This is a genomic window from Faecalibacterium faecis, from assembly GCF_040096475.1.
Lineage (GTDB): Bacteria > Bacillota > Clostridia > Oscillospirales > Ruminococcaceae > Faecalibacterium > Faecalibacterium taiwanense.
The window spans coordinates 1-56,286 of sequence record NZ_JBBMEP010000002.1; the positions used below are offsets into that span (position 1 = coordinate 1).

The 56,286-nt window shown below is 58.1% G+C and carries 55 protein-coding genes, 1 tRNA gene and 2 pseudogenes (1 of these 58 only partly in view); 19 read left to right on the plus strand and 39 right to left on the minus strand.

The genetic code is table 11. The annotated features are described in order from the left end of the window. Window positions 1-211: hypothetical protein (locus WMO17_RS01165; protein ID WP_349137303.1), on the plus strand; the 211-nt coding region annotated here is incomplete at its 5' end. A 51-nt stretch (window positions 212-262) separates the two neighbouring features. Here the strand turns inward: WMO17_RS01165 and sstT are convergent. From sstT to WMO17_RS01220, 11 genes are all read right to left on the minus strand, one after another. After that, the gene (gene sstT, locus WMO17_RS01170) at window positions 263-1,510 is read right to left on the minus strand and encodes a serine/threonine transporter SstT (protein WP_349137372.1); all 1,248 of its coding nucleotides are present in this window, start codon (window positions 1,508-1,510) and stop codon (window positions 263-265) included. Between the two features lie 346 nt (window positions 1,511-1,856). Then, window positions 1,857-2,360, minus strand: coding sequence for a GNAT family N-acetyltransferase (locus WMO17_RS01175; RefSeq protein ID WP_349137304.1), 504 nt, complete (start codon window positions 2,358-2,360; stop codon window positions 1,857-1,859). A 200-nt stretch (window positions 2,361-2,560) separates the two neighbouring features. Then, window positions 2,561-2,950 (minus strand): helix-turn-helix transcriptional regulator, encoded by a 390-nt coding sequence (locus WMO17_RS01180; protein WP_044953911.1) that lies wholly within the window; start codon window positions 2,948-2,950, stop codon window positions 2,561-2,563. A gap of 397 nt (window positions 2,951-3,347) precedes the next feature. Beyond that, window positions 3,348-4,016, minus strand: coding sequence for a phosphate signaling complex protein PhoU (gene phoU, locus WMO17_RS01185; protein ID WP_005943704.1), 669 nt, complete (start codon window positions 4,014-4,016; stop codon window positions 3,348-3,350). A 14-nt stretch (window positions 4,017-4,030) separates the two neighbouring features. Then, entirely contained in the window at window positions 4,031-4,798 is a 768-nt protein-coding gene (gene pstB, locus WMO17_RS01190) for a phosphate ABC transporter ATP-binding protein PstB (RefSeq protein WP_005943706.1), read from the minus strand. 171 nt (window positions 4,799-4,969) lie between these two features. Continuing rightward, window positions 4,970-5,827: a phosphate ABC transporter permease PstA gene (gene pstA, locus WMO17_RS01195; protein WP_349137305.1), complete on the minus strand. Its 858-nt coding sequence runs from the start codon at window positions 5,825-5,827 to the stop codon at window positions 4,970-4,972. After that, entirely contained in the window at window positions 5,820-6,731 is a 912-nt protein-coding gene (gene pstC / locus WMO17_RS01200; RefSeq protein ID WP_349137306.1) for a phosphate ABC transporter permease subunit PstC, read from the minus strand. The genes pstA and pstC overlap by 8 nt, the downstream gene beginning before the upstream one ends. A gap of 124 nt (window positions 6,732-6,855) precedes the next feature. Beyond that, window positions 6,856-7,749, minus strand: coding sequence for a phosphate ABC transporter substrate-binding protein (locus WMO17_RS01205; protein WP_082210864.1), 894 nt, complete (start codon window positions 7,747-7,749; stop codon window positions 6,856-6,858). 315 nt (window positions 7,750-8,064) lie between these two features. Further along, complete coding sequence (locus tag WMO17_RS01210; RefSeq protein ID WP_349137307.1) at window positions 8,065-8,610, minus strand: twin-arginine translocation signal domain-containing protein; 546 nt, start codon at window positions 8,608-8,610, stop codon at window positions 8,065-8,067. Window positions 8,611-8,732: 122 nt separating this feature from the next. Next, window positions 8,733-9,332, minus strand: coding sequence for a GNAT family N-acetyltransferase (locus WMO17_RS01215; RefSeq protein WP_349137308.1), 600 nt, complete (start codon window positions 9,330-9,332; stop codon window positions 8,733-8,735). A 164-nt stretch (window positions 9,333-9,496) separates the two neighbouring features. Further along, the gene (locus tag WMO17_RS01220; RefSeq protein WP_249235354.1) at window positions 9,497-10,963 is read right to left on the minus strand and encodes a PTS transporter subunit EIIC; all 1,467 of its coding nucleotides are present in this window, start codon (window positions 10,961-10,963) and stop codon (window positions 9,497-9,499) included. A 456-nt stretch (window positions 10,964-11,419) separates the two neighbouring features. Between WMO17_RS01220 and prmA the strand changes: the two genes are divergently transcribed. Further along, complete coding sequence (gene prmA / locus WMO17_RS01225; RefSeq protein WP_005943732.1) at window positions 11,420-12,334, plus strand: 50S ribosomal protein L11 methyltransferase; 915 nt, start codon at window positions 11,420-11,422, stop codon at window positions 12,332-12,334. Window positions 12,335-12,343: 9 nt separating this feature from the next. Then, the gene (locus tag WMO17_RS01230; protein WP_349137309.1) at window positions 12,344-13,087 is read left to right on the plus strand and encodes an RsmE family RNA methyltransferase; all 744 of its coding nucleotides are present in this window, start codon (window positions 12,344-12,346) and stop codon (window positions 13,085-13,087) included. Between the two features lie 115 nt (window positions 13,088-13,202). Here the strand turns inward: WMO17_RS01230 and WMO17_RS01235 are convergent, their stop codons facing one another. The 3 genes from WMO17_RS01235 to WMO17_RS01245 form a co-directional block, all read right to left on the minus strand. Then, complete coding sequence (locus tag WMO17_RS01235) at window positions 13,203-15,350, minus strand: hypothetical protein (protein WP_349137310.1); 2,148 nt, start codon at window positions 15,348-15,350, stop codon at window positions 13,203-13,205. Window positions 15,351-15,608: 258 nt separating this feature from the next. Continuing rightward, window positions 15,609-17,210 (minus strand): phosphoenolpyruvate--protein phosphotransferase, encoded by a 1,602-nt coding sequence (locus WMO17_RS01240; RefSeq protein WP_154260083.1) that lies wholly within the window; start codon window positions 17,208-17,210, stop codon window positions 15,609-15,611. After that, complete coding sequence (locus tag WMO17_RS01245) at window positions 17,197-18,387, minus strand: patatin-like phospholipase family protein (protein WP_097781136.1); 1,191 nt, start codon at window positions 18,385-18,387, stop codon at window positions 17,197-17,199. The genes WMO17_RS01240 and WMO17_RS01245 overlap by 14 nt, the downstream gene beginning before the upstream one ends. Before the next feature lie 146 nt (window positions 18,388-18,533). Here WMO17_RS01245 and WMO17_RS01250 point away from each other — a divergent pair, with 146 nt between their 5' ends. After that, window positions 18,534-19,184: an HAD family hydrolase gene (locus WMO17_RS01250; protein WP_097781135.1), complete on the plus strand. Its 651-nt coding sequence runs from the start codon at window positions 18,534-18,536 to the stop codon at window positions 19,182-19,184. Between the two features lie 188 nt (window positions 19,185-19,372). After that, on the plus strand, window positions 19,373-20,359 hold the full coding sequence (locus WMO17_RS01255; protein WP_154260086.1) for a glycosyltransferase: 987 nt from the start codon (window positions 19,373-19,375) through the stop codon (window positions 20,357-20,359). A gap of 53 nt (window positions 20,360-20,412) precedes the next feature. On the opposite strand, the gene WMO17_RS01260 is transcribed toward WMO17_RS01255, so the two are convergent. Continuing rightward, window positions 20,413-21,135, minus strand: coding sequence for a LytR/AlgR family response regulator transcription factor (locus WMO17_RS01260; RefSeq protein ID WP_349137311.1), 723 nt, complete (start codon window positions 21,133-21,135; stop codon window positions 20,413-20,415). A 99-nt stretch (window positions 21,136-21,234) separates the two neighbouring features. Between WMO17_RS01260 and WMO17_RS01265 the strand changes: the two are divergent. Continuing rightward, a pseudogene (locus tag WMO17_RS01265) lies at window positions 21,235-22,116 on the plus strand (glycosyltransferase family 2 protein); the annotation flags it as partial. A 14-nt stretch (window positions 22,117-22,130) separates the two neighbouring features. Beyond that, the gene (locus WMO17_RS01270; protein WP_118527567.1) at window positions 22,131-23,036 is read left to right on the plus strand and encodes a glycosyltransferase family 2 protein; all 906 of its coding nucleotides are present in this window, start codon (window positions 22,131-22,133) and stop codon (window positions 23,034-23,036) included. Window positions 23,037-23,111: 75 nt separating this feature from the next. Here the strand turns inward: WMO17_RS01270 and WMO17_RS01275 are convergent, their stop codons facing one another. Continuing rightward, the gene (locus WMO17_RS01275; RefSeq protein WP_154255753.1) at window positions 23,112-24,911 is read right to left on the minus strand and encodes an aminopeptidase P family protein; all 1,800 of its coding nucleotides are present in this window, start codon (window positions 24,909-24,911) and stop codon (window positions 23,112-23,114) included. A gap of 526 nt (window positions 24,912-25,437) precedes the next feature. On the opposite strand from WMO17_RS01275, the gene WMO17_RS01280 reads away from it, so the two are divergent. The 3 genes from WMO17_RS01280 to WMO17_RS01290 all read left to right on the plus strand — a co-directional run bounded on the left by WMO17_RS01280 (window position 25,438) and on the right by WMO17_RS01290 (window position 28,230). Next, on the plus strand, window positions 25,438-26,676 hold the full coding sequence (locus tag WMO17_RS01280; protein WP_349137312.1) for a CobW family GTP-binding protein: 1,239 nt from the start codon (window positions 25,438-25,440) through the stop codon (window positions 26,674-26,676). 89 nt (window positions 26,677-26,765) lie between these two features. Further along, complete coding sequence (locus WMO17_RS01285) at window positions 26,766-27,728, plus strand: TIGR03943 family putative permease subunit (RefSeq protein ID WP_005943770.1); 963 nt, start codon at window positions 26,766-26,768, stop codon at window positions 27,726-27,728. 25 nt (window positions 27,729-27,753) lie between these two features. Next, on the plus strand, window positions 27,754-28,230 hold the full coding sequence (locus WMO17_RS01290; RefSeq protein ID WP_291012489.1) for a hypothetical protein: 477 nt from the start codon (window positions 27,754-27,756) through the stop codon (window positions 28,228-28,230). 50 nt (window positions 28,231-28,280) lie between these two features. Here WMO17_RS01290 and WMO17_RS01295 read toward each other — a convergent pair whose 3' ends face one another. The 4 genes from WMO17_RS01295 to WMO17_RS01310 all read right to left on the minus strand — a co-directional run bounded on the left by WMO17_RS01295 (window position 28,281) and on the right by WMO17_RS01310 (window position 31,113). Continuing rightward, a complete protein-coding gene (locus WMO17_RS01295; RefSeq protein ID WP_005943776.1) occupies window positions 28,281-28,970 on the minus strand; it encodes a Crp/Fnr family transcriptional regulator in 690 nt (229 codons plus the stop codon). Between the two features lie 6 nt (window positions 28,971-28,976). Further along, window positions 28,977-29,834 (minus strand): NAD(P)/FAD-dependent oxidoreductase, encoded by an 858-nt coding sequence (locus WMO17_RS01300; RefSeq protein WP_291012483.1) that lies wholly within the window; start codon window positions 29,832-29,834, stop codon window positions 28,977-28,979. 185 nt (window positions 29,835-30,019) lie between these two features. Further along, on the minus strand, window positions 30,020-30,349 hold the full coding sequence (locus WMO17_RS01305; protein ID WP_291012481.1) for a branched-chain amino acid transporter permease: 330 nt from the start codon (window positions 30,347-30,349) through the stop codon (window positions 30,020-30,022). Next, window positions 30,346-31,113, minus strand: a complete 768-nt coding sequence (locus WMO17_RS01310) for an AzlC family ABC transporter permease (protein WP_005943789.1) — start codon at window positions 31,111-31,113, stop codon at window positions 30,346-30,348. The genes WMO17_RS01305 and WMO17_RS01310 overlap by 4 nt, the downstream gene beginning before the upstream one ends. Window positions 31,114-31,514: 401 nt before the next feature. On the opposite strand from WMO17_RS01310, the gene WMO17_RS01315 reads away from it, so the two are divergent. Then, window positions 31,515-31,820: a hypothetical protein gene (locus WMO17_RS01315; RefSeq protein WP_349137313.1), complete on the plus strand. Its 306-nt coding sequence runs from the start codon at window positions 31,515-31,517 to the stop codon at window positions 31,818-31,820. Window positions 31,821-31,868: 48 nt separating this feature from the next. Here WMO17_RS01315 and WMO17_RS01320 read toward each other — a convergent pair whose 3' ends face one another. Both WMO17_RS01320 and WMO17_RS01325 read right to left on the minus strand, forming a co-directional pair. Further along, complete coding sequence (locus tag WMO17_RS01320) at window positions 31,869-32,330, minus strand: MarR family winged helix-turn-helix transcriptional regulator (protein ID WP_005943797.1); 462 nt, start codon at window positions 32,328-32,330, stop codon at window positions 31,869-31,871. A gap of 90 nt (window positions 32,331-32,420) precedes the next feature. After that, window positions 32,421-34,085, minus strand: coding sequence for a Na+/H+ antiporter NhaC family protein (locus WMO17_RS01325; RefSeq protein WP_154260099.1), 1,665 nt, complete (start codon window positions 34,083-34,085; stop codon window positions 32,421-32,423). Between the two features lie 45 nt (window positions 34,086-34,130). Here WMO17_RS01325 and WMO17_RS01330 point away from each other — a divergent pair, with 45 nt between their 5' ends. After that, window positions 34,131-34,337, plus strand: coding sequence for a hypothetical protein (locus tag WMO17_RS01330; RefSeq protein WP_145945759.1), 207 nt, complete (start codon window positions 34,131-34,133; stop codon window positions 34,335-34,337). 201 nt (window positions 34,338-34,538) lie between these two features. On the opposite strand, the gene WMO17_RS01335 is transcribed toward WMO17_RS01330, so the two are convergent. Continuing rightward, the gene (locus WMO17_RS01335; RefSeq protein WP_349137314.1) at window positions 34,539-34,928 is read right to left on the minus strand and encodes a thioesterase family protein; all 390 of its coding nucleotides are present in this window, start codon (window positions 34,926-34,928) and stop codon (window positions 34,539-34,541) included. Between the two features lie 37 nt (window positions 34,929-34,965). Next, window positions 34,966-35,133 (minus strand): hypothetical protein, encoded by a 168-nt coding sequence (locus WMO17_RS01340; RefSeq protein ID WP_154255759.1) that lies wholly within the window; start codon window positions 35,131-35,133, stop codon window positions 34,966-34,968. A 213-nt stretch (window positions 35,134-35,346) separates the two neighbouring features. Between WMO17_RS01340 and WMO17_RS01345 the strand changes: the two genes are divergently transcribed. From WMO17_RS01345 to WMO17_RS01355, 3 genes are all read left to right on the plus strand, one after another. Then, window positions 35,347-35,682, plus strand: a complete 336-nt coding sequence (locus tag WMO17_RS01345) for an ArsR/SmtB family transcription factor (RefSeq protein WP_349137315.1) — start codon at window positions 35,347-35,349, stop codon at window positions 35,680-35,682. Between the two features lie 19 nt (window positions 35,683-35,701). Further along, window positions 35,702-35,923 (plus strand): cation transporter, encoded by a 222-nt coding sequence (locus WMO17_RS01350; RefSeq protein ID WP_005940491.1) that lies wholly within the window; start codon window positions 35,702-35,704, stop codon window positions 35,921-35,923. Window positions 35,924-36,371: 448 nt separating this feature from the next. Then, the gene (locus tag WMO17_RS01355) at window positions 36,372-38,264 is read left to right on the plus strand and encodes a heavy metal translocating P-type ATPase (protein ID WP_349137316.1); all 1,893 of its coding nucleotides are present in this window, start codon (window positions 36,372-36,374) and stop codon (window positions 38,262-38,264) included. A gap of 41 nt (window positions 38,265-38,305) precedes the next feature. Here WMO17_RS01355 and WMO17_RS01360 read toward each other — a convergent pair whose 3' ends face one another. From WMO17_RS01360 to WMO17_RS01395, 8 genes and pseudogenes are all read right to left on the minus strand, one after another. After that, window positions 38,306-39,184: a beta-1,6-N-acetylglucosaminyltransferase gene (locus WMO17_RS01360; RefSeq protein ID WP_097774533.1), complete on the minus strand. Its 879-nt coding sequence runs from the start codon at window positions 39,182-39,184 to the stop codon at window positions 38,306-38,308. A 167-nt stretch (window positions 39,185-39,351) separates the two neighbouring features. Beyond that, window positions 39,352-40,512, minus strand: a complete 1,161-nt coding sequence (locus WMO17_RS01365; protein ID WP_349137317.1) for an iron-containing alcohol dehydrogenase — start codon at window positions 40,510-40,512, stop codon at window positions 39,352-39,354. Between the two features lie 15 nt (window positions 40,513-40,527). After that, window positions 40,528-41,757 (minus strand): FAD-dependent oxidoreductase, encoded by a 1,230-nt coding sequence (locus WMO17_RS01370; protein WP_005939599.1) that lies wholly within the window; start codon window positions 41,755-41,757, stop codon window positions 40,528-40,530. Between the two features lie 61 nt (window positions 41,758-41,818). Continuing rightward, a complete protein-coding gene (locus tag WMO17_RS01375) occupies window positions 41,819-42,079 on the minus strand; it encodes a EutN/CcmL family microcompartment protein (RefSeq protein ID WP_005939597.1) in 261 nt (86 codons plus the stop codon). Window positions 42,080-42,082: 3 nt separating this feature from the next. After that, on the minus strand, window positions 42,083-42,739 hold the full coding sequence (locus WMO17_RS01380; RefSeq protein ID WP_005939594.1) for a phosphate propanoyltransferase: 657 nt from the start codon (window positions 42,737-42,739) through the stop codon (window positions 42,083-42,085). Window positions 42,740-42,778: 39 nt separating this feature from the next. Beyond that, window positions 42,779-43,036, minus strand: coding sequence for a BMC domain-containing protein (locus WMO17_RS13225; RefSeq protein ID WP_223390077.1), 258 nt, complete (start codon window positions 43,034-43,036; stop codon window positions 42,779-42,781). 111 nt (window positions 43,037-43,147) lie between these two features. Next, window positions 43,148-43,369: pseudogene (locus WMO17_RS13230) on the minus strand (BMC domain-containing protein); the annotation flags it as partial. 62 nt (window positions 43,370-43,431) lie between these two features. Next, window positions 43,432-44,001 carry an aldehyde dehydrogenase family protein gene (locus tag WMO17_RS01395; protein WP_347563426.1) on the minus strand — a complete coding sequence of 190 codons (570 nt, stop codon included), beginning with the start codon at window positions 43,999-44,001 and terminating at the stop codon, window positions 43,432-43,434. A 127-nt stretch (window positions 44,002-44,128) separates the two neighbouring features. Between WMO17_RS01395 and WMO17_RS01400 the strand changes: the two genes are divergently transcribed. Together WMO17_RS01400 and WMO17_RS01405 are read left to right on the plus strand one after the other, a co-directional pair. Then, window positions 44,129-44,797, plus strand: coding sequence for an alpha/beta hydrolase (locus tag WMO17_RS01400; RefSeq protein WP_349137373.1), 669 nt, complete (start codon window positions 44,129-44,131; stop codon window positions 44,795-44,797). Continuing rightward, window positions 44,794-45,228 (plus strand): YaiI/YqxD family protein, encoded by a 435-nt coding sequence (locus WMO17_RS01405; protein WP_349137318.1) that lies wholly within the window; start codon window positions 44,794-44,796, stop codon window positions 45,226-45,228. The genes WMO17_RS01400 and WMO17_RS01405 overlap by 4 nt, the downstream gene beginning before the upstream one ends. A 91-nt stretch (window positions 45,229-45,319) precedes the next feature. Here WMO17_RS01405 and WMO17_RS01410 read toward each other — a convergent pair whose 3' ends face one another. Both WMO17_RS01410 and WMO17_RS01415 read right to left on the minus strand, forming a co-directional pair. Then, entirely contained in the window at window positions 45,320-46,663 is a 1,344-nt protein-coding gene (locus WMO17_RS01410) for an MATE family efflux transporter (protein WP_005939352.1), read from the minus strand. 331 nt (window positions 46,664-46,994) lie between these two features. Beyond that, window positions 46,995-47,085 (minus strand) — tRNA-Ser (locus WMO17_RS01415). Window positions 47,086-47,299: 214 nt separating this feature from the next. Between WMO17_RS01415 and WMO17_RS01420 the strand changes: the two genes are divergently transcribed. After that, window positions 47,300-48,667, plus strand: coding sequence for an MATE family efflux transporter (locus tag WMO17_RS01420; protein ID WP_349137319.1), 1,368 nt, complete (start codon window positions 47,300-47,302; stop codon window positions 48,665-48,667). Between the two features lie 250 nt (window positions 48,668-48,917). Continuing rightward, window positions 48,918-50,555, plus strand: coding sequence for a DUF262 domain-containing protein (locus tag WMO17_RS01425; protein ID WP_154260148.1), 1,638 nt, complete (start codon window positions 48,918-48,920; stop codon window positions 50,553-50,555). A 78-nt stretch (window positions 50,556-50,633) separates the two neighbouring features. Here WMO17_RS01425 and argF read toward each other — a convergent pair whose 3' ends face one another. The 5 genes from argF to argC form a co-directional block, all read right to left on the minus strand. Then, window positions 50,634-51,548, minus strand: a complete 915-nt coding sequence (gene argF / locus WMO17_RS01430) for an ornithine carbamoyltransferase (protein WP_349137320.1) — start codon at window positions 51,546-51,548, stop codon at window positions 50,634-50,636. Further along, window positions 51,545-52,747, minus strand: a complete 1,203-nt coding sequence (locus WMO17_RS01435) for an aspartate aminotransferase family protein (RefSeq protein ID WP_349137321.1) — start codon at window positions 52,745-52,747, stop codon at window positions 51,545-51,547. The genes argF and WMO17_RS01435 overlap by 4 nt, the downstream gene beginning before the upstream one ends. Window positions 52,748-52,879: 132 nt before the next feature. Next, the gene (gene argB / locus WMO17_RS01440; protein ID WP_005938551.1) at window positions 52,880-53,734 is read right to left on the minus strand and encodes an acetylglutamate kinase; all 855 of its coding nucleotides are present in this window, start codon (window positions 53,732-53,734) and stop codon (window positions 52,880-52,882) included. 217 nt (window positions 53,735-53,951) lie between these two features. Beyond that, window positions 53,952-55,181 carry a bifunctional glutamate N-acetyltransferase/amino-acid acetyltransferase ArgJ gene (argJ, locus tag WMO17_RS01445; protein WP_005938553.1) on the minus strand — a complete coding sequence of 410 codons (1,230 nt, stop codon included), beginning with the start codon at window positions 55,179-55,181 and terminating at the stop codon, window positions 53,952-53,954. 209 nt (window positions 55,182-55,390) lie between these two features. Next, a protein-coding gene (gene argC, locus WMO17_RS01450; protein WP_097781099.1) for an N-acetyl-gamma-glutamyl-phosphate reductase crosses the window boundary here: on the minus strand, window positions 55,391-56,286 show its 3' portion. 46 nt of this gene lie beyond the right edge of the window; 896 of the gene's 942 nt are visible here — the last part of the coding sequence; its start codon lies off the right edge, out of view — the gene reads right to left on this strand; the stop codon is at window positions 55,391-55,393.

Genomic DNA, 56,286 nt, shown 5'->3' on the forward strand with positions numbered 1-56,286 from the left:
GGCTGCGGCCGCTGCTCTTCTGTTTTTTCACGGGAGGGGCCGTAATGAAAACGCCCTGCTGCCCATTACATCTTTTCCCGTAAAAAGCGAAGGGGCTGTTGCCAAGAACTCCCTCAGTCACGGCTTCGCCGCGCCAGCTCCCTCACGGAGGGAGCCTGACATGACGGTAAGCTGTGAAGCCTCCATCATTGAGGGAGGTGGCATCGCGTAAGCGATGTCGGAAGGAGTTTGGCAACAGCCCTTTTCTATATTTTTAAATTTTTCAGTTCTTCTTACCAGTTAAAAACTCCGGCAGGGGCTTGCCCTGCTTGCGCCACTGATGATACTCGGCGGTGGCAGCGAACTCCACGTCACCGGCAGAGTTCAGGGCAGTCTCAACAGAGTCCTGCACCACGCCGATGATGAAGCCGACACCCACCATCTGCATGGCGACATCGTTGGAGATGCCGAACAGGGAGCAGGCCATGGGGATCAGCAGCAGGGAACCGCCGGCCACGCCGGAAGCACCGCAGGCACCCAGAGCGCTCATAGCGCTCAGCACGATGGCTGCAGGCAGAGACACCTGAATGCCCAAGGTGTTAGCAGCGGCCAGCGTCATGATGGTGATGGTGATGGCGGCACCGTCCATGTTGATGGTAGCGCCCAGCGGGATGGAGACGGAGTACATATCCTTGTCCAGACCCAGCTTTTCGCACAGGGCCATGTTCACGGGGATGTTGGCGGCGGAGCTGCGGGTGAAGAAGGCGGTCAGGCCGGACTCACGCAGGCAGCGGAACACCAGCGGATAGGGGTTGCAGCCCAGATAGATAAACATGATGAGGGGGGAGACGATGAGGGCCATGAACAGCATGGTGCCCACCAGCAGGGCCAGCAGCTTGCCGTACTGGGTAAAGATGGCAAGGCCGTTGCCGGAAACATTGGTGTAGACCAGACCCATGATGCCGAAGGGTGCCAGATTGATGATCCAGCGCACGATCTGGGAGACCGCATCGGCGGTGTTTGCCATAAAGGTCTTGGTGGTGTCAGAGCCGATCTTCTTCATGGCCACGCCGAACATGCAGGCCCAGAACAGGATGCCGATGTAGTTGCCGCTCATGATGGCACTGACGGGGTTTGCCACAAAGTTGGTGAGCAGAGTGCCCATCACTTCGCCCAGACCCTGCGGCACCACGTCCGACTGGGCAGCGTCTGCAAGCACGACCGTGACCGGGAACATAAAGCTGGTCACCACTGCGATGGCCGCAGCCAGAAAGGTGGTGAGCATGTACAGCCAGATGACCGTGCCGAAGCGGCGGTCCAGCTTGGAAGAGCCCTGTGCCAGAGCACTTGCCACGATCACGAACACCAGCACCGGGGCGATGCCCTTCAGTGCGCCAACGAACAGGCTGCCCAGTTCACCCACCCAGCCTGCACCGGGGGCCACCAGAGCCAGCACCGCACCGATGAACAGGCCGATCAGAATGCGAACGATCAGGCTGATGCCGTTGTAGCGGGCAACTGCCTTATTCAACGTTTTCATATAGACACTCCTCTTTCCTATTGTACGCCAATGGCGTACAGCTTCCTGTCTCTTACACAAGGACGGGTGTTATTATAGCACATACGGCAGAGAAATGAAAGCGTTTTCAGACATTTTTCGTTCACAAATTTGCATTCAGGTCGGTGTCCATGGGGGTCTTCCGTTGATCTGTATTTGTAGCAAGGACAGATTTGGTCATTCGCGGCTTTGTTCTCTCCGTCACCGTCGAGCGGCGCAGGGCAGAGCGAGCGGGGGCAAACAAAAAAGCCTGCGTGCGCAGTCCTGCATGGCAGGCTCTGCATCCGCAGACCGGGGCTCTTTGGGGGTGTATTCTGTTTCAACCCAGCGGCTGGGTGGGGGCAAGCTTCTGGTAGGCAAAGCGGGGCGAGCCGTCTGCCACATGGATGACACCGCAGCGGGTAAAGCCGTTCTTTTCCAGCAGATGCTGCATGATCTTGTTGTCGGCGTGGGTATCGGCACGCAGGCTCTGGCAGTGCTCCATGCTCCAGTCCAGCACTGCCGATGCCACGCCCTTGTGCTTTCCGGCCGATGCCAGACGGTGCACCGTGCCATAGGGCAGGGTATCGTCCAGCCACTGGCCGTCCTCAATGGCGGCGTAGGTGGGGTCCGCCCCCAGAATAAATGCAAATACGGCCTCGATCTGGCCGTTGACCACATAGAGGAACAACCGGTTCGAGTCGATATCCTCCTCCAGCAGTTCCTGCGGCGGGAAATCATCCCCCCACTGGGTCGGGTTGCCGGATGCCTTCATGACTGCACGTGCATGGGCGTAGATCTTCAGGATCTGGGGCAGATCCCCTCTCACTGCTCCACGAAACATTCATTCCACCTCGTCTTTTCTGCGCTGCGCTCGGTCCGGCACAGTACTTTGAGAATTGTTCTTATTGTACTACAAATTACCATAAAAATCCAGTTCCCGCACCAAAGTACCTTAAAATGCTCCAAAACGGCAAAAAGCAGGGGCTGCTGCACTTTCGGCTAAAACGATGTGCAGCAGTCCCTGCTTTTAGAGTAAGTACCTTATGCGCTGGCGCGGCCATGGCCGGTGCGCACCAGCCGGTATTCCCGCGGGCTGAGACCATACCGCTCGTGGAACAGGCGGTAGAAATAACTGGTGTTCTCGTAGCCCACCAGAGAAATGATCTGCTGGATGTTCATGTCGCTGCGGCGCAGCAGGCGGGCAGCGGTCTCCATACGGTGCTTTTGCAGCAATTCCTTATAGGTGCGTCCGGTCTGGGCACGCACGCACTCGCTGACATATGCCAGCGAAACGCCGTACTCCCGTGCCACGTTGGAAAGGCTTGCTTCGCGGTAATTCTGGGTGATCTCTTTGAGTGCCGCCTGCACCAGTGCTTCGCGGCTGACCGTTCCGGCCCTGACTTCCGGCAGGATAGGATTCGTCTGTGTCATCTGCGTTTCCTCCGTAAAGGGTGCGGCGGGCGGGGACTGGGGGATGTCGGACGCCCGCCGCACAGGGAATGGCGGCTCCTGCCGCCCTACACCTCAGATACGAACCGACGCACCGGAATATTGCAGAAAGCTAAAAAATTTTTAGTCAATTTTCGTTGTAGGAGTCAGACCCCTCTCAGTCACGCCTGACGGCGTGCCAGCTCCCCCGAAGGGGGAGCTTTATCGGCACGAACCGGTAGATGCTTAAAAGCTCCCCCTTCGGGGGAGCTGGCGAACGCAGTGAGCCTGAGAGGGTTTTCGTCTTACAGAAAAAGACCGCTTCCGCACCGGGCAGAAACGGCCTTTTTCAGGAGAAATAAAGAAAACACGAACCCTCAAAAATGAGGAAGGGAAATGCTCAGAACATGCTCTCGTCCTTATAGCGGCCGGTGCGCACGAACTGCACCCACTCGGCCACATTCACGGCGTGGTCGCCGATGCGCTCCAGATACTTAATGACCATCAGCAGGTCCAGCGCTGCGTCCACCTTGCCGGGGTCTTCGGCGATCTCCTGCGCCAGCTGATGCTTGATGGCGTTGAAGTCGTAATCCACCTCGTCGTCTGCGGCGATCACCCTGCGGGCGGCATTTTCGTCCTCTGCCGTCAGGGCATCGAGGGCATCCAGGATCATCTGGTGGGCCTTTTTGCCCATGGCAATGGCCTGACTTACCGCCGGGTCGCCCTCTTTGCGGACGGTGACAAGGTGGGGGATGATCTCGGCGATGTCGGCGGCATGGTCGCCGATGCGCTCAATGTCCGTGACCACCTTCATGGCAGTGGAGATGCGGCGCAGATCGCCTGCCACCGGCTGCTGACGCAGCAGCAACGTCATGCAGCGGTGCTCGATATCCCGCTCCATATTGTTGATGCGGGCATCCCCCTTCACGATGGCCGCAGCCGCATCGGCATCAGCAACGCAGAGCGCTTCCAGAGCGTTCTCCACGGCATCGGCAGAGTTGCGGCCCATTTCGGTCAGCGAATTTTTCAGCGATTCCAGATCGGTGTCGTACTGTTTACGGATACTCATAGCTGTTTCCTCCTTTAACCGAACCGACCGGAAATGTAGTCCTCGGTGCGTTTATCCTGCGGTGCGCTGAAGATCTGCGCCGTGGGGCCCACTTCCACCAGCTCGCCCAGCAGGAAGAAGGCGGTGCGGTCGCTGATACGGGCCGCCTGCTGCATGTTGTGGGTAACGATGACCACCGTGTAGTTTTTCTTCAGCTCACTCATCAGCTCCTCCACCTTCATGGTGGAGCCGGGGTCCAGAGCACTGGTGGGCTCGTCCATCAGCAGCACTTCGGGCTTCACTGCCAGTGCGCGTGCGATGCACAGACGCTGCTGCTGGCCGCCGGAAAGGCCCAGCGCGCTCTTTTTCAGGCGGTCCTTCACCTCGTCCCACAGGGCCGCGCCCCGCAGAGAGCTTTCCACCAGCTCGTCCAGCTCAGCCTTATTGCGCACGCCATGCAGCTTGGGGCCGTAGGTGATATTGTCGTAAATGCTCATGGGGAAGGGATTGGCCTTCTGGAACACCATGCCCACCCGGCGGCGCAGGTCTGTAAGCTGCATTTCCCGGGCAAAGATGTCCTCGCCCTTCAGCCGCACATCGCCCTCGATGCGCACATTCGGCACAAGGTCGTTCATGCGGTTGAGGGTCTTTAAAAAGGTGGACTTGCCGCAGCCGGAAGGGCCGATGAGAGCGGTGATCTCCCGCTCGCCCACGTCCAGCGAAATGCCTTTCAGCGCCTTGAAGTCGCCGTACCAGAGGTTCAGGTCTTTTGCCGATATCACCGGCACATTCGTGTTTTCCATAGAATACCTCATTGTTGAATTTCAACAGGAAGTTTACCGTTTCGACCCTTCCCGTGAAAAGGTAGATTTGAAAAATCCGCAGATTTTTCAAATCTACGAAATTAAAAATAATTTTCCGCTATTCATGGCCAGAGCGAATGCGGAGGCCATTTTGAACAGTAAAATCAAATTTTACTGTTTCTGTTTCAGCTTAGTCTTTGCCAGCCGCGCCGCAAGGTTGATGACCAGCACCAGCACCAGCAGCACCGCACCGATGCCCCATGCGGAAGCAAAATCGCCGTCCTCAAAGGCACGCAGGTACAGCAGCACCGACAGGGTAGCACCGTTGGAGGTGTAGGCTTTGGCCACGCTCTTGGCAATGACCTCTGCGGCACCGGCGGTGAAGAGCAGGGCGGCGCTTTCGCCCACGATGCGGCCCACAGCCAGAATGCAGCCGGTCACGATGCCGTCGATGCTGCAGGGCAGCACGATGGTGCGGATGATGTGCCACTTGCCTGCACCCAAGCCCATGGCACCCTCCCGGTAGCCCTGCGGCACCGTCTTGAGGGATTCCTGCGTGGTTCGGATGATGGTGGGCAGGTTCATGACCACCAGCGTGAGTGAACCGGACAGCAGACAGGTCTGGAAGCCCAGCGCCTGACTGAACACCAGCATACCCACCAGACCGTAGATGATGCTGGGGATGCCCGCCAGCGTTTCGTTGGTGAACTCAATGACCTCGATGAGCCGCCGGTTGGAGGCATACTCGGTCAGGTAGACCGCCGCGCCCACGCCCAGAGGCAGTACGATCAGTAATGTCAGCACAATGACATACAGTGTGTTGAGGATGGCAGGCAGGATGCCGTCGGTCTTTTTCAGCACACTGGCAGTGGTAGAAAGGAACTTCCAGCTGATGTGGGGGATGCCCCGCACCAGCACCATGCCGATAATACCGGCCACCAGCACCATCACCAGCACGGCACTGGCCCAGACCAGTGCGGTCATGACCCGGTTCCACATCTGACGGGAAGGCGAAAGGCCCTTATGCATCGCGGTCGCCTCCCTTCAGCACAACGTTCAGCACAACATTGATGATCATGATAAAGACGAACAGCACCAGCGCGATGCTGAACAGCGCCTGCCGCTGCAGACCGCCGGCATAGCTCATCTCCTTGGCGATGGCGGTGGTCAGGAAGGTGACGCTGCGGAAGGGGCTGTCCGGCATGTTGGGGCTGTTGCCTGCCACCATCATCACCGCCATGGCCTCACCGATGGCGCGGCCGATGCCCAGCACAATGCCTGCGGCAATGCCGCTTTTGGCTGCCGGAATGCTGATCTTGAACCATGTTTCGGTGTCGGTGGCACCCAGTGCCAGACTGCCCTGCTCATACTCCGGCGGCACGGCGTTCAGTGCCGTGACCGACACGGACACGATGCTGGGCAAGATCATGATGGAAAGCACCACGATAGCGCTCAGCAGGCAGGCACCGGAAGCCTTGCCGAAGGTCTTTGCCACGGCGGGCACCAGCACCTGCATGCCCAGCAGGCCGAACACCACGCTGGGGATGCCGGACAGCAGCTCGATGGCGGTGACCACCACGGTGCGCAGCTTGGGGTCGGCGGCCTTGGAGAGGAACACCGCCGTCAGCAGGCCGATGGGCACACCGATGATGGCAGCGCCCAGCGTGCCGTAGATGCTGGAAAGGATGAACGGCAGGATGCCGAACAGCGGCTGGGCTGCCGTGGAGGCCCACTTTGTGCCGAACAGGAATTGGAACAGGCCGATCTTGTGGATGGCCGGCACGCCGGAGATCACCATGTACACCGAGATGAGCACCACGCAGCCCACCGCCAGCATACCGCACAGGAAGAAGATGAAGTTCATCACCGCTTCCAGCCATTCGGCGGGGGTGCGGGGCAGCCGCACCCGGCTCAGATAGGATTTTTTGTTCATAGCTGAAATCCTTTATAAAAGCCGCGTCGGCCCGCAGAAACGACAGCCCGACGCGGCAGTACTCTTGTTCAGATGCGGGGCAGGCGGTTCACCGGGGAGCTTTCCCAGGCAAACCACCCGGTAATTACTCGTTCACCGGCACAGCACCTGCGGTGCGGATGAGGTCGGCAGCGTCCTTGCTGGTGGCAAAGTCCACAAAGGCCTGTGCCTGCTCCGACAGGGTCACGCTCTTGTTGGTGACGAACACGAAGGGACGCTGGATCTTGTAGCTGCCGTCCTTGACGGTGTCCTCGCTGCACTCCACACCCTCCACGGTGACCATGGCGACGGTGTCGCCCACAGCGGACAGGGAAGCGTAGCCGACGGCCAGAGGATTGGCCTCCACAGCGCTGATGACTGCGCCGGTAGCGGTCAGCTCCTGTGCGTACTTGCAGCTGTCCTTCACGTCCACGATGCTCTCAAAGCCATCGCGGGTGCCGGAACCAGCCTCGCGGCCCACCAGAACGATCTCGCCGTCGTCGCCGCCCACATCCTTCCAGTTGGTGATCTCGCCGGTGAACATCTGCTTCAGCTGGTCCACGGTCAAGTCTGCCACCTTGCTGGCCTTGTTGACAACGATGGCGATGCCGTCCAGAGCCACGGTGGTGCCGTCCACGTCGTTCTTCTCGTCGTCCTTCAGGGCGCGGGAGGACAGGCCGATGTCCAGCGTCTTATCGGTAGCACCGGTGATGCCTGCGCCGGAACCGGTGGGGTCGTAGCTGACGGTGACACCCGGCTCCACCTCGGCAAAGCCCTCGGTCAGGGCAGCGATGACGTTCTTCATAGAGGTAGAACCGCCGGTAGCCACATTGCCGGACAGGGTGCCTGCAGCGGTCTCAGCAGCGGCAGAAGAAGAGGTGGACTCCGCAGCAGAGGATGCCACAGTGGAAGAGGCTGCACCGCCGCAGGCGGTCAGAGCCATCGCTGCAGCAGCAGCGCCGCAGACAGTGATAAACGAACGACGAGTGATCTTTTTCATAACCCTTTTCCTCCAATAAATGCCGGAATGCATTTCCGGCCGATGTTTTCTTGTTTCTATGTGTTTTCCTTGGGAACGGCCTTATTGTACCGCACCGCCGTGTGCGCTGCGACCATGTACGCGCAAAATGGAGGTAAAGCTTTTGCACAGGCTCCGGCGGCTGTGTCAAGCCTGCGTAAAGCCGGCATGAAAAGCCTGTACTCAAATTTTACAAACAGGATAAATATGCCGAAAATACCATTTTCTGGCTGGGCAAAACGACAAAAAGCCCCGGGCACTCTTTCAAAGAATGCTCGGGGCAAAAGGGTCTGCGGGTCAAACCGTGGTAAGGGAAGGCAGGGTCTTGGTGGCTGCATAGCCGCCATTCTTCTTAACAAGGAACAGCGTCTCGCTGATGCCGTTGATGACGATCTTCAGCACCGCAGGCTGACCATTCCGGTAAGCTTCCTTGATTTCTGCATCGGGGAAGTTCAGCCTCAGATCTTTTTCCTCTGTGGCAAAGGGCTTGCCCAACATCGTGTCGGAGACAAAGAAAGTCCCGGCGGGGGATACCTGCTTCAGCTTTGCTGCGCCCACGGAAGCTTGGAACATGTCGCCGTACTGTCCGCCCTGCCAGCTGCCGCCGCCGGCGTCATAGCGCAGTCTCACCTTGCCGGTGATGGCACCCTTGTCCGTGCCGGATTCCGTGCCCAGATCCACATCCAGACCAAAGACCTTCACGGTGAAGGGTCCGATCTGGACCTCGTCGTCTGCCAGCTGACCGCTGCCGCCGCAGCCGACCAGCACGCCGGACAAAGAGATTGCTGCAGCCGCAGCTGCTGCGCTCTTCATAAAGGTACGCCGGGTCATTTTTTCTGCCATAATATTGCCCTCCTCTAAAAGCGTTTTTCTGTGCTTTTAGCGTACCACTTTTTGGGAGTCTGTCAACAAAAATATGGCAAAAAGGCGCTCTGTACACATAATTTGCATAGAGCGCCTTCTGCTCAGCAGTATTTTGTTCCGTCCGGGCAGTAGAACTGCACGTACTTCTGCCACTCGGTCTCGCTGATGGTGCGGCGGTAGCAGTCCACCAGGGCATCCACGGCCTGCCGGTCCGCAAAGGTACCGGCACCCGGGCAGTCCAGCACCAGAATGCGGAACCATGCATCAAACAGGTGCTCGGTGAAGCCGGTGTCCCGGGCCCCGCACCGGGAGTAAAAGCCCAGCCGCCGCGCAGCCATAGCTTCGTCCTCCGCCTTATCCGGGCATTCGGCCTCAATGAGGATGGCCTGCGCACCGCGCTCGTGCTGCGGCAGGTCGGCCAGCAGCTGCGCGCCCAGCCCTGCAGAACGGTATTCCGGCAGCACGGCAAAGTAATCCAGCTGGCTCACCCTGCTGCCTGCCGGGCGCACCATGAGCAGGTACGCCGCCAATGTTTCGCCGTCGAACACGCCCCATGTGTGGGCTGTGCCGTCCGCTTCGCTGTTCAGGATCATGCTCAGGGGCTTTAGCTCCGTGGGCGGAAAGTCCCGCCGCATTTCGTCCAGATAGACCCGCGTCAGTTCTTTTTCGTTCAGTTTCCGCCAGCTGTACACTTTGCTCATGGTTTTTCCTCCCGTATCTGCCTTTTGAACCAGTATAGCACACTCCGCGCGGGAACGCAAAAAGCCGCCGGGAGCGGCAGGCTCTGCCCTTCTCCCGGCGGCTTTTATGGGAATGCAGGAGCAACCAGTCTCCCGCACAAACTCCGTTCAGAAAGCTGTGTGCGTTACAGCATCTTCTTCAGCTCGTCGTACACGAACTGAACCTTGGTGCCGATGATCACCTGGCAAGCGTTCTTGCTGGGGCGGATGACACCGGCAGCACCAGCGGCCTTGACAGCCTTCTCGTCCACCTTGGCGTTATCCTTGACCTCAAAGCGCAGACGGGTTGCGCAGTAACCAACTTCCTTCACGTTCTCCTTGCCGCCGACAGCAGCCAGAACAGCGGAAGCGACTTCGGTATAGTTGTTGTTTGCCAGAACGACCTTCTTCTCGGCCTCTTCGTCCTCGTCCTCACGGCCGGGGGTCTTCAGGTCGAACTTGGTGATGGCAAAGTAGAACACTGCGTAGAACACCACGAAGGCTGCGATGCCCAGAGGAATGATCATCCAGGTCTTGGCAGCTGCGGGCAGGGAAGCAGAGAACACCAGGTCGGTAGCACCTGCAGAGAAGCAGAAGCCAGCACGGAAACCGGAGTAGTAGGTGATGACGGTGAAGATGCCGTACAGAGCAGCGTACACAACGTACAGGGGGAAGCACAGGAACATGAAGCCGAACTCGAAGGGCTCGGTAACGCCGCAGACGAAGGCGCAGATTGCAGCGGACAGAACCAGGCCGATGGCAGCCTTCTTGTTCTTAGCGGTCTTGACCATAGCCAGAGCAGCGCCCAGGACACCGAACATCATGCAGGGGAAGAAGCCGGACATGTACATACCAAGGCTCCAGCCCACATCAGCAGAGGTCTCGCCAGCCCAGAAGTGGCTCAGGTCGCCCAGACCGATGGTGTCGAACCAGAACACGTTGTTCAGAGCGTGGTGCAGACCGGTGGGGATGAGCAGACGGTTCAGGAAGGCGTAGATGCCGGCGCCGATGCCGCCCATGCCAGCGATGCCGTTGCCGATTGCGACCAGAGCGTCGAAGATGACGGGCCAGACGAACAGCAGAACAACGGACACCAGAATGGAGATCAGACCGGTAGCGATTGCAACGAAGCGCTTGCCGGAGAAGAATGCCAGCCAGTCAGGCAGCTGGATATCCTTGAACTTGTTGTAGCAGGCAGCGCCCACAACAGCGGCCAGAATGCCGATGAAGGAGTTGCCGGCGACCTTCTGGAAGGCGATGTAGGTAGCAGTGCCTTCTTCCAGGTGACGGACCATGCCGACCACACCGGGGTTCAGCAGCTGCTGCATCATCAGGAAGCTGACCAGACCGGCCAGACCTGCGGTGCCGTCGTTGTCTGCAAGGCCGACAGCGGCACCAATGGCAAACAGCCATGCCATGTTATCGATCAGAGCGCCGCCTGCCTTGACCAGCAGGAAGCCAACGGTATATGCTGCGCCGGAGGTTGCTGCACCGGGAACGCCCATAACGCCCGGAGCAAGGGCATAACCAAGACCCATCAGGATGCCGCAGATCGGCAGGACCGCGACGGGAAGCATCAAAGCTTTGCCCAGTTTCTGGAGATACTTCATCATAAAGCACATTCCTCCTTAAGAAATGTTTGTGTTTACAGACGCCTCTGGTTGCAGGCCGTCCATAATTCCGTAATAGAATAGTAACATATTTCCGCAAAAAAAGAAAGTCCCTTTCGCCTTTTTTCTATCAAAATGCATCAAAAGTCCTCATTTGGCAGTTTTTCAGTCGATAATTTTTGGGTTTTCCGCACAAGGGTCGTCTTTGTGTTGAAAATTCTTTTCTTTTTACGTACATTTTGCCCAAAGGCTTGCATCCCACAGCCGAATCGGGTACTATACTATTATAAAGAACATGCGCCCTCTCAGGCCGCTTCGCGTCCAGCTCTCCCAAAGGGAGAGCCCTTGGCAAAACCGCAAACTTTGCATGGACTGCCAAAGCCTCCCACTTTGGGGGAGGTGGCATTGCGCAAGCAATGACGGAGAGGGCGAGGATGCAAAATAAAAGGAGACAGCATTATGGAATGGACTGATATCCGCCTGACCGTGGCCAAGGCCGACGCCGACAACGCCGAAGCCGTTGCCACCATGATCGCCGAGGGCGGCATCTATATCGAAGACTACAGCGACATCGAACAGCAAGTGGCCGAGATCGCCCATGTGGATCTGATCGAGCAGGAGCTGCTGGACAAGCCCCGCGATACCGTTATCATCCATATGTATCTGGAGCCGGGCGCTTCCCCCGTGGAGACGCTGGCCCTCATTGCCGCCCGCATGGAAGCTGCAAACATCGCCTACACCGTGGAGACCGAGGGCGTGGAGCAGGAGGACTGGCAGAACGGCTGGCGCAAGTATTATCACCCCCTGGAGATCGGCAAACGGCTGGCCGTGGTGCCCTCGTGGCAGCAGTACGACACCGACCGGGTAAAGCTGATCCTTGACCCGGGCCTTGCCTTCGGCACCGGCGGCCACGAGACCACCAGCCTGTGCATGGAAGCGCTGGACGAGCGGGTGACCGGCGGCGAGCGGGTGCTGGACATCGGCACCGGCAGCGGCATCCTTGCCATTGCGGCGCTGAAGCTGGGCGCTGCCGTGGCCGAGGGCGTGGACATCGACCCTGTGGCGGTGCGCACCGCAGGCGAGAACGCCGCGTTGAACGGTGTGCAGGACAAGCTGACCGTGCTGGTGGGCGACCTTTCCGATAAGGCCAGCGGCAAATACGACATCATCACCGCCAACATCGTGGCCAACGCCATCCTGTCTCTGGCTCCTGCCGTGCCGGGCCTGATGGCGGAGGGTGCCACCTTTATTGCCAGCGGCATCATCGACAGCCGCAAGGACGAAGTGATCGCCGGGCTGGAAAAAGCCGGCCTTGCCGTTGTGGAAGTGAAGGAGAAGCGCGGCTGGGAGTGCATCGTCTGCAAGAAAGCGTAAGGAGATTTTATGCCGCACCGTTATTTTACCACCGAGATCTCTGACGGCACCGCCACCCTGCGCGGGGCCGATGCCCACCATCTTGCCCGCGTGATGCGCGCAAGGCTGGGCGATACTGTCATTCTATGCGACGGCAATGCCGTGGAATACACTGCCACCATCACCGGCTTTGGGGACGAGTGCGTGGAGTTCCGGGTAGAGCCGGGCTATCCCAGCGCCGCCGAACCCAGCGTGGAGGTCACTCTGCTGGCCGGCTACCCCAAGCAGGACAAGCTGGAGCAGATCATCAAGCACGGCGTGGAGCTGGGCGCAGCCCACATCGTGCCCTTCTTCAGCCGGTACTGCGTGGCGGCCCCCAAAAAAGAGGAGCAGAAGAACGAGCGCTACAACCGCATTGCGGCGGAAGCCGCCAAGCAGTGCGGCCGGGGCATTCTGCCGGATGTGGCCCTGCCGCTGGCAAACTTCGGGGCCGTGTGCCGCACCTTTGCACAGTACGACCTTGTGCTGTTCTGCTACGAGTGCGGCGGCGCGCCCCTGCGCGACCTGCTGGCCGCAGCAAAGCCCGCCGATGGTGAAAAACTGAAAATCGCCATCGTGACCGGTGCCGAGGGCGGCTTTGCCGCCGAGGAAGCCGAGATGGCTGCAAAGGCCGGTGCCAGAACGGTGGGCCTTGGCCCCCGCATCCTGCGGTGCGAGACCGCCCCGCTGGCCGTGCTTGCTTCGGTAATGACCCTGACGGGAAATCTGGAATAATGCTTTGTGCTGCCCGGCAGCGCCTGCGGGCCTTCCGGACAGCAACAAGGGGCCGCTCCCGGAAAGGAGCGGCCCCTTGTTTTTTTATTGTTCCGCTGTGCAGACGCAGGGCAGATCAGTCAATGAGACCCTTGTCCTTTGCATTCTGCCAAGTAAGGCAGACGCGCAGCTTGCTGACCGGGAAGCACGGATGGAACTTGTTGTTGTCCTCGTCGAACTTCATCAGCTCCTGCTCCACCATCCAGTGTGCAGCCTTCTGGGCATCGGTGTCGGCGGCGTCAATGTCCGCATACAGGTCCTCATCGGTCATGTTCTGCGGCTCCGGCTTGCCTGCACGCTCCCAGACCAGCTCTGCCAGCTCGATGCGGTCAGACGGCAGGGGGAGGCCCTGCATGTTCATCAGACGGTAGATGCCGGTGCCGGTCTCATAGGCACCCAGGATTACAGCGCCGCCGATGATGACACCGGGCAGGACGGGGTCCACGGGGCCCACCGGGTCCACCGGGTCTACCGGGTCCACAGGCGGCTCCACGGGGTCCACGGCTTTGTACACGGCTCTGACCGTCACGTCGCCTTTGGGCATTTCAAAGTTCGCCGTGGTATGGTCCTCCTCATTGGGGAAGCTCAGCAGGTCATTCATTTCATTCTGTACAACGCCGTTCAAGATCACGATCCCGGCCCAGCCTGCGAACTTCTGTCCATCGGGGGCTGGGTCTGCGGTCAGGGTGACCGGGGTGCCTTCGTAGATCTCGTCATTGGGGTCAACCTTAGTGTCAACGCCCCCGACCTTGATCGTTGCCGTGGCATCCTTGGCGGTCAGGGTGTAGCCGGGTGCCCGTTGGGTCAGGTAATAATAGTGCTGTGCCTTGTCATACGCCACGCGGTAGCTCTCGTTCTGGCCCTTAAGGTGCAGCTTGTTTGCATTGCCTGCGACCGTGAGCTGACGGCCTTCTTCCGGGTCGGCAACCTTGATGGTGGTTTGGGTGGTAAAGGTATCGCTGATGGTGATCTCCTTGTCGGACTCGAGGTAAATATCGCTCTCGGTCCCCTCAAACGTGGCACTCTTCAGCTCTGCGGAGGCGTTGCTGCCCTGACCGAGATAAATGCCGTATTTGCTGTTTTTGATCGTGCAGTTATCAACGACCAGCTTGCCGCCGGCCTGATCATCGTAATCCGACCCTGCCGGTTCGCCCGAAGAAATGGCAGCATTGCCGCCCGTGCAATCCACAGTGGCACCATTGACGCTCAATGTGCCGCCGTTCCATACCTTCAGTGCAGGGGACTCGTAGTTAATAGGCTCATGGTTGATATACTCGTTGGTGTTGGTATAAGTACCGCCGAAAAGGTTGGCGGTGGCGCCCGTCACAAACACATCGCAGTAGGTTCCGGTGACATCAGCATTTGTGACGTTCAGCGTTGCATTATCGGAGGCGCGCAGCGTCGGACGTTGTATGAATACCTCGACGTCCTTATTGCGGGAGTAAGAGCCGCCGACGACATCGACCCAACTGTTGTTGGTGCTCAGGACCCAGCCCGCGCCGGAGGCTGTCACATAATTGAAGGACGATTTGGGGGAATTCATGATCATAAACGTCGCGCTGTCGCTATCGTGGCAGTCGTAGGTGCCGCCATTGACGGTCACATTGGCTTTATCTGTTTCAATAGCACACTGGATGGTTTTCAGGGTGAGATCGTCAAACGTCCAGCTGCCGCCGCACAGATAGCATGCGGAGATGTCGTCACACTGCCAGTTATAGTTGCCGCCGTGAAGCACTGCGGTGCCCGTGAAGCTGTTTTCGGCATAGAAGCAACGGCTGAAGGCGAGGCCCCCCTCTGCCGTCGTGATGGTCTGCCCCTCAGCGTTGACGGTCACGCTATTGGCTCTGCGGACTGTAATAAAGTTCGCACAGTCGTCTTTATTCCCATCCTTCTTATCAAAGGTCGTATCTCCGGTGACGTTGATGACCACATCGGCGTTCTCAGCGTCGATCACGATCCCCTCTTTATAGGCACCTTCCTCTGTATCGGCATTGCTCATGGAATAAACGTTGCTGCCGCCATGCTTTGCAATGAAATCCTCGTTGATGATCTCGCCGCCGTGCAGGGAATATACCGCTGCAGGCGCATCGGAATTTTCCTGTGCGCTCACATTGCCTTCAAATTCTGTACTTTCCTCCAGAGCAAATGCGCTCACGGGAAGGACAGAGGTCATCATGCAGCCTGCAAGTACCGCACTGATGAGCCGTGTGCCAAACTTCTTCATAAAGATGACTCCTCTCTCGCTTTTTTCGTGCATGCAGGCTTTTTTCGCCTGCCCGCACGTTTTAAACATTTAAAGTATAGCACTTCTGCAACAAGGCGCAATCTTCATTCTGTACGAACCTTTTAGATACCCCCCCCCCGTTTTTTCGTGCGTTCTGTAAAAAAATGGAAGAGAAAATGCTTTCGCAGCCGCAGAAAAAACAGCCCGGAACGACCCACAGATCGTTCCGGGCTGCTGTGTCAAAAATGGTTTGGAGCGTCAGAGCTCCAGCAGAGCTTTCTTCACGTTCAAAAGGTTCTGCGGGCTCACCGAGAAGCTGCGCAGGCCCAGCTGCAAATACTGCACCGTGTTGGCCGGGTTGCCCACCGCAAGGCCGCAGATGGTCACCGGCACATTGCGCACCTTTGCGGCATCCAGCACCATAGTGATAAGCTTTTTCATGGCGCTGCTGGCCGGGCGGTAGTAGTGCTCCGCGCTGGCAAGCTCCCGGTCGGCGGCGTGGGTATACTGGGTCAGGTCGTTGGTGCCGACCACAAGAAAATCGACCCCGTGCTCTACAAATTCCTCAGCGGTCAGGCAGGCAGCGGGTACGCTGAGCATCACGCCGAACTTTGTATCTTCGTTGAACGCCACGCCGCGCTCCCGCAGGTGCTCGCGGCAGCGCTCCACCACACGCATGGCTGCGTCCCAGTCCTCCACATTCGTCACCATGGGGAACATCACCCGCAGCGGGCCGCGGGCGGCGGCGCGCAGCAGCGCACAGAGCTGCGTCTCGAACTGGTGGGGCTGGCGCAGACTGTTGCGGATGCCCCGCAGGCCAAGCTTGGAAGACTGCAGGCCCTGATAGGCGTCGGAAATGGTGCGGTCTGAGCCAAAGTCGAAGGTGCGCACCGTTACCGGGCAGCCCTTGGCGGCAGCAAGACAGGAGCAGTAGAAGAAATACTGTTCCTGCTCGTCCAGAATGCGGCCCGGCAGCATCATGTAGCCGGTGCGCAGCAGGCCCACGCCCTGTGCACCGGACTGCATGGCCGTGTCGATGTCCTCCGGCCCAAAGCAGTTGGCCAGCAGCTCAAAGGGCTGGCCGTCCTTTGTCCTGCTGGGCAGAGCATGCAGCTGCCCCATCTCTTCGTTCTCCCGCTGCAGCTCGCAGATGCGGGTCTCGGCCTGCTGGCGGGCGGCAGCGTCCGGGTCCAGCGTGCACTGGCCCCCGGTGGCATCCAGAATCACGGTGCGGCCGTCGCAGTCGTCCAGAAAATCCCGGCCCACCTGCACGATGCCCGGGATATTCATTGCCCGGGCAATGATGGCCGCGTGGCTCTGGCCGCTGCCCTCTGCCGTGATGATGCCTAAAATCATGCCGGAGGGCACGCTGAACAGGTCGGTGGGCATCAGCCGCTCTGCCGCAAGGATCACCGGGTGATCCAGCGCCAGCCACATGCGAGGGCGGTTGGTGATGATGTTGATGACCCGGCGGCTTGCGTCGAGGATATCCACACTGCGCAGCTGCATGTAAGGGTTGTCCTTCATGTTGGCCAGCTGGTCGGCGTAGCGCTGGCCCACCTGATTCATAGCCGCTGCCGCGCCAATGCCTGCATTGATGCAGAAGCGCACCTCGTTCATCATGCCCTCGTCGTCCAGCATCATGCTCTGGAACTGGAAGATGGCCTGCTCGCTGGGTGCGGCACGGTCTGCCATGGATTCCAGCTCGTCCTGCGCCGTGCGGATGGCATCGGTGAGCAGCTGCAGCTCCCGGGACGGTTTAAAGGGGCCCACGGTCGTGGTCTCCACATGGTGCTCCAGACGGCTCACCTGCCCCAGCACAAGGCCGGGAGAAGCGCAGGAACCTTTATACACTTTCATGTTCGGTCACCTCCGGCAAAAGCTCGGCTTCCGGCGTGGTCAGGGTGCGCCAGACCAGCGCCTGCAAAAAGGTATTGGGCAGCAGCGCGGCCAGTGCGGCCCGCGCCGCATCGGCACTGCCCTCAAACAGCGGTGCAAAGCTCTGCATCCGTGCCTGATCGCACTTTGCAAGGAATGCATCGCACAAAGTATGGGTGGTGTAGTAATGGGCCGGGTCCACACCGGCATCTTCCGCGGCGGCTTCCAGCGGGGCAAGGTCGGCATCCTTCATCTTGGCCAGCAGCAGGGCCGCATCCGCCGTCAGAGTGACCGGGTATTTCTCCCGCACGGCCTTTTGCACCCGCTCAAATTTTGCGTGGAACGCAGCAGCGTCCGCGCAGCTCTGGGCATCACAGGAGACAGCATAGGCACACCCCCGCAGATATCCCATAGCGCGGCGGGTATCATAGTAGCCCAGCTCGATGTTGCGGCGGGCGGTGTCGGGGTCAAAGTGCAGGATATCGCCCAGCTCCCAGTAGCTGCGCACCATCACGGTGGGCAGGCCGGTGAGGTTGGGGCGGGTGATGCCCACGCCTTCCAGATCGACGCACACCAGTTCATCCGCGCCCATGCGTTTGGCAAGACCGGTGGGCATGTTGTCGCTGTAGCCGCCATCCAGAAACTTGACCCCGTCGATCTCCCGCGCACGCAGCGCCGGGAAGCAGGCAGCGGAGGCCATCAGGTAGTCCTTGACCTTTCCTGCCGGGATCTCGTCCAGCGTCAGCTCCCGGGGCTTTAAGCCCCGCTGCTCCACCGTAACAAGGCCAAAGCGGATGGGAGCCGCGCGCAGGGCATCCTCGTCCAGAACCCGTTCCACGATCTCTTCCAGCGGGGTCACATCCATGCCGCCGGCTTTCACCACGCTGCGCAGGAACTGGTGCAGGGCCGAAAGGTCGGCATCCTCCTCCGGCAGCTCCATCACATCCTTGCTGCGGATGGCCAGCCACATATCGCGGGCCGTCTCGTACTGGTCCAGCACGAACATGGCACCGTTCAGGCTGCCAACGCTGGTGCCGGTAATGATCTGCGGGTGCCAGTCCAGCTCCATCAGCGCGCGCCACACACCCACCTGATAGCTGCCCCTGGCTCCGCCGCCCGCCAGCACCAGAGCTTTGCACGGCGCACTGCGATCATCCATTGCATCCGCCTCCTTTGATCGTTTCCGGTTTTGTTCAGATTATAGCATATTTCCAGAGAAATTTCTTCCGTTTTTTGTAAATTGATGCCTTTCTCCCGGCAAAGAAACATGGTATACTTGTCAGGATTTCAAAAGGAGGCATTCTAATGCACTGCAAGCAATGGATCTTTGATATGGACGGCACCCTGACCGACAGCATGACCGTGGTGTGGGAGGGTGCCCCCGACGCACTGCTGCGCCGCTATGGCCGCACCCCGCGGGGGGATCTGCGCGCCACACTGCTGAACATGGGAATGCAGGAGGGCGCACAGTATCTGATCCGGGAGTACGGCCTGCCGCTGACCGAGGAAAGCTATTTTTCCGTGATGCGCGAGGTGATCGCCGAATTGTACGAGACCGTGGAGCTGAAACCCGGCGTGCGCACGATGCTGGCAAAGCTGCAGGCCGAGGGCGCACGCATGTGCATCTGCTCCAACACCTGGGCCGAACAGTGCCGCACCGTGCTTACCCGGCTGGGCATCGCGCAGTATTTCTCCTTCATCGTGGAAGCGCAGGGCGTGCTGCACAAAAGCCGCCCGGAGGTGTTCTTTGAGTGCATGAGCCGTCTGGGCGGTGCAGACCCCGCCGCCTGCGCCGTGTGCGAGGATGCCGTATACGCCGCCGCCACCGCCCACAAGGCCGGGTATTACGTCATTGGCATCGCAGACCGCACCTCTGCCGCCGACGAGCCGGAGATGCGCCGCATCTGCAGCCAGTTCGTGCCCCGGTGGGATGCGCTGGACTGGACACGTGTGTAATAAAAAAGGGCCGCAGCGTGCGGTTCTTTTCTTTATCTGATCCTTCTTTGCTCTTGCATTTTGTGCGCAAGAAGAGTATGATATTATAAATAGGACTGCCCCAAAGGGGAAGTGTCCTCATTTGTAAGAATACACTCTGTGATTTTTAATATAAAGGTATAATATCCGTAAAGAGGAGACCTTCCGTCATGAACAACCCACTCGTCAGCATTATCGTGCCTGTGTACAACGTGCAGAATAGTGTTGCCCGCTGTCTGGAGAGCATTTGTGCCCAGACATGGAAGGATATCGAGGTCATTCTGGTCAACGACGGGTCCCGGGACGAAAGCTTTTCCATCTGTGAGCAATTCCGTGAAAAGGACCCCCGCATCGTTCTGGTGGACAAATCCAATTCCGGTGTGTCGGAGACCCGCAACTGCGGCATGTCCCTTGCAAGGGGCAAGTATGTGCAGTTTGTGGACAGCGACGATTATCTCGACCCTGATTTTACCGAGCGGCTGGTGACTGCTGCCGAAGCGAACAACGCCGATCTGGTCATTGCACCTTACTGGATGGTGATTCCCGCCAACTCTTCCAAGGCCACGCAGGCACTGGAAAACCTGCAGGAGAACCTTGGCATCGATACCGAGAAAAAGCCTGATGATATCCGTGAATACGGCTTCCTGCCCGAGGGCATCTACGACCGCGATACCTTTGCCCTGCGCCTGATGGAGAAGCCCGCATCCTTCTTCTACAGCGTGCTGTGGAACAAGCTCTACCGCCGGGATATTCTGGCAGACCATCATCTTCAGTTCACCAGCGAGGTGCGCTGGGCCGAAGACCTGGTTTTCAACCTGGAATACATTTTGTACGCCAATGTTTTCGTATCCATTTCCAAAGCGGGCTACCACTATGTGCAGAACCCCCAGAGCATCTGCCACACCCAGATCAATCTGGCTTCCATCGTGCAGAACAAACTGCAGGTGTTCCGCTATTACAAGGAGCTGTACACAAAGCTGGGCCTGTACGATCAGGTGCAGCCGCAGCTGTATAAATTCCTGACCGCGTTCTCCGAGAACGCCTATCCCTCCGGTTCTCCCCAGAAGATCATCATGGACATGGCCAACCACTGGGGCTTTGGTGTTCTGGATGCTTCCGACAAGGAAAAGAAACACAAAACCGAACCCGATGCCTGACCTCCGGGCACGAAAAAAAGAGCCGTGAAAGCGGCTCTTTTTTGTTTGCCATTTTACCGGTCGATCCAGCTGCGGAAGGCTTCGCGCACTGCGCCCTCCCGTCCGCGCGGGATGGGGATGCGCGCACCGCTGCACATCTGCAGCTCGCCCGCCGTCAGCAGCTGTGCCGCCGCCAGATTGACCACATAGGAGCGGTGCGGCTGCAAAAAACGCCCGTCTTCCAGCAGCGGCTTTGCTACCTCGGCAAAGGACACCCGCAGCGAAAGGGACACCACATCCTCGCCGCTGAGCAGATGGAAGTGCACCACATGGTGGGTGCACTCCAGATATTCGATCTGCGCATAGGCCAGCGCCCGCAGGCCTTCGGCGGTGGCAACGGTCATTGCCGGGCCGTACTCCGGCTCGGTGGCGCGGGCAAGCAGGGCCGAAAGCTCCTGCTGGTGCACCGGCAGAAGCAGATACTGCATGGCATCCACCCGGAAAGCACTGTAGGCGTGGGCCGGTGTGCGGGCCGCAAAGGCCAGCGGAGCCCTGCGGCCCCGGCGGCGCAGCTCCACAGCCGCCGAAAGCCCTGCCGGGGCCGCTACAGCGCCCAGCTCGATGAGATACAGGTCAAACCGTTCTCCCTCGGTGTCCCGGCGCAGCAGCGCATCTGCATCCGGCAGCTGCTGCACGATGCACGCATCCTGCCGCCGGGCAAAATATTCCATGCACTGGCGTTCCAGCCCGCTGCGCAAGGCCGCGTCCGGGCTGCATACCGCAATGTGAAATACCATCTCACATTCTCCTTTCCGCCAGCCGCCCGCCTTGATTTTTGCGCAGGGCTGGAGTATGATAAATAAAACTTTGCTGCATCGAAAAAAGAAAAAACGGAGGGACCCGCCATGCCGCAGCCGCTTGTCAGCGTTATTGTGCCCGCCTATAACGCGGCGGGCTTCATCTCCCGCTGTGTGGAGAGCATCACATCCCAGAGCTACCCGGAGCTTGAGATCCTTCTGCTGAACGACGGCTCCACCGACGACACCCTTGCTGTCTGCCGGAAGCTTGCTGCCGCCGACAGCCGCATCCGTGTGGTGGACAAGCCCAACACCGGCGCAGCAGACACCCGCAGCTGCGGCCTTGCCCTTGCCCACGGCGAATACATCCAGTTTGCGGACAGCGACGATCACCTGCTGCCGGGCTGCACCGCAAACCTGGTGGCTGCTATGCAGCGCAGCCATGCCGACCTTGTGCTGGCTCCCTACCGGATGATGGTGCCCCGCAAGGATGGCGGCTATGACACCCGGGAGTACAGCCTGCTGCCCGCCGGGGTGTACAACAAGGTGGATTACCTGTGGCAGCTCACCGGCAATGCCGCTGCCTTTTACTACGGCGTGCTCTGGAACAAGCTCTACCGCCGGGATCTCATCCAGATGGCGCACATCCGGTTCGAGCATGTGGTATACGCCGAGGACCAGCTGTTCAACACCCGGTATCTGCAGGTGGCACAGCGGTTTGCCGCCATCGACGAAGCCGCCTACTGCTACATCCAGAACCCGCAGAGCGTATGCCATACGCAGGTGAGCGCGGCGGACATGCTGCGCCACCGCAGCCGGATGTACCACACCTACAAGGAACTGTGCATCCAGCTGGGCGTGTACGATAAATTCCGCCTGCGGCTGCACGGCATCTATCTGAGCCTGTTTGAAAGCCCTCTGCCCAACGGCCCGGTGCAGAAGCTTTCCGACGCATTTGCCCGCACCCACAGCCGCATCTGAGAAAAGGAGAACCTATGGAATTTCCCCTTGTAAGCATCATCGTGCCCATGTACAACACTGCCGGGTGCATTGCCCGCTGTGTCAAAAGCATTTGCGCTCAGACTTATAAAAGCATTGAGATCCTGCTGCTGAACGATGGCTCCACCGACGACACCCTTGCCGTCTGCCGCGCCCTTGCCGCCAGCGACCACCGCATTGCACTGGTGGATAAAACCAACACCGGCGCAGCGGATACCCGCAATCAGGGCATTGCGCTGGCCCACGGCAAATACATCCAGTTTGTGGACAGCGACGACTGGCTGGCCCCCGATTTTACGGAAAAGCTGGTCTCCGCCGCCGAGGCCCACACCGCCGATCTTGTGATCGCGCCCTTCTGGATGGTGTACCCGGAAAACTATGTGGAGCACATCCGCCCATGGGAAAAGGCGCTGCAGCATGTGCTCCAGCGCAATCCGCCCCGCACCCGGGCCTATGGCTATCTGCCTGCCGGGGTGTACACCGGACAGGAGTACGCAAAGCATCTGATCCAGAAGCCGAACACCTTCTACTATGGCAGCCCCTGCAACAAGCTCTACCGCCGTGACCTCCTGCGGAAGCACAGCCTCCATTTCCGCAAAGAATTGTTTGCGGAGGATCAGCTGTTCAACACCGAATATCTGCGCTATGTGCGCACCGCCGTTTCCATCCCGGACATCGGCTATTACTACCTGCAGAACAGCCAGAGCGTCTCCCACTCCAGAGTGACCACCGCCGACATCCTTTCGCTGCGGCGGCGGGTGATGCTCCTGTACCGGGACATCTACACCGAACTTGGCATCTACCCGGAAACGCGGGCGGCCATCCTGCGTTCGCCCTTTGGCGAAAACGAGTTCACTCTTCCGCCGCTGGACACCCCACAAACGCACTGCTGCAAGCTGTGACCCTATAAAAAGCACCCGGCTGCCGCCGAGAGCCGCTCTGGCTCCTGCACGGCTCCGGGTGTTTTTTGCGCTTTCTCAGCAGCCGATGGCGGCACACTTCTCCGCCAGCCAGCTGCGCTCTTCGTCGTTCAGGTGCGGTGCCAGCTTTGCAAACACCTGACGGTGGTAATCGTTCAGCCATGCGATCTCGTCCTTATCCAGCACACCGGGCAGGATGGGAGAGGTGGCAATGGGCACGAACATCAGCGGTTCAAAACCAAGGAAGGTACCGTACTGGTTATCGGCCTTGTGCACGCACACCAGCTCGTTCTCGATGCGGATGCCCACGAGGTCAGTCTCGTAAACGCCCGGCTCGTCGGTGACCACCATGCCGGGACGCATCCGGGTGGTGTTGCGGCTGTTCAGGGCATGGGGGCCTTCGTGCACGTTGCCCACAAAGCTGACGCTGTGACCGGTGCCGCAGCGGTAGTTGATGAGGTGCCGCCACAGCGGTTCCCGGGCAATGGTGTCGATCATCTTACACTCGCAGTAATCCAGCCAGACGGCTCTGGCAAGGTCGATGTGGCTCTGCAGAGTCCATGTGTAGAAGCGCTTTTCGTCCTCGGTCAGCGGGCCAAGCGGGTAGGTGCGGGTGATGTCGGTGGTGCCGTCCATGTAGGTGGCACCGCTGTCCACCAGCAGAAAGCCCTTCTTTTCCAGCACAGCGTGATCTTCCGGGGTGGCGTGGTAGTGCATCATGGCTGCGTTGCCGCCGTAGGCCGCAATGGTGCCAAAGCTTTCCACAAGGAATTTATCGTCCGCACTGCGGTACTTGTGCAGAATTTCATCCACCGTCAGCTCGGTCAGGGTCTCACCGGCAGCAAGGCGGCTTTCCAGCTCGATCTGGAACCGCACCATGGCCACAGCGTCCCGGATATGGGCCTGCTTTGTGTGGGCAAGCTCCGTTTCGTTCTTCACGCCCTTCATCATCAGCAGCGGGTCGGTGCCGTTCTTCACGGTGAGGGCAGGGTTCTGCTCCAGCACCTGATACACGGCGTAGTTCACCGTGGCGCACTCGGCCAACACGGTCTGGGGTTCCGTCTCAGCAGCGAGGAACTTCAGCACATCATCATACTCCGCCAGCGTGATGCCGTTGGCTTCCAGCTCTGCCTTTGCCCCCGGGGTGACGCGGGCCGTGTTGATGAAGAGTACCGCGCGGCTGGGGGTCACATAGCAGTAGGCCATGGCATAGGGAGTGCACTCAATGTCCATGGCGCGCAGGTTCAAAAGCCATGCCAGATTATCCAGCTTGCCCACAAACTGAGCGGTGCAGCCCAGCTCCTTGAGCTTGCTGCGCAGTTGATCCAGCTTTTCCGCCGGGGAGAAGCCCGCATATTCCTTCGGCAGGATCCACGCTGGGGTATCCGGCAGGGCAGGGCGGCCCTCTGTCCACAGCTCGTCCTCAAGGTTCAGGGTCTTGATGGAAGCGCCCTTCTTTTCCAGTGCCTTTTTCAGGTCGTTCACGAGGGCCGTGCTGGCGGTCAGGCCGCACAGGCCCAGTGCTTCGCCCTCATTCAGGGCATTTGCGCAGTATTCCTCCACGGTGGGCACGCCGGGTTCCCCCATGCGCTGCAGCTTGATCTCGGTACCCGCAATTTCCTTCTCGGCCTGCACAAAATAACGGCCGTCGGCCCACAGGGCGCTCTCGGTGCGGGTGACCACGAAGTTGGAGTTCTCGCCGTGGAACCCGGAGAACCAGGTCAGGCTGGTGTAATGGCAGGGCAGGTATTCGCTGGCGTGGGGATCACCCACAGGGATCAGATAAACGGCCACGCCGTTTGCAGCCATGGCGGCACGCAGCGCGGCAAGGCGCTCGGGTACGGTATTCATGCTCATATGATTTGCTTCCTTTTCTCTCACCGGAAAGCCCGGCAGCGGTGCATTTCTGTTTGGCCTTATTGTATCATTCCGGGAAAAAGATTGCAATGCAGGGGCAGGACGGTTTGGAATGACCTCCGCTGCCGGAGAGCATCCTCGCTGGCTGGACCCTCTCAGTCAAAGCCTTGCGGCTTTGCCAGCTCCCCCGAAAGGGGGAGCTTTATTCGTGCCGACCTTCAGAAAACAAGCTCCCCCTGAGTGGAACGACTTCCCCCGGCCGGGGGTAGATGGCGAAGCCAGAAAGGGGAACGGCTGGCGAACGCAGTGAGCCTGAGAGGGTTGGCGTCCTCTCAGCAAAACCGTCAGGTTTTGACTGAGGGAGTTCGTTCTCCCTCAAAATGCCGCCAATTTGCAAAAAATGTTACAATTTTTTCTTGAAAAAGGCCGTTTTCCCATTGACAGCCTTGTTATAATAGGAGTGTAAGTTTTTTGAGCCAGCACTCTGCGGCTCTGTGTGCTATTCAAAGAAAGAGGCAATTGAATCATGACCAAAATCGATATTTTCTCCGGCTTCCTTGGTGCCGGTAAAACTACCCTGATCAAAAAGCTCATCAAAGAGGCCTTTGCCGGCCAGCAGGTGGTGCTGATCGAGAACGAGTTCGGCGAGATCGGCATTGACGGCGGCTTTCTGAAGGAAAGCGGCATCCAGATCAACGAGCTGAACGCCGGCTGCATCTGCTGCTCTCTGGTGGGCGACTTCCGCACCGCCCTGCAGCAGGTGGTGGAGCAGTACCACCCCGACCGCATCGTCATCGAGCCCTCTGGCGTGGGCAAGCTCTCCGATGTGACCCGCGCTGTGGAAGGCGTGGCCGAGCATCTGGATGTGCAGCTGAACAGCTTTGTCACCGTGGCCGATGTGAACAAGGTGAAGATGTATATGAAGAACTTCGGCGAGTTCTACGACGACCAGATCAGCCACGCAAGCTGCATCCTGCTCAGCCGCACCCAGACCGCCAGCGAAGAGAAGATCGCCGCTGCGGTCGCCATGCTGCGCGAGAAGAACCCCACCGCTACCATCGTGACCACCGCATGGGACGAGCTGACCGGTGAGCAGATCCTGAAGGCCATGTCCACCAAGGACGACTTCAAGGCAGAGCTGATCGCCATGGCTGCAAAGGCCAATGAGGAGCACTCCCACGAGGACGAGGAAGAAGAGCATCACCACCATCATCACCACGATGACGAGAACGGTGTGTGCAGCTGCGGCCATCATCACGACCACGATGATGACGACGAGGACGAGCACGAGCATCACCACGATCACGATGAAGATGATGACCACGATGAGCACGAGCACCATCATCACCACGATCATGACGACCACGACCATTGCTGCTGCGGCCACCATCACGACCACGATGATGACGATGATGAGGACGAGCACGAGCATCATCACGACCATGACGGCCACTGCTGCTGCGGCCATCACCATCATCATGACCACGACGCCGACGAGGTGTTCACCAGCTGGGGCGTCGAGACGGCCCGCAAATTCACCAAGGCAGAAGTGGAGCACGCCCTCACCGAGCTGGATACCGGCAATTACGGCATGATCCTGCGCAGCAAGGGCATCGTGAACGGCGGCGCAGACGGCTGGCTGGAGTTCGACTATGTGCCCGGCGAATGGGAAGTGCGTGCCCGCGGTGCAGATGTGGGCGGCAAGCTGGTCGTGATCGGCTCCAAGCTGAACGAAAAGGCCATTGCAGAGCTGTTCGGCTGCTGAACTCCTTCAGTCAAACCCTAACGGGTTTGCCAGCTCCCTCAGAGAGGGAGCCTGATTGGATAATGATTTTTTAAGGAGAAACCATTCCTATGGCAAAAGAAATTCCGGTCTACCTGTTTGTGGGCTTTCTGGAAAGCGGCAAGACCAAATTCATTCAGGAGACCTTTGAAGACCCCAACTTCGACTCCGGCGACAAGACCCTGCTGCTGATCTGCGAAGAGGGCGAAGAAGAGTATAATCCCAAAAAGTTCGCCTTTCCCGGCGTGACCGTCAAGGTGCTGGAGGACAAGGCCGAGTTGAACCCGCAGAATCTGCTCAAGCTGGAAAAGGAATCCGGTGCAGGCCGTGTGGTCATTGAGTACAACGGCATGTGGCTGCTGCAGGATCTGGCCGAGGCTCTGCCCGAGAGCTGGATCGTGTACCAGTGCATCGCCACCGCCGACGGCACCACCGCCCTGACCTACGCCCGCGACAACTCCATGCGCAGCCTGCTGCTGGACAAGATCGCCCGCAGTGAGCTGATCGTGTTCAACCGCGCCGAGGCCGTGAACAACGATGCCGCCCGTCAGGAGCTGCACAAGCTGGTGCGTCAGGCTTCCCGCAAGTGCGATATCGCCTACGAGTTTGCCGACGGCAGCGTGGCCTACGACGATATCCCCGACCCGCTGCCCTTTGACATCAACGCGGACATCATCGACATTCCGGATGACGATTTCGGCATCTGGTACATGGACTGTCAGGACGAGCCCCAGAAGTATACCGGCAAAACGGTCAAATTCCTTGCACAGGTGTGTCAGACCAACCGTGCCGGCAAGAACAGCTTCGTGCCGGGCCGTTTCGCCATGACCTGCTGCGTGCAGGACATCCAGTTCGTGGGCTTCCCCTGCAGCTACGATGGCTACAAGGCGCTGGAGCAGCGCGCATGGGTGCGGGTGACCGCAAAGGTAGGCTACAAGTTCCACAACATCTACCGCGGCAAAGGCCCGGTGCTCACCGCCATTTCGGTGGAGCCTGCCGAAAAGCCGCTGAACGATGTGGTAACATTCTCTTGATCTGATTTTTCAAGGAGGTCCCGGCATGAAAACACTGTTTCGTATCCTTGGCACGGCCGCTGCTGTGGCCGTTACCGGTGCTGCCATTGTGGCACTGGACAAGATCCTGAACCAGAAAGACCCGCTCCATGTGGAGGAAGTAGAGTTCCCGGAGGACGCCGAGCAGAACGCCGAGGAAGCCGCCAAGACTGCCGAAGCCTACGCCGAAGCGGAAACCAAAGCCTCCGATGTTGCCAACGAAAAGGCTGCAGAAGAAGCTGCGCCGGAAGCTCCTGCCGAAGAAGCGGCAGCTGCTGCCCAGCCCGCCGAAGAAGCCTCTGCCCCGGCGGCACCCGCGGAGGGCGGTGAGAAGCCGGTGTTCGACCCGGAAGCTCCCAACCAGAACCCTGTGGAAGCAGGCCCCGCCGTTGCTCCCAAAGACGAGAGCGGAAAATTCGACCCCACCAAAATCGCCGAAGCCAGCGACTTTGGCGACTGGGAAGAACAGGGCTGCAAAGGATAACCTATGACCCAAAAAAGGGACGATGTGATGTTCACATCGTCCCTTTTTTGTTATTCTCCTCTTGCCAGCTGCTGCAGCTTTTTCCTGTCCAGCACCTGCACGCCGCCCCGGAACAGCCGCACCCAGCCTTCCTGCGCAAAGTATTTCAGCATCCGGCTCACCACCTCGCGAGCAGACCCCATGTATTTTGCCATCTGGTCGTGGGTCATGCGCACCTCGTCGCCGCCGGTCTTGGCCAGCTCATCGGTAAGAAAAATGGCAAGCCTGCGGTCTGCGCTCATGAACAGCACCTGCTGCATGGTCCACATGCTGTCGGAAAAGCGCTCCGCCGTCATCTGGTAGGCGTAGCAGCGCACATGCACGTTCTGCTGCATCAGCCTGCGGAAAACGCCCGCGCTGATGCAGTAGGCCTCGGTGTCCTCTTCGGCATCAATATACAGGTCGATGTTCACCGAGTCCATCACGCAGGATGCCGACAGGATGCACACCTCCCCGCCGAACAGGCGGTAGAGCGTCACGTCCCGCCCGTCCTCCGAGAGCAGGTAGGCCCGCAGCTGGCCCGAGCGCAGCAGCAGGATGCCCACACAGCTTTCCAGCGGGCTGTGCACCCGGGCGCCCTTTGCGTAGTGCACCGGCCGGGTATAGCGGCAGAGCATGTCCTGTTCGTCGGGTGTCAGGTCGTTCCAGAAGGGAAAACCTTTGGCCAGACAATCGCGGTGTTCCTTTGTTGTTTCCGACATTGCTTTTCATCCTTTCCGCAGGGCCTTGGCGGCTTCAGTGCCCGCCTGCGCGCCCTCATACACGGCCTTTGCCACCTGCAGAAGGCCCCCGGTGCAGTCGCCCGCCGCATACAGGCCGGGCACGGTGGTCTGCATCTTTTCGTCCACCACGATGCGGTTCCCGTCCACCTCTGCGCCGATCTTCCTAGCCAGTGCGGTGCTGCCCGCCACGCCCAGTGCCACAAATACACCGCTGACAGGCAGCTGCACACCGCCGGACAGCTGCACGCCGGTGACAACGGTTTCGCCCAGAACAGCCTCCACGGTCTGCGGATAGACTGTGACCTCCGGCGGGAAGTCCGCCGTCAGCGGTGCGCCGTTGGTCAGCAGAGCAACACTTTTTGCCACCGGCAGCAGAGCCTGCACCTCGTGCAGAGCATACTCGCCGCTGCCCAGCACCGCCACGTCCTTTCCACGGTAGAAAAAGGCGTCGCAGGCGGCACAATAGCTCACGCCGTGCCCCTCCAGCCCGGCAAGGCCCGGGATGCGCGGCACCGCCCGGGATGCACCCGTGGCAAGGATCACAGCGTCCGCCGGGTAATTTTTATCCACTGTTTCTACGGTGAGTTTATCCGTATAGGTCAGGCCCACCGCTTCGGCTGTGACGAATCTCACACCAAGGCGCTTTGCATTCTCGATGCTGCGGCGTTCCAGTTCCGCACCGGAGACCGGCTCGGCAAAGCCGTAATAGTTTTCAATTTTTTCGGCGCGGTCCAGCGCACCGGGGCCTTTGGTGAGCACCGTGGTGTCCACACCGGCGCGGACAGCGTACAGCGCAGCGGAAATGCCCGCCGGGCCGGAACCGATAATGATGATGCTGGGCATGGGAAAACCCTCCTTCGGATGCATTTTTCTACAGTATACACCTTTTTTTGAAAAATTTCCGTGACCGGGTCGCAAAGCATCGGTTTTTCGGACGGTCCTGCTTCGGTTCGCTGTCAGCGGATCGTCCCATGCACAAACGCGCTGTCGTACAGGAATCTTCCTGCTCGGCAGCGCTCTTTTTTCTTTCAGAACACCAGCTGCACCAGCAGCACATAGCACAGCGTACCGCCTGCGACACTGAGCAGGGTCTCATGCTTCCACTTGTGCAGGCCCACCGTCACCAGCAGGGCGATGGCCTCCGGAATGCCGCGGCTGCCCGCAAAGGGGGTGACGCTTTTCAGGCAGTAGACGATCAGCATACCAAAGATGGCGGCGGGCAGCACCCGGCCCAGATACCGCACCACCTCCGGCGGCTGCTGATCCTTGGAAGAGAACACCACAAAGGGCAGAAAGCGGGTGATCATGGTGGCGGCGGTGCACACTGCAATGGTCAGGCCCATCTGGACTGCGGTCATGCGCCCACCTCCTCGCCGCTTTTTTCTGCTTCAGTGCCTTCGGCCTTTTCGATCGGTTTACGCAGAGCCAGCAGCAGGATCAGGATGCATCCCATGGAGGGCAGCAAAAAGCTGCCGGAGCCAAAAAACACCAGACACGCCAATGGGGCGGCAAGGCCGATCAGGGCGCTGTAGTGCTGCCGGTCCTTTTCCCACTGGTTGAGAAAGATCACCGTGAACATGGCGGTCATCACAAAGTCCACACCCTCGGTGCTGAAGGGCAGCACCGAGCCCACCACCGCGCCAAGACCGGCACTGGCCACCCAGTAGCACTGATCCAGCAGGGTGATGAAGAACATGAACCAGCCCCTGTCCACCCCTTCCGGCGGCTCGGCCGAACAGGTGATGGAAAAGGTCTCATCGCTCATGGCAAAGATCATATAAAAGCTGCGCAGGCCGTAGCCCTTGTAGCGCTCCAGCATGGCAAGGCCGTAGAACAGATGCCGCGCCTGGATCATCAGCGCCATCAGAAACGCCGAAAGGGGCGAGAACGCGCTCAGCAGCAGGCTTGCCAGCACAAATTCCAGCGAACCGCCGTACACCACGGTGCCCATGAGCATGGGCATCCACACCGGCAGACCCAGCGATTGCACATAAATGCCGTAGCCCATCCCCAGCACAAAATAGCCCGCCAGCACCGGGATGGTCTGCGGTGCGGCAGCGCGCAGTGCCCGCCATACGGTGCTCTGCCGCCTTGTCAGTTGTTGTTCGGTTACGTGTTCCATTGGCCTTTCCCTCAAAATACGATGCCGGTTTCCTCTTTGGCCTCATTGCCGCCGATAAACCCATTCTCTCGATATGAATATGTCTGTATTATAACAGGTCTCACGGCTTTTGCAAAGGTGTATCCCCCACTGCTTTTGGCAGAACGACAGATTTTTTCTTTAAATTTTATGCAATTTTTAACGGATACAAAGTGACTCGCGGTCAGCGCTTTATTATTTTAATGCAGTAAAGGTTCTTTGCAGGATCCTGTTCCTGAAATATCCCTAAATGCCGTTTGTGCTTTAGTCATACTCATTTGACAGATGCCGTCTTTTCCGGTATCCCGTCCGTATCGCAAGGACGGCGGGCCGAAAACACCCGCCTTTTTTCGTTCATTCTGTATTTAGTGGGAGGACATTTTATGGCAACCATGAAGGACATCATCCAGAGCCCGCTGCTGCCGGCCCTGTTCGGCTCCATGGCGCTGGGTCTGTTCGCCAGCTCGTCCAGCGGCAGCAAGGTGGTCAAGGGCGGCATCAAGGGCGTGCTGCCGGTGCTCATCATCATGACGGTGCTCTCCCTCGCCGCACGCCTTGCAGGCTACGGCTCCGTGCTGGGCGGCCTTGTGGGCATCTTCATCATCGTGATACTGCCCATCGGCATCCTCACTTCCTATGTGCTGTGGAAGAAGGGCAGGATCCAGGTAGTAGATAAAGAGCAGAAGTAAGGGGAAACAAAAGAACTCCCGGACGGATGTCCGGGAGTTCTTTGTTGCTTATTCTGCCTTTTCGTCCTTCTTGAGCATATCCAACTCGGGCATCAGCTCGGTGCTCACAATGGTGAGCATCTCCTCCAGCTTTGCACAGTCCTCGGGGGAGAAGCGCTCTCTTGCGCGCTCCACCACAGTGTGCAGGTAGGAATAGCTGATGTTGTAGTAATCGATATACTTCTGGGTTGGGCGCAGGTGATACTCGCGCCGGTCGGTGGTGGACTGGATCTTTTCCACATAGCCCTTCTTCACCAGACTGCCGATCTTATACGCCGCATTGGGGGTGGAGATCTGCATCATGCGGGAAAACTCCGCAATGGTGGGTTCGCCCATGGCCATGATGCCCTCCATGCAGAAGGACTCCACCGTGGTCAGCGTGGCTTCCCGGGTGGCAAAACGCTGAAAAATGTTCTGGTAGAAATGCAGCTTGAATTTGGTGTATACGTCCTGAAATGCCTGTTCCAGCATAGGTCGTGTGCCTCCGATAGTTCCTTTTATTTAAAAATACCACGTTTTGGCCGCGGCGCAAAGCGAAACAGCTGAATTTTTGGCAGGAATTTATTCTGCCGCCTTTTTGTTCGTGCGCACACGGATCACGCTGAGCACCACCAGCTCTACGGCAATGGCAACGGCCAGCAGGATCAGCGAGGTGAACAGGCTGCCGTTTGCGCCAAGGAAAGCCTGTGCAATGCCCGTGATCACATAGCACACTGCCGCGCAGGAAGCCGCCGTAATGGCGTAGGGCAGCTGGGTGGACACATGGTTCACATGGCTGCAGTGGGCACCGGCGGATGCCATGATGGTGGTGTCCGAGATGGGGGAGCAGTGGTCGCCGCAGACGGCACCGGACAGGCAGGCCGCAATGGAAATGACCAGCATCTCGCCCTCCGGGAAGGCATGGCACACGATGGGGATGAGGATGGAGAAGGTGCCCCAGCTCGTGCCGGTGGCAAAGGCAAGGAACACTGCCACAAGGAAGATGATGACCGGCAGCATGTACTGCAGCGCTGCAGCAGAGCCACTCAGCAGGTTGGCAACGTAATATTTTGCGCCCAGCAGGCCGGTCATGCCGGACAGGGTCCATGCGAGGGAGAGGATCAGCATGGGGCTGACCATGGCCTTGAAGCCCTCGGGAATGCAGGCGGCAAAGTCCTGAAAGGTCATCACATTGCGCACGCGGTAGAACACAAAGGTGAACAGCAGGGCAATGCTGCTGCCCAGCACCAGACCTGCAGAAGCGTTGCAGTCCGCAAAGGCGGTAACGAAGTCCACGCCCTCAAAGAAGCCGCCGGTGTAGATCATGCCGAAGATGCAGGCCACGATCAGCACCAGCACCGGGGCGAGCAGATCTGCAACATGGCCGCAGGTATCAGTGCCATCGTCCACATCGTTGCCGTAGGGACGGTCGGCGGTGGTAAACAGGTCGCCGTTTTTGGCGTTGTCCTCGTTGAGCTTCATGGAGCCAAAGTCCGTGCCGGTAAAGATGAGGAACAGGCTCATCACGATGGTGAGCAGGGCATAGTAGTTATAAGGAATGGTGCGCAGGAACATGGTAAAGCCGTTGATGCCGGAGCCTTCCGGCACGCTGGAAGTGACCGCAGCTGCCCAGCTGGACACCGGCGCAATGATGCACACGGGTGCTGCGGTGGCATCGATCAGGTAGGCCAGCTTTGCGCGGGACACCTTCTGCCGGTCGGTGACCGGGCGCATGACGGAGCCCACGGTCAGGCAGTTGAAGTAGTCGTCCACAAAGATCATCACGCCCAGCAGCAGGGTGGCAAACTGCGCACCGGCCCGGGAGTGGATGTGGGTGGAGGCCCAGCGGCCAAAGGCGGCAGAGCCGCCGGCCTTGTTCATCAGGGCCACAAGGATGCCCAGCATGACAAGGAACACCAAAATGCCCACGTTGCTGCTGTCCGAAAGCTTGGCCACCATGCCGCCGTCCTCATTGAAGAACAGGGTGTTGATGGCCAGCTCCAGATTGCCGTTGGCATATAGCAGTGCACCGGATGCGATGCCCACCAGCAGGGAGGTGTACACCTCCTTGGTGTTCAGCGCCAGCACAATGGCGATCACCGGCGGCAGCAGCGAAAAGATGGTGCTGTACACCGCACAGGTATAGGTGGACGGGTCCGCGATCTTGCCGGGCGTTGCCGCTGTGCACCACAGCAGCAGGGCAAACACCAGCAGAGCTGCGAACCATGAAAGGTTCTTGTTTTTCATAACGGATTCCTCTTTTTTCAAATTTCCGGGGATGCATACCCCTCTTTGCGCAGGAAAAACTATCCCCATCGAATGCAAAGGGAGGTGTGCGCCGCGCCGGACTATAAAGCGATGTATTTTGAGCTGTTCCGGGCCAGCGTGCAGGCCGCCCAGCTCTTGCAGGACGCGCAGAAGCGTGCCGAGCAGCACCTGCTGGAAGCTGACCCGCCGCCGATCCGATTGGAGCAGACAGAGCAGACGGATGAAGAATAGTTTTCTTCGGTCAGCGTCCTCGCCCTCTCAGTCACCTTCGGTGCCAGCTCTCCCAAGGGGAGAGCCTTTGGCAAAACCGGGAACTTTACCGTACTGCCAAAGCCTCCCTCATTGAGAAAGACTTCCCCCGGCCGGGGGAAGATGTCGTGTAAGCGACAAAAAGGGGAACGGTGGCATCGCGCAGCGATGACGGAAGGAGTTTTACCCCTTCTTCGCCTCCGCCTTGGCTGCGAACTTTGCGTCGTTCACCACAAAGCGCTCGTGGGTGCCGCCGCCTACAGGGCCTTTTTCGTCGTGCAGGGCCACCTTGAAGGTGAGCTTGCGGCCTTCCACCGCCACCAGCTCGCTCTCGCAGGTCACGGTCATGCCCATGGGGGTGGGGGCGGTGTGCTCCAGCTCGAGCTTGGTGCCCACCGAGCCATTGCCCTCGCCCAGCGCGTCGGCCACGCTCATCCAGCAGGTTTTTTCCGCCAGAGCCACAAGGGCCGGGGTGGCAAACACCTCCAGCGTGCCGCTGCCCATGGTCTTTGCTGTATTGGCTGCGGTGACGAGCACGCTCTGTTCCCCGCGGATACCGGTTTCCAATGTCATATACTTTCCTCTCCTTTTGCGCGCCGTATGGCGCATTTTATTTTTGAACACCTTTATAAGATACCACATTTTGCACCAGAACGCACCCTATTTTGCACTTTTTTGTGAATTTCTCTTTTTCTTTTTGCGCAAACGGGCTGCCAAGTCCTCTCTCTTTGGGAGAGGTGGCACCGAAGGTGACGGAGAGGGCGAGGACACTGACCATGCGGCAACCTCTTTTTTGTTTTCGCCTTCCCTCCAATCCGCATCCTTATTGCGATTCAAAAACGCAAATTTTCTGCGTTTTAAGGCAAATTTCATCAATTTAGAGCAGACGCCCAAAATCTTTGAAAAAAGCCTTGACAAGGGGCATTCCGCGTGCTACTATGAACACATGAACAGGCGTTCATATGAATTCGCTGCGAAAGGAGCTGTCCACATGCCTGAGACAAAAGACCCCGCGCCCGCGCCGCAGCCGGAAGCCTTGGATATGCCGGACGACGAGGTGCTGTACGAGCTGGCCGACCTGTTCCGGGTGTTCGGCGACTCCACCCGCATCAAGATCCTGTATGCACTGCACGACAACGAGCTGTGCGTGCAGGACATTGCAAACGCCGTGCAGCTGAGCCAGTCGGCGGTGAGTCATCAGCTGCGGGTGCTCAAGGATTCCAAGCTCGTGCGGTTCCGGCGCGAGGGCAAAACCGTTTACTACGCACTGGACGATGACCATGTGCGCAGCATCCTCTCCATGGGGATGGATCATATCGAAGAATAACGAAAGGCTGGTATTACTTATGAAGAAGAGCTACAAGATCGAAGTGGACTGCGCAAACTGCGCTCAGAAGATGGAAGACGCTGCCAACACCGTTGCAGGCGTGGCAAATGCTACCGTCAGCTTTATGACCCAGAAGATGAAGGTGGAGTTCTCTGAAGGTGCAGACCCCCACGACACCATGGTGAACGTTCTGGCCGCCTGCAAGAAGGTGGAGGACGACTGCGAGATCTTTGACATCTGATGCGCGGCAGGTTGCTGCACACGATCAACAGCCTCGCCCTCTCCGTCACCTGCGGTGACACCTCTCCCTTTGGGAGAGCTGGCAAATCCAAAGGATTTGACTGAGAGGGCGAGCCCGCTAAAGAAAAAAGCATCTGCAGCAAGAATTCGTAGATTTTCTGAGAGCTCAAACGAATGTGCAGATGCTTTTTACTTTGTGTGCGATTGTGTTGTGCAATAACTTTTTCTGTTGAAAAATCAGACAGTTTTCAACAGTTTCCACTCAGTTTTCAACACCATTTGCGGAAAAAGCGTAAAATAAACGTGGAAAAGCGCTTTTACGCCTGAAAAGCTGTGTGGAAAACACGGGTAAAACCGTGGAATATCCATTTTTATGGGGAAAAGTTGTTGAAATCCCCGCCCGCCGCAGCGTGATGCGGCCCATGGATCCCGCAAAAGGAGAGTTTTGTATGAACAAAAAGCAGAAAAAGAACCTGCAGCGCATCATCATTGCGCTGATTTTGGTGCTCATCCTCAAGCTTTTGCCCCAGTTCCCCACGCCGGTGGAGCTGGTACTGTACTGCATCCCGTATCTGGTGGTCGGCTGGGACGTGCTGCGCAAGGCACTGCTTGGCATCAAGAACCGTCAGCCCTTTGACGAGTGCTTCCTGATGGCCGTTGCCACTGTGGGTGCATTTGCACTGGGCGACTACGTGGAGGGCTGTGCCGTTATCATCTTCTACCAGATCGGCGAGCTGTTCCAGAGCGTGGCTGTGGGCAAAAGCCGGCAGAGCATTTCCAGCTTAATGGACATCCGCCCGGACTACGCCAACATTGAGGGCGAGGACGGCAGGCTGGAGCAGGTGGACCCGGACGATGTGGAGATCGGCACCGTGATCGTGGTCCAGCCCGGTGAGCGCGTGCCCATCGACGGCGTGATCGTGGAGGGCGCTTCTGCCCTGAACACCGCCGCCCTGACCGGCGAGAGCCTGCCCCGCGATGTGCAGACCGGCGATGAGGTCATCAGCGGCTGCGTGAACATGACCGGCCTGCTGAAGGTAAAGACCACCAAGGAATTCGGCGAATCCACCGTTTCTAAAATTCTCGATCTGGTGGAAAATTCCAGCATGAAGAAGGCCCGCGCCGAGAACTTCATCACCCGTTTTGCCCGCGTGTACACCCCCGCCGTGTGCTATGGCGCACTGGCTCTGGCCTTTATCCCGCCCATCGTGCTGCTGCTCATGGGCCAGCCCGCCCGCTTTGGCGACTGGGTCTACCGTGCCCTGACCTTCCTTGTTATCAGCTGCCCCTGCGCACTGGTCATCAGTATTCCCCTGAGCTTCTTCGGCGGCATCGGCGGTGCATCTGCCTGCGGCATTCTGGTCAAGGGTTCCACCTATCTGGAAGAGCTGGCCCGCACCGGCATCGTTGTGTTCGACAAGACCGGCACCCTGACCCAGGGCACCTTTAAAGTGACCGGCATCCACCCCGTAGAGGGCACCAGCGAGGAGCAGCTGGTGGAAGCTGCCGCGCTGGCCGAGAGCTGGTCCAAGCACCCCATCTCCCTCAGCATCAAGGCCGCTTATGGCAGGGAGATCGATCCGAACCGTGTCACCGATGTGCAGGAGCTTGGCGGCCACGGCGTGACCGCCAAGGTGGACGGCAGGACCGTTGCTGCCGGCAACGCCCGCCTGATGGAAAAGCTGGGCCTGAAGGCTCCCGCCGTCAGCGAGACCGGCACCATCGTGCATGTGGCCATCGAGGGCATGTACGCCGGTTATCTTCTGATCGCCGATGTGGTAAAGCCCCACAGCGCACAGGCCATCCGGGGCCTGAAGGATGCCGGTGTGCGCAAGACCGTGATGCTGACCGGCGATGCCGAGCCGGTTGCAAAGGCCGTTTCCGCAGAGCTTGGGCTGGATGAATACCATGCGGGCCTGCTGCCGGGCGACAAGGTAGACCAGATCGAAACGCTGCTCGCCGCAAAGCGGCCCAAAGAGAACCTTGCCTTTGTGGGCGACGGCATCAACGATGCCCCGGTGCTGTCCCGTGCCGATGTGGGCATTGCAATGGGCGCTCTTGGCTCTGACGCTGCCATTGAGGCCGCTGACGTGGTGCTGATGGACGACGACCCCGCCAAGATCGCACTGGCCATGCGCATTGCCCGCCGCACGTTACGCATCGTGTACCAGAACATCGTGTTTGCACTGGCCATCAAGTTTGCCTGCCTTGTGCTGGGCGCGATCGGCATGGCCAGCATGTGGACCGCCATCTTTGCCGATGTGGGCGTGATGGTGCTGGCTGTGCTCAACGCCACCCGTGCCCTGTACACCAAGGATCTGGCGAAAAAGAATGAACAGTAAAAAACAGTGCCGGACAGCCTGAAAACTGTCCGGCACTGTTTTTATATATGAGGTGCATACAGGCGTTCTATTTCATGCACAAGCTCCGGTTCTTTTTCGATATCAAATTTTCTGGCAAACATGCAAGGCGATGCTTTCAGCTGTTCCAGATCAGCGTATTTCCAGACCCACGGATTGCCTCTGTCCCAATCGATGGCACGGGCACTGGTATCACCCGGCCCCTGATAGATCTTATCCTGATACGGCGACTGCGCGATCAGTGTCTGCACAAAGAACTCGTCCGAGCAAAAGGTCTTGTCCAGCACCTGCAGGACCCACTCTTCTTTTGTCAGCAGATACCGTGCAAAGCCGTCCGTGCAGCTGAACCAGTTGCTGCCCTTTGTGAAGTGAACGTCCTGATTGCGCTTTATTTTCAGCAGCTTCTGGCCCGACAGCAGGATTCCATTGATCACGCCGAGCACCGGATGGCGGCGCAGATCGATATTCTGGAAAAAGTGCCGGTAATAAACGCGCTCATCGTTGAATGGGCTGAACGGGTGCGGGTCGAAATGGACAAATTCCACGTCCGGGTTTGCCTCAAAAAATGCACGGATATCTTCTTGTGTTTGAATGGGCAGATCCACACCGGAGATCAGGTGGTAATGCTGATACGGGCCATGGGCCACTGCTGTTTTCAATAGCACAAGCTCCGCTTTTACCTGACTGACACCGCCCCACACAACACTGTGCCGTTTTGCGTGAAACACTTTCGCATATTTCATGCGGCACTCCACCGTTTCCGGCTGGTAGTCCGTATTTTTGCTGTCCATGTGGATGAATATATCATTCCACGGTACATCCAGCATCCGCAACAGGGTCAGAAGCATCTCATCACATTTATGTGCTTCTATCAGGTACGCCTGTTTTTCTCTTGTTTCCATCGCTTTCTCCTCTTAATTCTGCGCCGCATTTTTATTTTATTATAACAAAACCCTCTTTAAAAACAATCCCATCACCCCTTTTTACAGCACAAAGCCGCCGCATTCCCTTGCAGAGGGAGAGCGGCGGCTTTGTTTGGGTATGGAGAAAATGGAGGAGGTCTCAAAGTTTATCCGCGGAATGCAGCGGTATATACCGCCACCACCTCGTCGCGGGTGGGGGTGATCTGGTTGGTGGACATGCAGGTGTCGTGCAGCGCAAGCTCTGCCAGCGCGGCAAAATCTGCAGGGTCCACCTTGTTCAGCTGCGCAAGGTTTGCGGGGATGCCCACCCCTGCACTGAGCTGACGGACAAACTGGATCACTGCCGGTGCGGCAGTGTCCGGGGTAAAAGTGCCCTGCAGGCCCATGGCAGCGGCAATGGTCATGAACCGCTCCCGACACACCGGGCTGCGGCTGTTGAAGGCCAGCACGTAGGGCAGCAGCACCGCATTGCACACACCGTGGGGCAGGTTGTAGTGTCCGCCCAGCGCGTGTGCCATCGCATGCACCATGCCAAGGCCCGCGTTGGAAAAAGCCATGCCTGCCACATTTTCGGCGTAGGCCATCATGGTGCGGGCGGCTTCATCCTGACCGTTGGCAACGGCCCGGGGCAGGTTCTGCACGATCGCCTGCATGGCCCAGTAGGCATCCTTGTCCGTGAGCGGGTTGGCGTTTTTGGAAAGCGCCGCCTCGATGGCGTGGGTCAGCGCGTCCATGCCGGTGGCTGCGGTGAGTTTGGGCGGCATGGAGGACATGAAGTCGGTGTCGTTCACCGCAATGCTGACCATGCAGTTGGGGTCCACCATGGCCATTTTGCTGTGGCGAACGGGGTCGGTGACGATGTAGAAGGAGGTGCACTCGCTGCCGGTACCGGCGGTGGTGTTCACCGCCACGATGGGCAGGCCGGGCTTGGAGGACTTGTTCTCGCCCTCGTACTGTTCCACGGTACCGCCGCAGGCCACCACGATGCTGGCTGCCTTAGCGGTATCGATGGCGCTGCCGCCGCCCAGAGCCACCAGCAGCTGCACCTGCAGGGTACGGGCTGCGGCAATGCAGTCGTTCACCACCTGTACGGTGGGGTTGGGCTGCACATTGTAGTACACGGCGTACTCCGCACCGGCATCGGACAGTACCTGACCGACCCGGGCAGCAGCACCGGAATCATAGAGAAAGCGGTCCGTCACCAGCAAAGCACGGCGGATGCCCATCTTCTGAAGCTCCGGTTCCAGAAGACGGATGGCACCCTTGCCAAAAAAGCTGGTCTTGACGGCGTTGATGCGTTCTGCCATGTGTTCACCCTCCGCTTACTGTGCCTGACCGCAGACGATCTGCACCGGGTCCCAAATGGAACAGGACGAGGAGGAATAGACGAAATCCACCTGACCCAGTGCTTCCACGGTCATGCCAGCGCGGATGGCAACGGCAATGGCGTTGATGCGGGCCGAAACATTCTTTTCTCCCCATGCCTGCGCACCCAGCACCTGACGGGTATTGGCCTCATACACCAGCTTGATGGTGATGCGGTGGGGGTTCGGGCAGATGCCCGGACGGTCGGTGCCGGTGGCCATTGCACTCTTGACCCGCAGACCGGCCTTGCGGGCCTCGGTCTCGGTCAGGCCGGTGCGGGCGATCTCCAGATCCGCCACCTTCAGGCTGCTGGTGCGCAGAGAGCCGTCGCGGCAGGCCGCGCAGTCGCCCACGGCATAGATATTGGGCACACTGGTGGCAAGGTCGGCACCAATGAGCACAGCGCCATTGGGTGCCAGCTGCGCCCCGGTACCGGCCAGCAGGCCGGTGTTGGGGGTAACGCCGATGGCTACCACGCAAAGGTCACAGGGGTAGGTGCCGCGGTTGGTCTGCACCTGCTCCACGAAGGTACGGCCCGGGAAGGAGCGCACCTGCTCACCCAGATTGAACTGCACGCCCTGCGCTTCCAGCTCCTTCTGGATCAGCTTGCTCACCTCAGGGTCAAACTGGGGCAAAAGCTGCTGCTCTTTTTCAATGATACGCACATTGCGGCCCAGCTTGAGGAAGGACTTTGCGATCTCCAAACCGGCCCAGCTGCCGCCCAGGATCACGATGTCCCGCACATAGGGGGTGCGGACGAACTCCTTGAGGAAGATCAGATCTTCCACGGTCTTGAGGGTCTGCACGCCCACGCGGTCACTGCCGGGCACCTGCGGCACACGGTTGGAAGAACCGGTGGCCAGCACCAGCTTGTCGTAGTGGTCTTCAAACACGCGTCCGGTGGCAAGATCACATACCGTCACCTTGCGGGCGGCTGCGTCGATGCCGCGCACCTCATGGCGCAGATGTGCGGTGATGCCCTGCGCGTTCAGCTCAGTCTCCTTGGCCTGAATGGCCTTGTTCAGGCTGTCCAGATCCTCGCACAGGTAATGGGGCAGGCCGCCGGTGCCGCAGGAGTAGAAGCCGCCTTTTTCGTAGACGGTGATCTGCGCTCCGCGCTGGGCGGCGGCAAGTCTGGCGGCGGCCGAAACCCCGGCGGCAATGCTGCCGATGATAATAATTTTCATTGTTTAAGCCTCACGATCCCGCCGGGAGGAAGCCCCTCTCTGCGGCAAAACTTGCAGGGTGTTACTTACTCAGGGTGGGAGGATTGTCCACGATGCCCACGATGAAAGCATCAATGGGCGACGGATGGTCCAGACCATGCTGGGTGGTCTCGTCGGTGGTGACCAGAACCATCTCGCCTACACCCGCGCCGATGTTGTCGCCCGCCACGATGGTATCCTTTTTGGAGCCGAACACCGGCTCCACCAGCAGGAACTTATAGCCTACAAGCTCCGGCATTTTGCGGGTGGCGACAACGGTCCCCTTGACGATCCCTAAAATCATAGCTTACTCCTCTTTGCCCAGCACGGTGACCAGCTGCCCCTGCTTGAGCAGGAAGGCATTGCCATCGTCCGTGTCGATGTGAAAATCCAGTGCACATTTGTCGTTTGCGCGGATCAGCACCCCGCCCATCACGCCCGGCTTGGGGCCGTCGATCTTTACCTGCACGCGGTCGCCGTCGGCAAGGCCGAAGGCCGCTGCCTGTGCGGGAGTCATGTGGATGTGGCGGTCGGCGATCATCACGCCCTCCGGCACAGTCAGGGTGCCATTGGGGCCGCGCAGGGTCACGCCCGGCGTGCCCTTTGTATCCCCGCTGGAACGCACCGGCGCTTTGATGCCGATGTTGCGGCAGTCGGTCTGCGCCAGCTCGATCTGAGTGGCACTGCGCTCCGGGCCAAGGATGCGGACATGCTTCAGTTCGCCCTTGGGGCCGATGATGTCCAGACATTCCTCGCAGGCAAACTGGCCGGGCTGGCTCAGCGCCTTTTTGGGGGTAAGCTGATAGCCATAGCCGAACAGCTTGTCCACATCATCGCGGGTAAGGTGGATGTGCCGCACCGAGATGCCTACCGGCACCTGACGGCTGCGCTTTTGCAGCTCTGCCTGCACGGCCTGCGTGATCAGGAGCAGCAGCTGTTCCTGACTGATGTCATGGTAAACCAAGGCACAGCGCTCCTTTCTTATGCAGCGTCAGCGCAGTTCTCAGCGCAGCTCAGGCATGCACTCGGACACGCTTGCGTGCGGGCGGGGAATGACCAGTGCGCTGACCACTTCGCCAATGCGGGAAGCAGCGGTCTGGCCTGCCTCAACAGCAGCCTTCACAGCGCCAACGTCGCCCTGCACGAACACGGTAACAAGGCCTGCGCCGATCTTCTCCTGACCCACCAGAGAGACATCTGCGCTCTTCAGCATGGCATCGGCTGCCTCGATGGAAGCGGTCAGGCCGTTGGTCTCGATCATGCCCAGAGCGGCATCCAGCGGCACCTGCTCGCCTGCGGGCAGGCCGGACTTGCCGGTCGCGGGGCCCTTGGCGGGCATGATGCGGGCCAGATCTGCGTGGGGACGTGCAATGACGTTGACGCAGAACAGCTCACCCACGCGGGAAGCAGCCTCTTCGCCAGCCTCGGTAGCAGCCTTGACAGCGCCCACCTCGCCGGTAACGATCACGGTGGTCAGACCGGCACCGATGGTGTCGGAACCAATGAACTCAACATCAGCAGCCTTCAGCATTGCATCGGTAGCGTCGATGTTGCCAACCAGACCCTTCGTCTCGATAAAACCCAGAGCTTTCATAAGTTGTTCCTCCTGTCAGAACACTGAAAAAATTGTATGTGATGGTTTCGTCCTTCAAAAACTCAGATGATGCGCAGCCCGCCCTCGGCCAGCATGCAGCGGCGGCGGCAGAAACTCTTTGCGCAGGTGATACCCTCGCCGGTGGGGCCGGCAATGGTCATGGTGCAGTGGCCCTCGCCGCCAATGCCAACACCGGCCTTGGTGGCGCTGTTCTTTACGTAGATGGTGGTCTCAATGACCCGGGCAAAGCGGGTCATGTGGTCCACATCCTTGGAGAAGATGGAAGCGGTGTGGCGGTTGCCGTGCTCGGCCACCACGGCATCTTCCACCGCCTGTTCAAAACTCTGGCAGCGCACGATGGGCAGCACCGGCATCATCTGCTCCACCAGAACGAACGGATGGTCGGCAGGCACCTCGCAGATGGCAAGGCGGCAAGTATCCGGCACATGCACGCCGATGGTCTCCAGAATGCGGGCGGCATCCTTGCCCACCCACTTTTTGTTCACCTCGTGGCCGCCGCCCTTCTTGGGCTGCAGCACGATGTTCACCAGCTGTTCGGTCTGGGCCTTGTTCAGCAGGTAGGCACCCTGCTTCTGCAGCTCGTGCAGCAGGCCGTCGTAGGCGGTGTTCACGGCGAACACTTCCTTCTCTGCAAAGCAGAGGATGCGAACGCCTTTTGAATTGCAAAATGATTTTTCAGTTGCTATACTGGGCTTATCAAAGTTTTTTCGGGAGGACGCTGCAATGACCGCACATACAATGCAAATCGGGAACAGACCTTGCCGCATTTACGGCGAAGCCCATGCAGAATACCTACTGCTCCAAATGACAGGCGAACATGAGTTGCAGAGCATAGACAACGAAGTGGTTGCTATCGCACAAAGCGGCCAGAACTTTCTGTTTGCGGCCATCCCGGTGGAAAGCTGGAACGATGCACTTTCCCCGTGGGAAGCCCCTGCTGTGTGGGGAAAACAAGGATTTGGGGGCAAAGCTGCGGAAACCCTGTGCTTTCTGACGGAGCAGGTCATTCCCACACTGAAGCAACAGTTTCCTCTCCCGGAAAACGTCAAAATCATTCTGGGCGGCTACTCGCTGGCCGGGTTGTTTGCATTGTGGGCATCCACCCAGACTGATCTGTTCTATGGTATCGCTGCCGCCTCGCCCTCGGTGTGGTTTCCGGGCTGGATGGAGTTTGAACAGCAGCACCCGATACAGGCGCAGCGCGTTTATCTGAGCCTTGGCAACAAGGAAGAGCATACGAAAAACGCTGTCATGGCTGCGGTAGGTGATAACATCCGCACCCTGCACAGCCGGCTTATAGAGCGTGGCGCAGACTGCACCCTTGAGTGGAACAGCGGCGGGCATTTCAAAAACGCTGATTTGCGTACCGCAAGAGCATTTCAGTGGGTGATGGAGGAAAGCCGATGAATATTTTGATTGATGCCGACGGCTGCCCGGTTGTCGATCTGACGTTGCAGATTGCAAAGCAATTCAGTGTTCCAGTCATCATCCTGTGCGACACCGCCCACCAAATCGAGCGGGAAGGTGCACAGACGCTGGTGTTCGATAAAGGGGCAGACAGCGTAGATTTTGCTCTCGTCAACCGGGTAAAACCGGGGGATGTGGTCGTGACACAGGACTACGGGCTGGCGAGTATGTGCCTTGCCAAGCGCGCACGGGTGCTGAATCAGAACGGTTTGGAATACACCGCCGACAACATGGAAGCTCTCATGCTGCGGCGTTATGAAAACAAAAAGCTCCTCCGTGCCGGAAAGCACCCCAAGGGGAGCCCAAAGCGGACGAAGGAGCAGGATGAAGCATTTGTCGCCACACTGACAGATATTTTAGCGAGCATCTGATTTTCTGAACGGAACACCGGCGAATTTTTTTCGCGTCACATTCTCTGTAAGTGAAACCCGTCAGAACAAAACACCTCTCCACTGCATGAAATCATTGAGATACCGCTGCTTTATCCTCTGGCCACGATCTTCTGAGCGCCGCATAGGAAATAAGGAAGTTTGCAAGCCAACCTGCCGGGACTGCAAGCCAAACAAAAGCAATGCCAAAACGCGGTGCACAAATCAAAGCAACAGACAAGCGGATTGCAAGGTTTACCATATTTGCAATAAGAAACGGCCGCATGATTCCAAGTCCGCGAAGAACGCCATCAGTTGCCATCTTGATGCCCATGAAGATGAAAAAGTAACCAAGCCATCTCATATAATCACCGGACACCTGATAGGCCAACGCGGTTCCGTCTTTTCCCAAGAACAACGAGGAAATCTGTGTGTGCAGTGTTTCAATGACCACGAAAGCAAGAACTGCAAAGCATAGATCCAACACCAGTGCAGCATGATACCCTTTTTTGATACGCTCAATTTTCTTTGCGCCAAGATTCTGGGATACAAACGGCGAAACTGCATTGCCGATGGATACGAAGATCAGCGAAAAAACATTTTCTACCCGCATCGTTGCCGCATACCCGGCAAGTGCCTGTGTGCCGAAGGGATTTACCACTGCCTGCACGATCATCATACCGATAGACACTGTGGACTGCTGCAAAACCGATGGTACCGCAATGCGAAGCATGGAATACAGCTCCTGCCGGTCGAACCTGCTAAAGGAGCTCTTGTATTGCCGCATCCGAGACAGAAAGATCAAAAACGAAAACACGGCAGAAATTCCTTGTGCGATCAAGGTCGCAAGGGCTGCACCAAACACCCCCAGACCAAGACCGGCCACCATCCAGAGATCCATAAAAATATTCAGGATAGATGAGAATATCAGCAGTCCCAACGGAATTTTGGATTCACCGATGGAAGTGAACATGGTGGAAAGAATGTTGTACATGAATAGAAATGGGAAACCCACAAAGTAGACACGCAGATACAATACTGCTTCTTCCAATATATCGGCAGGGGTCTGTAATCCGCTCATCATGAAATGGGAAAAGCAAAAGCCAAAGACACCAAGGACAACGCTTAAGATCAAAAAGCTGATCAGGGACGTTGACACAATGGTTTTCATTTTACCATAATTTTTTGCACCAAAATAGCGGCTTACAAGCACACCTGCGCCCACACCAGCACCAAGCGCCACACAAATAAAAACATTGGTCAGTGCAGCACAAGCACCAACAGCCGCAAGTGCCGAGGAGCCAACAAATTGACCAACTATTATGGAATCGGCCATATTGTATACTTGTTGAAAAAAGCTACCAAGGATCATCGGCATCGCAAAAACAGTCAGCGCTTTAAGGGGTGGATCTGTGATCAAATATTCATCTTTCGACATGATTATATTCCTTCCAAAAATCGTTTATCGCAAATTTTATCGCAAGTTAAGAAATTCGTGCAACATTCAAACGGCATCTTTGCGATATGCAATTCACCGCTGTTGCATTAAAAAGTTGAATTGCTATAGTATTGGAATCTATCCAATATAAGTATATTCCCCTCTGTCTCAAAATGCAATCTGCGACTTCTGGCGGAGATGGTGGATATTCTCCCGCGGGCTAAGCAACAGCCCGCAGGGCTGGTTGCTTGCGGCCTGCGGGCCGCCGCCCTGTTCTCATCCTCACCATCTAGCCGCAAAAAAGGCACCAGCCTGAGCTGATGCCTTTTGTTGGCGGAGATGGTGGGATTCGAACCCACGTGCCCGATTAAGGACAAAACGATTTCGAGTCGTTCTCGTTACGACCGCTTCGATACATCTCCATATATTAGCCTTTACAGTATAGCAAAAAAGCGGTTTTCCGTCAACACTTTTCTCCCGTTACGGCACGGCTGCAAGCCATACGCAGCCGGGCCGTTTTGCGTTTTTGGGGCAGAAAGCGCGGTTTCTTTGCAAAAAAGGCTGTTCTTTTGGGCGGGAGCCGAGTATAATAGGAACGATATTTTTCAAATTTGAAGTACAGAGGAGAGCATTCCAATGGCACAGGCAAAACAAGATATGGGCACCGGCAACATCAAAAAGCTGATGCTGCAGCTCATGATCCCCGCCGTGGTAGCGCAGGTCGTGAACCTGTTGTATAACATCGTGGACCGCATTTACATCGGCCACATTGCGGGCATTGGCGCGGCAGCGCTGACCGGCGTGGGGCTGTTCACACCCATTCTGATGCTGCTGAACGCTTTTGCCATGCTGGTGGGCGCGGGCGGCGCGCCGCGCACCGCCATTGCTCTGGGGCAGGGCGACAAGAAACAGGCAGAAAAGATCATCTCCAACAGCTTTACCATGCTGCTGCTCTTTTCGGTGGTGCTGACCATTGGCTTCTATGCCGGGGCACCGGTGCTGCTGCGGCTGTTCGGTGCCAGCGATGCCACCCTGCCGTACGCCCTGAGCTACAGCCGCATCTACATTGCAGGCTCGGTGTTCGTGCTGGTGGTGCTGGGCATGAACCCTTTTATCACCACGCAGGGCTTTGCCAAGACCAGTATGCTTACCACCGTGATCGGCGCGGTGATCAACATTATCCTCGACCCCATCCTGATCTTCGGGTTCGGGCTGGGCGTGCGGGGCGCAGCCATTGCCACGGTGCTCAGTCAGGCCGTGGGCGCGGCATGGATCATCCGCTTTCTCACCGGCAAAAAGACCATCCTGCGCCTGCGCAGAGACTACCTGCGCCCGGAAAAGCAGATCATTCTGCCGGTGCTGGCGCTGGGCATCTCCTCGTTTGTGATGCTCTCCACCGAAAGCCTGCTTTCCATCAGCTTCAGCTCCAGTCTGGCGCGGTACGGCGGCGATGTGGCTGTGGGTGCCATGACCGTCATCACCAGCGCATCCCAGCTGTGCACGCTGCCCATTCAGGGCATCTGTCAGGGCGGACAGCCGGTGATGAGCTTCAACTTCGGCGCAGGCAAGAAGGCCCGCGTCAAGGAAGCCTTCCGTTTTCAGCTGACGCTGTGCGGGTCCTACACCTGCTTGTTCTGGCTGTTGATGATGCTGTTTCCCGGCGCGGTGGCGGGCATTTTCACCTCGGACACCGCACTGATCCAGTACACCACGTGGGCCATGCGCATTTACATGGCGGGCATTTTTGCCATGGGCTTCCAGATCGCCTGCCAGCAAAGCTTTATGGCGCTGGGGCAGGCTAAGGTCAGCCTGCTGCTGGCCTGCCTGCGCAAGATCATTCTGTTGATCCCCCTCATCTTCATTCTGCCGCATGTTCTGCCGGATGCAGTGTTCGGCGTGTTTCTGGCCGAGCCGGTCAGCGACATTCTGGCCGCCACCATCACCACCATCACCTTCTTTGCCCGGTTCGATAAGATCCTCGACCGCGGTGCAGCAAGAATCTGACAAAGAGCTTTTTCTGCACAGTTATCAACCCCATCAAAATCCTTTTAGCTTGTATCTGATATCAGCCCACCTATCATAAACCTTGCATCATTCTGTAACACTATGTAATCTTTTGTTTTTTCGCAATTATCCAGCTGACGAAACATGTTCCATGTGATATACTATTTTCAAGTAATTCGCATTTACATCAAAAGGGAGGCTCCGATATCATGGCCCTGCAAAACTATGCAATTGAACCCATGAAAACCTTTTGGATGGTCAATATTCCATTCCAAATTATCAGCGGGAATATTCCTGGGAGGAAAATGAAATTCAGGATTTTCTGAATGATCTGGAGGATACCTGTGCCAATCCGAGCACCATTCACTTTTTCGGGCAGATCGTAGTTCACAATGATGAGGACTCCCAAACAAAATTCATTATTGATGGGCAGCAGCGCACAATTACATCCATGATTTTTGTGCACTCTCTTCAGCTTTTGTACGAAAATCTATATTTTACCACTCAATATCATCCTGCATCAAAAAAGGAAGTTCTATTGTCCAATTATGTAGGAGAATACTCTGATGAGGAAAAAAGCCTTCATCTCATCCTTAGTGAAGCGGATAATCCTTACTTTATTCAAACCATAACTGCTAGACAGCCGTCTGATTCCAAAGAAACGAAAAAGTCCTGGGAAAGAATCCGAAAAGCATTCAAGACTATTTATGAATATCTTGATTCGCACTGCCAGGACGCTTCCGATACTTCCAAGAAAATGGATTGCCTTAACCGATACTTCGAGGCCTTCTTCGAGCGGTTCAAAGTCATGTATATTGAGGCCACCAAGCTGGAAGAAGCTTTTATCATTTTTGAAACATTGAATGCTCGCGGAAAAGACCTTGAAACAGCAGATTTACTCAAAAATTTTGTTTTCAGCAAGTCAAAAGATGTGGATGACACTCAGAAAAAATGGAATTCCATTGTAGACAACCTGGATAAAATTGATACAACCAATTATATCCGACATTATTGGAACTCTTCTCATAAATTCATTCGCAAAAACGACTTATACCGGGAAATCGTAAAATTCATCAAGACCCCTGCTGATGTGTCAGCTTTTCTCGATAGTCTTGAAAATTGTTCTCAATTCTACCATGACATTGCATTTCCGGAGGAAAACGTTGATTTTACAGACGATAAATTGATCTCTTGTCTAAAGAATCTCAAAATCCTCAAGGCCAAAACTTTTTACCCGATTTTGCTTGCAATGAAACAGGCGAAAGAATCCTATTCTGAAAAAGACCTCTTGACCGTCGCCGAAACCATTGAAGTCTATGTTTTTCGTAATTTTACAATCTGCGGAAAGGTTGCCAACACCGGTGAACGATTCTTTTCTGAGATCGCTCTCCGGATTTACGGTGATCTAAATTCCGTTACCGCCATCTGTAAAGAAATCCGAAAATCAATTGTCCCAGACGATGAGTTCACTGCTGCTTTCAATACCTGGTCAGGTTCCAACCGTGAAATTATTCGCTATATCCTGAGAAAAATCAACAAACAATTATCTCCAACAGATGAATTGAATCTCAACAACAGCGATGTTCACATCGAACATGTAATGCCAATTGAAAACAGTAAATGGAAAATCCCAGAAGATACTCACAATGAGTATCTTTGGCGGTTGGGAAACCTCACGCTTTTAAGCGGAAAGCTGAATATCCAGATTTCCAATGAGGTTTTTCCAATTAAAGTGTCAGAATATGCCAAATCAAAAATTGACCTTAATAAATCGCTGTGCACCTGCAGCGATGGTACTCCGCGCACAAAATGGATCGTTCCCGATGATATTGATATCCGTCAAAAATATTTTTCGGATTATGCACTCATAATCTGGCACATCCATTAAACAACTTTTCTATTCAATCAATAAAACAACGCGGCCCCCATACATGAAAAGGGAGCCGCGTTGTTTTTTATTCCGGTTTTATTTCCCCGACAGCAGAATGGCCAGCACGGCTTTCTGCACATGCAGGCGGTTCTCGGCTTCGTCAAAGATCTCCGGTGCGTGCTGCTCGAACACCGCCGAGGAGATCTCCTCGCCCCGGTGGGCGGGCAGGCAGTGCAGCACCATGACATCGGGCTTTGCGCTTTCCAGCAGCTTGCTTGTGAGCTGGTAGCCCACAAAATCCCGCAGGCGCTGCTCACTTTCCGGCGTGCCGGGCTTGGCGGTGTTCCACACAGCCGTTGCCACCACGTCGGCATCCTGAATACCCTCGGCAGGGTCTGCGGTCAGGTGGAAGGCGCTGCCGTACTTGTGGGCGAACATCAGCACATCCGCCGCCGGGCGGTAGCTCTGCGGGCAGACGCAGGTGACCTGCATCCCAGCCAGCAGTCCGCCCACGATGAGGCTGTTTGCCATGCTGCTGCCGTCGCCGACAAAGCAGAGCTTCCGGCCCGCAAGGCTGCCCCGGCGCTCCCGAATGGTCATCAGGTCGGCCAGAACCTGGCAGGGATGGGCGTAATCCGTCAGGCCGTTGATCACCGGCACACCGGCCAGCTCGGCAAACTCTTCCAGATCGCTCTGGCGGTAGGTGCGCCACACCACGCAGTCGTAGTAGCGGCCCAGCACCCGGGCGGTGTCCTTGAGGGGCTCGCCGCGCCCGGCCTGCAGCTCGGCGGTGTTCATGTAGTTGCCCAGACCGCCCAGCTGGTACACACCCACCTCAAAGCTGGTGCGGGTGCGGGTGGACGCCTTGGAGAATATCAGGGCAACCGTCTTTCCTGCCAGCAGCGGGGCCGTGCCGCCCAGCTTCTGCTGTGCCTTGAGTTGATCGGCCACATCCAGAATGTGGGTCAGCTCGGCAGGGGAGAGGTCGCTCATTTTCAGCAGATTTTTCATGCCTGCTCCTTCGGAGCCGTCGGCTCCATCTTGCCCAGCACATCGCTCAGGATCTCCAGCGCCATGTCCACATCGTGCTCGCTGAGGGTCAGCGGCGGCAGCAGGCGCAGGCGGGTCTTGGCTGTCAGCACCAGCAGGCCCGCTTCGCGGCAGGCGGCCAGCACATCTGCGGCCTTGAGGTCGTAGAACTCGATGCCCACCATCAGGCCGATGCCGGAAATGCTCTTGACATGGGGCAGCTTTGCGATGCCTGCGCGCAGCTGGACGGCACGCTCGTTGACATTGGCAAGGAAGCTCTGGTCCATGCGGTCCACTACCACGTTGGCACCGGCGCAGACCACCGGGTTGCCGCCGAAGGTGGAGCCATGGGTGCCGGGGCCCATGCCCTCGGCCACCTTTTCGTTCATCAGCACTGCGCCGATGGGCAGGCCGCCGCCCAGACCCTTGGCCAGCGTGACCACGTCCGGCTTGAGGTTGTAGTGCTCGCAGCACAGGAAGGTGCCGGTGCGGCCCACGCCGGTCTGCACCTCGTCCACGATGAGCACAAGGTCTTTTTCGTCGCAGAGCTTGCGCACGGCCTGCACGTAGTCCGGGTCCAGCGCCATCACGCCGCCCTCTCCCTGAATGAGTTCCAGCATCACGGCGCAGGTGGTGCGGTCCACCAGCTCCTGCAGTGCTTCGATATCGCCTGCCGGAGCATACAGGAAGCCCTCGTTGAAGGGGCCGAAGTAGTTGTGGAACACCTCCTGACCGGTGGCGGTCAGGGTGGCGATGGTGCGGCCATGGAAGCTGTTCACCAGCGTGATGACCGTGGTGCGGTCCTTGCGGTAGTGGTCCACGCTGTACTTGCGCGCGGCCTTAATGGCACCCTCGTTGGCCTCGGCACCGGAGTTGCCAAAGAACACCTTGCTCATGCCGGTGCGCTTGCACAGCTTTTTGGCCAGCTTGCCGCAGGGCGCGGTGTAGTAAAGGTTAGAGGTATGCTGCAGCTTGTGGGCCTGCTCGGAAACGGCCTCGGCCCAGTCCAGATCACAGTAGCCAAGGCTGTTCACGCCAATGCCGCTGGTAAAATCCAGATACTGCTGGCCCTCTGGGCCTGCGGCGCGCAGGCCGTGGCCTTTTTCCAGCACGATGGGGTTACGGTTATAGGTGTGCAGGACGTATTCGTTGTCCCGCTTGATGACTTTTTCAGAATCCATAGGTGTACCCTCCTGTGAACAGAAACTGTGAACAGAAAACCCTCTCAGGCGCTTTCGCGCCAGAAAATGCTGGCAAAGGCTTGAGAGGGTCATTTTTCTTATTATACCGCCTGCACGGCACCGGCGCAATGCTTATTCGCGGTGGCTGCGGCGGTAAAAGCGGGTGCCGGAGCCGCGGTTGGAGAACAGCTCCAGCAGGATGGAGTGGGGCACGCGGCCATCGATGATGACCGCCTCGTGCACGCCCTGATAGATGGCATCGGCCATGCCGCCGATCTTGGGGATCATGCCGCCCGCAATGATGCCGGCGGACTTATAGCCCTCGATCTCGGACACCTCCACCTCGGGGATGAGGGTGCTCTCGTCGTCCTTATCCCGCAGCAGGCCCGCGATATCGGTCATGGATACCAGCTTCTCCGCTTTCAGCGCAATCGCGATCTGCGCAGCGGCGGTGTCGGCGTTCACGTTGTAGGCCTGACCCAGATCGTCCATGCCCACCGTGGCGATCACGGGGATGAAGCCGCCATCCAGCAGGCTTGCGATCAGGGTAGCGTCCACATGCACGATCTCGCCCACATGGCCCAGCTGGGGGTCCAGCTCGGTGCAGCGCAGCATCTGACCGTCCATGCCGCACAGGCCCACGCCGCGGCCGCGCAGCTTTGCCACCAGATCCTTGTTCACCTTACCGGCCAGCACCTGCTGCACGATCTCCATGGTGGCATCGTCAGTCACCCGCAGACCGTTTGCGAAATGGCTCTCCACACCCACCTTTTTCAGCATCTCGTTGATAGCCGGGCCGCCGCCGTGCACCAGCACCACGCGCACACCCAGCAGGGTAAGGGTGACCAAATCGTTCATGACGGCATTTTTCAGTTCTTCGTTGATCATGGCATTGCCGCCGTACTTTACCACCATGGTCTTTCCGTGATACTTCTGGATGTAGGGTGTCGCCTCAGAGAAAAGGCGCGCCATTTCTTCGTTTTTCATAAGATTTCCTCTGAACCCTCTCAGTCAATGCCTTGCGGCATTGCCAGATTCCCCTTTTTGTCGCTCACGCGACATCTTCCCCCGGCGCGGGGGAAGTCTGTCCTCTCAAGGGGGAGCCTTTGCTGGACGGGTCACTTTATTTCATAAAATCAGCTGCTTGTCGTTCGTTTTAAGCTCCCCCTTCGGGGGAGCTGGCGCGCAGCGCCTGAGAGGGTTATCAGGTGCGGTAGTCGCCGTTGATCTTGACGTAATCGTAGGTCAGATCGCAGCCCCATGCCTTTGCGGATGCATCGCCGGTGCCCATGTCCACCTTGACCAGCACATCGTGCTCAGCCAGCACCTTGGCGGCTTCGTCCTCGCTGTAGGGGTGGTAGGCGGCGTTTTCGCACACATACACCTCACCGGCCTTGCTGGAAAGCCACACGCAGACCTTATCAATGGAGAAGTCGCCGGGGGTGTAGCCGATGGCGCACAGGATGCGGCCCCAGTTGGCATCGCGGCCGAACACTGCGGCCTTGAACAGGTTGGAGCACACCACGCTGCGGCTGACGGCACGGGCGGTCTTCAGGTCGGGGGCGTGGGTCACTTCGCAGGTGATGAGGTGGGTGGCACCCTCGCCGTCACCGGCGTGCTCGGCACACATGTGCTCTGCAATGGCGGTGAGCGCGGCAACAAAGGCTTCGTAGTCCGCGTTCTCCTCGCAGATCTCCGGGTTGCCTGCAAGGCCGGAAGCCATGATGATCAAGGTATCGTTGGTGGAAGTGTCCAGATCCACGCTCATCTGGTTGTAGGTGCCGGGCACCACGGTCTTGAGGGCCTTTTCCAGCAGGATGGGCGAGACGGCGGCATCGGTGGTGTAGAAGGCCAGCATGGTTGCCATATTGGGGGCGATCATGCCGCTGCCCTTGCCAATGGCACCCACCGTGCAGGTCTTGCCGCCCAGCTCGAACTGGATGGCGTATTCCTTTTTGTGGGTATCGGTGGTCATGATGGCGGTGGCAGCGTCGGTGCTGCCCTGCTCGTCCGCAGCCAGCTTTGCGGCGGCGGCAGGGATGCCCCGGGCAAAGGGGTCGATGACCATGGGCTGACCGATGACACCGGTGGAAGCGGGCAGAACGTCCTGCGGGTCGATGCCCAGCTCCTTGCCCACCAGCTCACAGCATTCTTCGGCCAGAGCCACGCCGTTGGCGGCGCAGGTGTTGGCGTTACCGCTGTTCACGATGATCGCCTGTGCGTAGCCGTCCTTCAGGTGGGCACGGTCCACCTTGATGGGTGCGCCGCAGACCTTGTTGGTGGTGTACACACCGGCGGCGGCGCAGCGCACGTCCGCCTTGATGAGTGCCAGATCGTATTTTTCTGCATGGTTTGCGCGGATGCCGCAGTGCACGCCAGCCGCTGCAAAGCCCTTGGGCGCGCAGATGCCGCCCGCAACTTCTTGATACTGCATAATGATCTTCCTTTCCCACAAAGAAATACTTCTCACTCGAACGGGCTAGCCCTCTCAGGCTCACATACGTTCGCCAGCTCCCCCAAAGTGGGAGCCCTTGGCAGTCCACGCAAACTTCATCTTTTTGCCAAGGCCTCTCCCTTTGGGAGAGGTGGATTTGCGAAGCAAAGACGGAGAGGGCGAGGACGCTGCCCGTGTACGAGCCATCTTTATTCCAACCCTTTGGTCTCTTCCAGCCCCAGCATCAGGTTCATGCACTGGACGGCCGCGCCGGAAGAGCCTTTGCCCAGATTATCAAACAGGGAGACCAGCATCATCTGGTCGCCTGCAGCGTTCACGGTCATGTACAGCTCCATGCGGTCGGTACCGGCCATGGCATTGGAGTACAGGCCGTTCTCCGGCAGGGCTTCGTTCAGAGCGTGCACCTTGACGGTGGCAGCATCCTTGTAATATGCCGCAATGCCCTCGGCCACCTGTTCGGCGGTGCTGCCCGCCAGCGTCAGATCCAGCGGCACCAGCACCTGCATGCCGCAGTAGTAATCGCACACCACGGGCACGAACATGGGGGTGTGGGCAAGGCCGCTGATCTTCTGCATTTCCGGCAGGTGCTTATGGGCAAGGCCCAGACCGTAGCTCTTGGGTGCATCCAGCTTGCTGTGCGCCGGGCGATCAGCGCTCTCGTACTCGGCGATCATCTTTTTGCCGCCGCCGGAGTAGCCGGAGATGCCGGTACAGCTGAAGGGATAATCTGCCGGTGCAAGGCCCAGCTCCACCAGCGGGCGGGCAATGCTGATAAAGCCGCTGGCATAGCAGCCGGGCACTGCCACGCGGCAGGAATTTTTGATTTTTTCCTTCTGGCCCGCCAGCTCCGGGAAGCCGTAGTCCCATGCGGCATCGGTGCGGAAGGCGGTGGAGGTGTCCAGCACCTTCACGTCCGGGCGCAGCAGGGGCATGACCTCTTTGGAAGCGGCATCCGGCAGGCAGAGGAAGGCGAGGTCGGCAGAGTTGATGACCTTCGCGCGCTCGTTCACATCCTTGCGGCCCTCTGCGGAAATGGAAAGCAGCTCGATCTCCGGGCGTTGTGCCAGACGGTCGGCAATGCGCA

Bases quoted from the DNA above. Each gene is read 5' to 3' on its own strand.
- WMO17_RS01175 (WP_349137304.1), bottom strand. From the start codon at position 2,360: ATGTTTCGTGGAGCAGTGAGAGGGGATCTGCCCCAGATCCTGAAGATC.
- WMO17_RS01180 (WP_044953911.1), bottom strand. From the start codon at position 2,950: ATGACACAGACGAATCCTATCCTGCCGGAAGTCAGGGCCGGAACGGTC.
- phoU (WP_005943704.1), bottom strand. From the start codon at position 4,016: ATGAGTATCCGTAAACAGTACGACACCGATCTGGAATCGCTGAAAAAT.
- pstB (WP_005943706.1), bottom strand. From the start codon at position 4,798: ATGGAAAACACGAATGTGCCGGTGATATCGGCAAAAGACCTGAACCTC.
- pstA (WP_349137305.1), bottom strand. From the start codon at position 5,827: ATGCATAAGGGCCTTTCGCCTTCCCGTCAGATGTGGAACCGGGTCATG.
- pstC (WP_349137306.1), bottom strand. From the start codon at position 6,731: ATGAACAAAAAATCCTATCTGAGCCGGGTGCGGCTGCCCCGCACCCCC.
- WMO17_RS01205 (WP_082210864.1), bottom strand. From the start codon at position 7,749: ATGAAAAAGATCACTCGTCGTTCGTTTATCACTGTCTGCGGCGCTGCT.
- WMO17_RS01210 (WP_349137307.1), bottom strand. From the start codon at position 8,610: ATGGCAGAAAAAATGACCCGGCGTACCTTTATGAAGAGCGCAGCAGCT.
- WMO17_RS01215 (WP_349137308.1), bottom strand. From the start codon at position 9,332: ATGAGCAAAGTGTACAGCTGGCGGAAACTGAACGAAAAAGAACTGACG.
- WMO17_RS01220 (WP_249235354.1), bottom strand. From the start codon at position 10,963: ATGATGAAGTATCTCCAGAAACTGGGCAAAGCTTTGATGCTTCCCGTC.
- prmA (WP_005943732.1), top strand. From the start codon at position 11,420: ATGGAATGGACTGATATCCGCCTGACCGTGGCCAAGGCCGACGCCGAC.
- WMO17_RS01230 (WP_349137309.1), top strand. From the start codon at position 12,344: ATGCCGCACCGTTATTTTACCACCGAGATCTCTGACGGCACCGCCACC.
- WMO17_RS01235 (WP_349137310.1), bottom strand. From the start codon at position 15,350: ATGAAGAAGTTTGGCACACGGCTCATCAGTGCGGTACTTGCAGGCTGC.
- WMO17_RS01240 (WP_154260083.1), bottom strand. From the start codon at position 17,210: ATGAAAGTGTATAAAGGTTCCTGCGCTTCTCCCGGCCTTGTGCTGGGG.
- WMO17_RS01245 (WP_097781136.1), bottom strand. From the start codon at position 18,387: ATGGATGATCGCAGTGCGCCGTGCAAAGCTCTGGTGCTGGCGGGCGGC.
- WMO17_RS01250 (WP_097781135.1), top strand. From the start codon at position 18,534: ATGCACTGCAAGCAATGGATCTTTGATATGGACGGCACCCTGACCGAC.
- WMO17_RS01255 (WP_154260086.1), top strand. From the start codon at position 19,373: ATGAACAACCCACTCGTCAGCATTATCGTGCCTGTGTACAACGTGCAG.
- WMO17_RS01260 (WP_349137311.1), bottom strand. From the start codon at position 21,135: ATGGTATTTCACATTGCGGTATGCAGCCCGGACGCGGCCTTGCGCAGC.
- WMO17_RS01270 (WP_118527567.1), top strand. From the start codon at position 22,131: ATGGAATTTCCCCTTGTAAGCATCATCGTGCCCATGTACAACACTGCC.
- WMO17_RS01275 (WP_154255753.1), bottom strand. From the start codon at position 24,911: ATGAGCATGAATACCGTACCCGAGCGCCTTGCCGCGCTGCGTGCCGCC.
- WMO17_RS01280 (WP_349137312.1), top strand. From the start codon at position 25,438: ATGACCAAAATCGATATTTTCTCCGGCTTCCTTGGTGCCGGTAAAACT.
- WMO17_RS01285 (WP_005943770.1), top strand. From the start codon at position 26,766: ATGGCAAAAGAAATTCCGGTCTACCTGTTTGTGGGCTTTCTGGAAAGC.
- WMO17_RS01290 (WP_291012489.1), top strand. From the start codon at position 27,754: ATGAAAACACTGTTTCGTATCCTTGGCACGGCCGCTGCTGTGGCCGTT.
- WMO17_RS01295 (WP_005943776.1), bottom strand. From the start codon at position 28,970: ATGTCGGAAACAACAAAGGAACACCGCGATTGTCTGGCCAAAGGTTTT.
- WMO17_RS01300 (WP_291012483.1), bottom strand. From the start codon at position 29,834: ATGCCCAGCATCATCATTATCGGTTCCGGCCCGGCGGGCATTTCCGCT.
- WMO17_RS01305 (WP_291012481.1), bottom strand. From the start codon at position 30,349: ATGACCGCAGTCCAGATGGGCCTGACCATTGCAGTGTGCACCGCCGCC.
- WMO17_RS01310 (WP_005943789.1), bottom strand. From the start codon at position 31,113: ATGGAACACGTAACCGAACAACAACTGACAAGGCGGCAGAGCACCGTA.
- WMO17_RS01315 (WP_349137313.1), top strand. From the start codon at position 31,515: ATGGCAACCATGAAGGACATCATCCAGAGCCCGCTGCTGCCGGCCCTG.
- WMO17_RS01320 (WP_005943797.1), bottom strand. From the start codon at position 32,330: ATGCTGGAACAGGCATTTCAGGACGTATACACCAAATTCAAGCTGCAT.
- WMO17_RS01325 (WP_154260099.1), bottom strand. From the start codon at position 34,085: ATGAAAAACAAGAACCTTTCATGGTTCGCAGCTCTGCTGGTGTTTGCC.
- WMO17_RS01335 (WP_349137314.1), bottom strand. From the start codon at position 34,928: ATGACATTGGAAACCGGTATCCGCGGGGAACAGAGCGTGCTCGTCACC.
- WMO17_RS01340 (WP_154255759.1), bottom strand. From the start codon at position 35,133: ATGGTCAGTGTCCTCGCCCTCTCCGTCACCTTCGGTGCCACCTCTCCC.
- WMO17_RS01345 (WP_349137315.1), top strand. From the start codon at position 35,347: ATGCCTGAGACAAAAGACCCCGCGCCCGCGCCGCAGCCGGAAGCCTTG.
- WMO17_RS01350 (WP_005940491.1), top strand. From the start codon at position 35,702: ATGAAGAAGAGCTACAAGATCGAAGTGGACTGCGCAAACTGCGCTCAG.
- WMO17_RS01355 (WP_349137316.1), top strand. From the start codon at position 36,372: ATGAACAAAAAGCAGAAAAAGAACCTGCAGCGCATCATCATTGCGCTG.
- WMO17_RS01360 (WP_097774533.1), bottom strand. From the start codon at position 39,184: ATGGAAACAAGAGAAAAACAGGCGTACCTGATAGAAGCACATAAATGT.
- WMO17_RS01365 (WP_349137317.1), bottom strand. From the start codon at position 40,512: ATGGCAGAACGCATCAACGCCGTCAAGACCAGCTTTTTTGGCAAGGGT.
- WMO17_RS01370 (WP_005939599.1), bottom strand. From the start codon at position 41,757: ATGAAAATTATTATCATCGGCAGCATTGCCGCCGGGGTTTCGGCCGCC.
- WMO17_RS01375 (WP_005939597.1), bottom strand. From the start codon at position 42,079: ATGATTTTAGGGATCGTCAAGGGGACCGTTGTCGCCACCCGCAAAATG.
- WMO17_RS13225 (WP_223390077.1), bottom strand. From the start codon at position 43,036: ATGATCGAGACCAACGGCCTGACCGCTTCCATCGAGGCAGCCGATGCC.
- WMO17_RS01400 (WP_349137373.1), top strand. From the start codon at position 44,129: ATGCAAATCGGGAACAGACCTTGCCGCATTTACGGCGAAGCCCATGCA.
- WMO17_RS01405 (WP_349137318.1), top strand. From the start codon at position 44,794: ATGAATATTTTGATTGATGCCGACGGCTGCCCGGTTGTCGATCTGACG.
- WMO17_RS01410 (WP_005939352.1), bottom strand. From the start codon at position 46,663: ATGTCGAAAGATGAATATTTGATCACAGATCCACCCCTTAAAGCGCTG.
- WMO17_RS01420 (WP_349137319.1), top strand. From the start codon at position 47,300: ATGGCACAGGCAAAACAAGATATGGGCACCGGCAACATCAAAAAGCTG.
- argF (WP_349137320.1), bottom strand. From the start codon at position 51,548: ATGAAAAATCTGCTGAAAATGAGCGACCTCTCCCCTGCCGAGCTGACC.
- WMO17_RS01435 (WP_349137321.1), bottom strand. From the start codon at position 52,747: ATGGATTCTGAAAAAGTCATCAAGCGGGACAACGAATACGTCCTGCAC.
- argB (WP_005938551.1), bottom strand. From the start codon at position 53,734: ATGAAAAACGAAGAAATGGCGCGCCTTTTCTCTGAGGCGACACCCTAC.
- argJ (WP_005938553.1), bottom strand. From the start codon at position 55,181: ATGCAGTATCAAGAAGTTGCGGGCGGCATCTGCGCGCCCAAGGGCTTT.